53 protein-coding genes and 2 pseudogenes (2 of these 55 running past the window's edge) are annotated in these 57,671 nt (G+C 56.1%); 22 read left to right on the top strand and 33 right to left on the bottom strand.

Features of this window, described 5'->3' with window-relative positions; genetic code table 11:
• Both phnO and phnP read left to right on the top strand, forming a co-directional pair.
• Positions 1–221, top strand: partial view of an aminoalkylphosphonate N-acetyltransferase gene (gene phnO / locus FU672_RS18085; RefSeq protein WP_148244275.1) — the 3' portion only. It extends 214 nt beyond the left edge of the window; only the last 221 of its 435 coding nucleotides appear in the window; its start codon lies beyond the left edge, outside the window; it ends in the stop codon at positions 219–221.
• Between the two features lie 9 nt (positions 222–230).
• Entirely contained in the window at positions 231–989 is a 759-nt protein-coding gene (gene phnP / locus FU672_RS18080) for a phosphonate metabolism protein PhnP (RefSeq protein WP_148244274.1), read from the top strand.
• A 52-nt stretch (positions 990–1,041) separates the two neighbouring features.
• Here the strand turns inward: phnP and yjdP are convergent, their stop codons facing one another.
• The 3 genes and pseudogenes from yjdP to FU672_RS18065 form a co-directional block, all read right to left on the bottom strand.
• Positions 1,042–1,368, bottom strand: a complete 327-nt coding sequence (yjdP, locus tag FU672_RS18075; protein ID WP_148244273.1) for a DDRRRQL repeat protein YjdP — start codon at positions 1,366–1,368, stop codon at positions 1,042–1,044.
• A gap of 75 nt (positions 1,369–1,443) precedes the next feature.
• Positions 1,444–1,973 (bottom strand): annotated as a pseudogene (locus tag FU672_RS18070) (GNAT family N-acetyltransferase).
• A 121-nt stretch (positions 1,974–2,094) separates the two neighbouring features.
• Entirely contained in the window at positions 2,095–4,374 is a 2,280-nt protein-coding gene (locus FU672_RS18065) for a hybrid sensor histidine kinase/response regulator (RefSeq protein ID WP_148244272.1), read from the bottom strand.
• A 125-nt stretch (positions 4,375–4,499) separates the two neighbouring features.
• Here FU672_RS18065 and FU672_RS18060 point away from each other — a divergent pair, with 125 nt between their 5' ends.
• The 6 genes from FU672_RS18060 to FU672_RS18035 all read left to right on the top strand — a co-directional run bounded on the left by FU672_RS18060 (position 4,500) and on the right by FU672_RS18035 (position 10,661).
• On the top strand, positions 4,500–6,020 hold the full coding sequence (locus FU672_RS18060) for a sugar ABC transporter ATP-binding protein (RefSeq protein ID WP_148244271.1): 1,521 nt from the start codon (positions 4,500–4,502) through the stop codon (positions 6,018–6,020).
• A complete protein-coding gene (locus FU672_RS18055) occupies positions 6,017–7,012 on the top strand; it encodes an ABC transporter permease subunit (protein ID WP_042719147.1) in 996 nt (331 codons plus the stop codon). The genes FU672_RS18060 and FU672_RS18055 overlap by 4 nt, the downstream gene beginning before the upstream one ends.
• Before the next feature lie 32 nt (positions 7,013–7,044).
• The gene (locus FU672_RS18050; RefSeq protein ID WP_021242935.1) at positions 7,045–7,986 is read left to right on the top strand and encodes an ABC transporter substrate-binding protein; all 942 of its coding nucleotides are present in this window, start codon (positions 7,045–7,047) and stop codon (positions 7,984–7,986) included.
• A 113-nt stretch (positions 7,987–8,099) separates the two neighbouring features.
• A complete protein-coding gene (locus FU672_RS18045; RefSeq protein ID WP_148244270.1) occupies positions 8,100–8,786 on the top strand; it encodes a D-lyxose/D-mannose isomerase in 687 nt (228 codons plus the stop codon).
• A gap of 10 nt (positions 8,787–8,796) precedes the next feature.
• Positions 8,797–9,657 (top strand): ketose 1,6-bisphosphate aldolase, encoded by an 861-nt coding sequence (locus FU672_RS18040; RefSeq protein ID WP_148244293.1) that lies wholly within the window; start codon positions 8,797–8,799, stop codon positions 9,655–9,657.
• Positions 9,654–10,661, top strand: a complete 1,008-nt coding sequence (locus FU672_RS18035) for a carbohydrate kinase family protein (RefSeq protein WP_148244269.1) — start codon at positions 9,654–9,656, stop codon at positions 10,659–10,661. The genes FU672_RS18040 and FU672_RS18035 overlap by 4 nt, the downstream gene beginning before the upstream one ends.
• On the opposite strand, the gene FU672_RS18030 is transcribed toward FU672_RS18035, so the two are convergent.
• Positions 10,658–11,389, bottom strand: a complete 732-nt coding sequence (locus FU672_RS18030) for a response regulator (protein ID WP_148244268.1) — start codon at positions 11,387–11,389, stop codon at positions 10,658–10,660. The genes FU672_RS18035 and FU672_RS18030 overlap by 4 nt on opposite strands.
• Positions 11,390–11,646: 257 nt before the next feature.
• Here FU672_RS18030 and fdhF point away from each other — a divergent pair, with 257 nt between their 5' ends.
• From fdhF to FU672_RS18015, 3 genes are all read left to right on the top strand, one after another.
• Positions 11,647–13,794, top strand: a complete 2,148-nt coding sequence (fdhF, locus tag FU672_RS18025) for a formate dehydrogenase subunit alpha (RefSeq protein WP_148244267.1) — start codon at positions 11,647–11,649, stop codon at positions 13,792–13,794.
• 322 nt (positions 13,795–14,116) lie between these two features.
• Entirely contained in the window at positions 14,117–14,269 is a 153-nt protein-coding gene (locus FU672_RS18020) for a Hok/Gef family protein (RefSeq protein WP_148244266.1), read from the top strand.
• 121 nt (positions 14,270–14,390) lie between these two features.
• Positions 14,391–15,065 (top strand): tetratricopeptide repeat protein, encoded by a 675-nt coding sequence (locus FU672_RS18015; protein WP_148244265.1) that lies wholly within the window; start codon positions 14,391–14,393, stop codon positions 15,063–15,065.
• Between the two features lie 80 nt (positions 15,066–15,145).
• Here the strand turns inward: FU672_RS18015 and gltP are convergent, their stop codons facing one another.
• On the bottom strand, positions 15,146–16,459 hold the full coding sequence (gene gltP, locus FU672_RS18005) for a glutamate/aspartate:proton symporter GltP (protein ID WP_148244264.1): 1,314 nt from the start codon (positions 16,457–16,459) through the stop codon (positions 15,146–15,148).
• Between the two features lie 423 nt (positions 16,460–16,882).
• Here gltP and acs point away from each other — a divergent pair, with 423 nt between their 5' ends.
• The 3 genes from acs to actP all read left to right on the top strand — a co-directional run bounded on the left by acs (position 16,883) and on the right by actP (position 20,935).
• A complete protein-coding gene (gene acs / locus FU672_RS18000) occupies positions 16,883–18,841 on the top strand; it encodes an acetate--CoA ligase (RefSeq protein ID WP_148244263.1) in 1,959 nt (652 codons plus the stop codon).
• A gap of 133 nt (positions 18,842–18,974) precedes the next feature.
• Positions 18,975–19,289: a DUF485 domain-containing protein gene (locus tag FU672_RS17995; protein WP_148244262.1), complete on the top strand. Its 315-nt coding sequence runs from the start codon at positions 18,975–18,977 to the stop codon at positions 19,287–19,289.
• The gene (gene actP / locus FU672_RS17990; RefSeq protein ID WP_148244261.1) at positions 19,286–20,935 is read left to right on the top strand and encodes a cation/acetate symporter ActP; all 1,650 of its coding nucleotides are present in this window, start codon (positions 19,286–19,288) and stop codon (positions 20,933–20,935) included. Before FU672_RS17995 ends, actP begins: the two co-directional genes overlap by 4 nt.
• 32 nt (positions 20,936–20,967) lie before the next feature.
• Here the strand turns inward: actP and FU672_RS17985 are convergent, their stop codons facing one another.
• On the bottom strand, positions 20,968–21,657 hold the full coding sequence (locus FU672_RS17985; RefSeq protein ID WP_047653092.1) for an LrgB family protein: 690 nt from the start codon (positions 21,655–21,657) through the stop codon (positions 20,968–20,970).
• Positions 21,650–22,060: a CidA/LrgA family protein gene (locus FU672_RS17980; RefSeq protein ID WP_148244260.1), complete on the bottom strand. Its 411-nt coding sequence runs from the start codon at positions 22,058–22,060 to the stop codon at positions 21,650–21,652. Before FU672_RS17980 ends, FU672_RS17985 begins: the two co-directional genes overlap by 8 nt.
• Before the next feature lie 102 nt (positions 22,061–22,162).
• On the opposite strand from FU672_RS17980, the gene FU672_RS17975 reads away from it, so the two are divergent.
• Positions 22,163–23,050 carry a LysR family transcriptional regulator gene (locus tag FU672_RS17975; RefSeq protein ID WP_148244259.1) on the top strand — a complete coding sequence of 296 codons (888 nt, stop codon included), beginning with the start codon at positions 22,163–22,165 and terminating at the stop codon, positions 23,048–23,050.
• Positions 23,051–23,126: 76 nt separating this feature from the next.
• On the opposite strand, the gene FU672_RS17970 is transcribed toward FU672_RS17975, so the two are convergent.
• The 4 genes from FU672_RS17970 to soxR form a co-directional block, all read right to left on the bottom strand.
• Positions 23,127–24,773, bottom strand: coding sequence for a Na+/H+ antiporter (locus FU672_RS17970; RefSeq protein WP_024906728.1), 1,647 nt, complete (start codon positions 24,771–24,773; stop codon positions 23,127–23,129).
• A gap of 150 nt (positions 24,774–24,923) precedes the next feature.
• Entirely contained in the window at positions 24,924–26,273 is a 1,350-nt protein-coding gene (ghxP, locus tag FU672_RS17965) for a guanine/hypoxanthine transporter GhxP (RefSeq protein WP_063144977.1), read from the bottom strand.
• Between the two features lie 294 nt (positions 26,274–26,567).
• Entirely contained in the window at positions 26,568–27,239 is a 672-nt protein-coding gene (locus tag FU672_RS17960; protein WP_148244258.1) for a glutathione S-transferase family protein, read from the bottom strand.
• 371 nt (positions 27,240–27,610) lie between these two features.
• Positions 27,611–28,069, bottom strand: a complete 459-nt coding sequence (soxR, locus tag FU672_RS17955; protein ID WP_023331806.1) for a redox-sensitive transcriptional activator SoxR — start codon at positions 28,067–28,069, stop codon at positions 27,611–27,613.
• A 98-nt stretch (positions 28,070–28,167) separates the two neighbouring features.
• Here soxR and soxS point away from each other — a divergent pair, with 98 nt between their 5' ends.
• Positions 28,168–28,494, top strand: coding sequence for a superoxide response transcriptional regulator SoxS (soxS, locus tag FU672_RS17950; protein ID WP_008503387.1), 327 nt, complete (start codon positions 28,168–28,170; stop codon positions 28,492–28,494).
• A 6-nt stretch (positions 28,495–28,500) separates the two neighbouring features.
• Here soxS and pdeC read toward each other — a convergent pair whose 3' ends face one another.
• Positions 28,501–30,066 (bottom strand): cyclic di-3',5'-guanosine monophosphate phosphodiesterase PdeC, encoded by a 1,566-nt coding sequence (pdeC, locus tag FU672_RS17945; RefSeq protein WP_148244257.1) that lies wholly within the window; start codon positions 30,064–30,066, stop codon positions 28,501–28,503.
• A 603-nt stretch (positions 30,067–30,669) separates the two neighbouring features.
• On the opposite strand from pdeC, the gene FU672_RS17940 reads away from it, so the two are divergent.
• Positions 30,670–30,951: a YjcB family protein gene (locus FU672_RS17940; RefSeq protein WP_008503385.1), complete on the top strand. Its 282-nt coding sequence runs from the start codon at positions 30,670–30,672 to the stop codon at positions 30,949–30,951.
• Between the two features lie 63 nt (positions 30,952–31,014).
• On the opposite strand, the gene ssb1 is transcribed toward FU672_RS17940, so the two are convergent.
• Complete coding sequence (gene ssb1, locus FU672_RS17935) at positions 31,015–31,545, bottom strand: single-stranded DNA-binding protein SSB1 (RefSeq protein ID WP_119937912.1); 531 nt, start codon at positions 31,543–31,545, stop codon at positions 31,015–31,017.
• Positions 31,546–31,797: 252 nt separating this feature from the next.
• Between ssb1 and uvrA the strand changes: the two genes are divergently transcribed.
• Positions 31,798–34,620, top strand: a complete 2,823-nt coding sequence (gene uvrA / locus FU672_RS17930) for an excinuclease ABC subunit UvrA (RefSeq protein ID WP_148244256.1) — start codon at positions 31,798–31,800, stop codon at positions 34,618–34,620.
• A gap of 3 nt (positions 34,621–34,623) precedes the next feature.
• Here uvrA and FU672_RS17925 read toward each other — a convergent pair whose 3' ends face one another.
• The 6 genes and pseudogenes from FU672_RS17925 to dnaB form a co-directional block, all read right to left on the bottom strand.
• Positions 34,624–34,977: an MmcQ/YjbR family DNA-binding protein gene (locus FU672_RS17925; RefSeq protein WP_148244255.1), complete on the bottom strand. Its 354-nt coding sequence runs from the start codon at positions 34,975–34,977 to the stop codon at positions 34,624–34,626.
• Positions 34,978–34,979: 2 nt separating this feature from the next.
• Positions 34,980–35,395 (bottom strand): annotated as a pseudogene (locus FU672_RS17920) (secondary thiamine-phosphate synthase enzyme YjbQ).
• A 113-nt stretch (positions 35,396–35,508) separates the two neighbouring features.
• On the bottom strand, positions 35,509–36,222 hold the full coding sequence (aphA, locus tag FU672_RS17915; RefSeq protein ID WP_148244254.1) for an acid phosphatase AphA: 714 nt from the start codon (positions 36,220–36,222) through the stop codon (positions 35,509–35,511).
• A 259-nt stretch (positions 36,223–36,481) separates the two neighbouring features.
• Positions 36,482–37,675: an aromatic amino acid transaminase gene (gene tyrB / locus FU672_RS17910; protein ID WP_148244253.1), complete on the bottom strand. Its 1,194-nt coding sequence runs from the start codon at positions 37,673–37,675 to the stop codon at positions 36,482–36,484.
• A gap of 119 nt (positions 37,676–37,794) precedes the next feature.
• Positions 37,795–38,874: an alanine racemase gene (gene alr / locus FU672_RS17905; protein WP_148244252.1), complete on the bottom strand. Its 1,080-nt coding sequence runs from the start codon at positions 38,872–38,874 to the stop codon at positions 37,795–37,797.
• Positions 38,875–38,890: 16 nt separating this feature from the next.
• The gene (gene dnaB / locus FU672_RS17900) at positions 38,891–40,303 is read right to left on the bottom strand and encodes a replicative DNA helicase (RefSeq protein WP_058842048.1); all 1,413 of its coding nucleotides are present in this window, start codon (positions 40,301–40,303) and stop codon (positions 38,891–38,893) included.
• A 66-nt stretch (positions 40,304–40,369) separates the two neighbouring features.
• On the opposite strand from dnaB, the gene FU672_RS17895 reads away from it, so the two are divergent.
• Positions 40,370–41,353, top strand: coding sequence for a quinone oxidoreductase (locus tag FU672_RS17895; RefSeq protein WP_148244251.1), 984 nt, complete (start codon positions 40,370–40,372; stop codon positions 41,351–41,353).
• 184 nt (positions 41,354–41,537) lie between these two features.
• Here FU672_RS17895 and pspG read toward each other — a convergent pair whose 3' ends face one another.
• The 4 genes from pspG to FU672_RS17875 form a co-directional block, all read right to left on the bottom strand.
• Positions 41,538–41,780 (bottom strand): envelope stress response protein PspG, encoded by a 243-nt coding sequence (pspG, locus tag FU672_RS17890; protein WP_023310044.1) that lies wholly within the window; start codon positions 41,778–41,780, stop codon positions 41,538–41,540.
• A gap of 136 nt (positions 41,781–41,916) precedes the next feature.
• Entirely contained in the window at positions 41,917–42,912 is a 996-nt protein-coding gene (dusA, locus tag FU672_RS17885; protein ID WP_148244250.1) for a tRNA dihydrouridine(20/20a) synthase DusA, read from the bottom strand.
• Between the two features lie 82 nt (positions 42,913–42,994).
• Complete coding sequence (locus tag FU672_RS17880) at positions 42,995–44,242, bottom strand: conjugal transfer protein TraF (protein ID WP_148244249.1); 1,248 nt, start codon at positions 44,240–44,242, stop codon at positions 42,995–42,997.
• 172 nt (positions 44,243–44,414) lie between these two features.
• The gene (locus FU672_RS17875) at positions 44,415–44,903 is read right to left on the bottom strand and encodes a cupin domain-containing protein (RefSeq protein ID WP_024906713.1); all 489 of its coding nucleotides are present in this window, start codon (positions 44,901–44,903) and stop codon (positions 44,415–44,417) included.
• Between the two features lie 115 nt (positions 44,904–45,018).
• Between FU672_RS17875 and zur the strand changes: the two genes are divergently transcribed.
• On the top strand, positions 45,019–45,531 hold the full coding sequence (gene zur / locus FU672_RS17870; RefSeq protein WP_148244248.1) for a zinc uptake transcriptional repressor Zur: 513 nt from the start codon (positions 45,019–45,021) through the stop codon (positions 45,529–45,531).
• A 47-nt stretch (positions 45,532–45,578) separates the two neighbouring features.
• On the opposite strand, the gene FU672_RS17865 is transcribed toward zur, so the two are convergent.
• The 4 genes from FU672_RS17865 to FU672_RS17850 all read right to left on the bottom strand — a co-directional run bounded on the left by FU672_RS17865 (position 45,579) and on the right by FU672_RS17850 (position 48,395).
• Positions 45,579–45,788, bottom strand: coding sequence for a CsbD family protein (locus tag FU672_RS17865; protein WP_024906712.1), 210 nt, complete (start codon positions 45,786–45,788; stop codon positions 45,579–45,581).
• A 120-nt stretch (positions 45,789–45,908) separates the two neighbouring features.
• Positions 45,909–47,246 (bottom strand): MATE family efflux transporter DinF, encoded by a 1,338-nt coding sequence (gene dinF / locus FU672_RS17860; protein ID WP_148244247.1) that lies wholly within the window; start codon positions 47,244–47,246, stop codon positions 45,909–45,911.
• 63 nt (positions 47,247–47,309) lie between these two features.
• Positions 47,310–47,918, bottom strand: a complete 609-nt coding sequence (gene lexA / locus FU672_RS17855; protein WP_024906710.1) for a transcriptional repressor LexA — start codon at positions 47,916–47,918, stop codon at positions 47,310–47,312.
• 108 nt (positions 47,919–48,026) lie between these two features.
• Positions 48,027–48,395 (bottom strand): diacylglycerol kinase, encoded by a 369-nt coding sequence (locus tag FU672_RS17850; RefSeq protein ID WP_148244246.1) that lies wholly within the window; start codon positions 48,393–48,395, stop codon positions 48,027–48,029.
• Positions 48,396–48,549: 154 nt separating this feature from the next.
• Here FU672_RS17850 and plsB point away from each other — a divergent pair, with 154 nt between their 5' ends.
• Positions 48,550–50,970, top strand: a complete 2,421-nt coding sequence (gene plsB, locus FU672_RS17845) for a glycerol-3-phosphate 1-O-acyltransferase PlsB (RefSeq protein ID WP_047345604.1) — start codon at positions 48,550–48,552, stop codon at positions 50,968–50,970.
• A gap of 118 nt (positions 50,971–51,088) precedes the next feature.
• Here plsB and gntU read toward each other — a convergent pair whose 3' ends face one another.
• From gntU to FU672_RS17820, 5 genes are all read right to left on the bottom strand, one after another.
• On the bottom strand, positions 51,089–52,429 hold the full coding sequence (gene gntU, locus FU672_RS17840) for a gluconate transporter (protein ID WP_148244245.1): 1,341 nt from the start codon (positions 52,427–52,429) through the stop codon (positions 51,089–51,091).
• 3 nt (positions 52,430–52,432) lie between these two features.
• Positions 52,433–52,960: a gluconokinase gene (gntK, locus tag FU672_RS17835; protein WP_014882134.1), complete on the bottom strand. Its 528-nt coding sequence runs from the start codon at positions 52,958–52,960 to the stop codon at positions 52,433–52,435.
• Between the two features lie 126 nt (positions 52,961–53,086).
• The gene (gene gntR, locus FU672_RS17830; RefSeq protein WP_021242747.1) at positions 53,087–54,082 is read right to left on the bottom strand and encodes a gluconate operon transcriptional repressor GntR; all 996 of its coding nucleotides are present in this window, start codon (positions 54,080–54,082) and stop codon (positions 53,087–53,089) included.
• Positions 54,083–54,173: 91 nt separating this feature from the next.
• Positions 54,174–54,869: a pirin family protein gene (locus FU672_RS17825; RefSeq protein WP_000639796.1), complete on the bottom strand. Its 696-nt coding sequence runs from the start codon at positions 54,867–54,869 to the stop codon at positions 54,174–54,176.
• Between the two features lie 123 nt (positions 54,870–54,992).
• Positions 54,993–56,030, bottom strand: a complete 1,038-nt coding sequence (locus FU672_RS17820) for an oxidoreductase (protein WP_148244244.1) — start codon at positions 56,028–56,030, stop codon at positions 54,993–54,995.
• Between the two features lie 256 nt (positions 56,031–56,286).
• On the opposite strand from FU672_RS17820, the gene yhhY reads away from it, so the two are divergent.
• Positions 56,287–56,775 (top strand): N-acetyltransferase, encoded by a 489-nt coding sequence (yhhY, locus tag FU672_RS17815; RefSeq protein WP_148244243.1) that lies wholly within the window; start codon positions 56,287–56,289, stop codon positions 56,773–56,775.
• A gap of 88 nt (positions 56,776–56,863) precedes the next feature.
• Here yhhY and ggt read toward each other — a convergent pair whose 3' ends face one another.
• Positions 56,864–57,671, bottom strand: the final stretch of a protein-coding gene (ggt, locus tag FU672_RS17810) for a gamma-glutamyltransferase (protein ID WP_148244292.1). The gene runs 935 nt beyond the window's last position; the window shows 808 of its 1,743 coding nt (coding positions 936–1,743); the start codon falls outside the window, past its right edge; the stop codon is at positions 56,864–56,866.

Below are 57,671 nucleotides of genomic sequence, written 5' to 3'. Positions count from 1 at the left end.
ACGCGCGCTGGATCGGCGAGATCCAGGAGCTGGTCGTGATGCCGCAGGCGCGTGGGTTAAAGGTGGGAAGTCAGCTGCTGGCCTGGGCGGAAGAGGTGGCACGACAGGCCGGTGCGGAGCTGACCGAACTTTCCACCAGCGTGAAGCGCACTGACGCGCACCGTTTTTACGTTCGTGAAGGATATACGCAGAGCCATTTCCGATTCACCAAACCGCTGTAGAGGTGCGTTATGAGTCTGACAATCACGTTGACGGGAACGGGTGGTGCCCAGTTGGTGCCGGTCTTTGGCTGCGACTGTGCGGCGTGTCGCCGGGCGCGCCTGCAGGACAACTATCGCCGTCGCCCCTGTAGCGCGGTGGTCAAATTCAACGATGCGGTGACGCTGCTGGACGCGGGCATTCCGCACCTGATGGACGATTGGCCCGCGGGCAGCTTCCAGCAGTTTTTGCTGACCCATTACCATATGGATCACGTCCAGGGGTTATTCCCCCTGCGCTGGGGTGTTGGCGCGACCATTCCGGTTTACGGTCCGCCGGACGACGCGGGATGCGACGACCTGTTTAAACATCCGGGGATTCTGGATTTCAGCCACACGGTAGAGCCGTTTGTGATGTTTGAGCTCCAGGGACTACGGGTCACTCCGCTACCGCTTAACCATTCAAAACTCACGTTCGGGTATCTGCTGGAGTCCGCCCACAGCCGTGTAGCATGGCTTTCCGACACCGTCGGGTTGCCGGAAAAAACGGTGAAATTCCTGCTCAACAACCAGCCGCAGGCGTTAATTATCGACTGCAGCCATGGGCCGCGCGAAGAGACGCCGCGAAACCATTGCGACCTGAACACCGTGATTGCGCTAAATGAGGTGATTGGCTGCCCGCAGGTGATCCTGACGCACATCAGCCATCAGTTTGACGTGTGGATGATGAATAACCCGCTACCGCAGGGCATAGAAGCGGGCTATGACGGGATGGTTTTGGTGCTGGATTAGGTTTTCTCCCTCTCCCGTGGGAGAGGGTTGGGGTGAGGGCAACAGGCCGCACTTAACCTCGGTCGTAATCGTCTTCTAACCTGCGCTCATCCTCTTCTAACCGACGGCGATCGTCATCCAACTGACGCTGACGCTCGTCTAAACGGCGGCGCCGGTCTTCCAGCTGCCGACGACGATCGTCGTACTGGCGACTGTCGGTCTGTCGGTTGCGGTCATAACGATCGTCATTGTCATCGCTGCTGCGACTGCTGCTGGGATTATAAGCATCGTTGATCGCCTGCTGAATGTTGCCAATAGCATCATCAACAATATCGGCATGAGCCAGTTGGCTGGTGAGTGACAGCAGACCGAATAACAAAGCAGTTGAGTAACGTTTCATAAGGCCAGACTCGCAGGTGAACTGGCTTTACGATAATGAACGGCAGGGAACGGGGGTAGCGGAGGAATCTCAAATTCAGGTGTGTCCTGGATCTTCCATTAGTTGATTCGCACGCTGTTTGTTTTCTGCAACCAGTACAATGCCATAACATTTTGATCCGGCGAATGGCTCCAGATACGATCTTCGAGTATACAACCTCCGTCATAGATAACCTTGCTACCATCATATTGTTCAAAGTAACTGACAAGCGTCACGCCACACTGTAATACCAGGGCTTCATACAGGCGAGTTGCCAGTCCCTTGTCACGCTCGGCGGGATCAACGCATATACCTTCTACCTGAATAACGTTGGCATCTTCCCAACAGCGCTCGACAGCAATGACATCTTCACCCAAATGCGTTTTACGTTGTAAATCCAGGGCAGCAACAACCCGATGCCGAGGCACACCATCGAAGGTTTCGACATCCGCTCCAATAATCGCAGCCCTTGGCGTCTGGCTATCAAAAATGACATGTAACACTCGCCCGGAGAGCACGAATTCATCAACGAGCTTGAATGACCTTGCTACGGTCTTTGGGCTGTAAGTTGTAGGCATCACGATCATTTGTGAGTCCCCTCTTGTAAGTACCGGCATAGTTCCCTTTATATCCCAATCTGCCAAATTTTGCGCAGATTAGCATCATCCGGTTTAGTCACGCTCTTGATGAATTCCTAAATAGCGCCGCTTATAAACAGACTTTCCGCAGCGCCTGCGCCAGCTGCACCCGCGTAAACGGCTTACGCAGTAACTGAACGTCCGGCAATTGCGGGTTATGCGCCGGACGTAAATCCTGCCCACTGATCAGCAACACCGGAAGCTGCGGATAATGATTACGCACATGGTTAATCACCTCGGCTCCGCTGAGGCTGCCGGGCAACATCAGGTCGCTGATAAACATGCCAATATCCGGTGATGCCTCCAGCATGTTCAAAGCCTGTTCACCGTTATCCGCTTCCAGCGTCAGGTAACCAAGCTGATGCAGCTGCTCACACAGGGTCTGACGGACATCCGCCTCATCTTCCAGCACCAGGACCAGCCGCTCGTTATCGACAGAGGCGGTGGCTGACAGCGCTTCATCAGCAGCAGCGGCAGGCAGCACCGAGCGCGGGAGATGAAGCCGAACGGTCGTTCCCTGCCCCGGCGCGCTTTCAATCTCCACGCGACCGCCGGACTGGCGCACAAAGCCGTACACCATCGACAGGCCTAACCCGCTCCCGCTTCCGGTCTGTTTGGTGGTGAAGAACGGTTCAAAGACCCGGGATTTTACCTCCTGCGACATGCCGCTGCCGCGGTCAATGACCTCCAGCGCCACCATATCCTGCCTGCGCCCGTCGCTGCGGGTGACACGCTGATTCCAGGTCCGAATTTTAATTACGCCGCTTTGCCCTTCCATCGCATCACGCGCGTTCATCACCAGGTTGATGATGGCGTTTTCCAGCTGGCTAACGTCAATCCACGCGGGCCACGCCGGGGATTGTGCTTCAATCTCGAGCGTGAGAGTGGCAGGCAGGGAGTGGCGCATCAGTTCCCGGAGGTTCTCCAGCAGCGGCAGCATCTCTACCCCATGCGGCGTCAGGGATTGCTTGCGGGAAAACGCCAGCAGGCGCTGGGTCAGCAGTGCGCCGCGTTCGGCCGCCTTCAGCGCCCGGGTAATGCGCGGCGCGTCTTTTGACTCGGGGTCGGTGAGTTCAAGGCTGCCGATGATCACCGCCAGCAGGTTGTTAAAATCATGCGCCAGCCCGCCGGTCAGTTGCCCGACGGCCTTCATCTTCTGGCTGTGCAGCAGTGCCTCTTCAAGCCCCTGACGCTCAACGCGGTCGATCTCCATCTGCGTGGTTTTTTCCTTCAGCAGGCGCGTGGTGTGCTCAAGCGAGGCGGTATTGCGGGCAAAAACGTTAAACGCGCGCGCCAGTTCACCCAGCTCATCGCGCCGCTGTAGCGCAGGCACTGAAACATCCTGCTCCCCGTGGGCCAGGCGCGACATCGCCCGGGATATGGCCGTCAGGTTAGAACCCAGGTTACGGTAGATATACCAGCAGGCGCACCCGGTGATGATCAGCGCCAGCACGGCGAAAATACTGATAAACACGCTGATGGATTGCAGCTCGTGATGACTCTGGGCAGTGCGAAGCCGGGAGGCCTGCGCCACCTGCTCGACGTACTGATTGATGTCACTGTTGAGGATCGCCACCAGCGCCTTGATGTGGAACATATACCAGCTGATCGACAGGTCGCTCTCTTCCAGCTGTTTCGACAGCGGAGCAAGCTTTTGCAGCTCGTCGTTGAAATCGGGCAGGACCGCGTTCACGACCGGCTGTATGGCGCTCCGGGGCAGCGTTGCCGTCACGGCGTCCAGTTGATGAACCGTCGCGCGCGGCGAAGGGGTATCAATGGCGGCGGCGATCAGCCTGTCCATTTCCAGAAGCTGCTGCGCATCCGGCACGTTGCTGTCGTAACGACGGTTAATATCCTGCAAATGGCGCAGGTAGCTCTGGCTCTGGTAGAGCGCGCTAAGGAGTGCGTTCCGCTCCAGATGACGTCGCTGTCCGCGCTCCAGCATCCCGTTCACACTCTGCTGCAACTCATTACTTCTCTGAATGATTCGAGCCACCAGCGCCGGCTCCTGCAGCGCCAGCGGTGCCTCGGCAAGCTGTTCCAGCGAGTGCCGCAATGCCATTTGGGTCTGCTTCAACCGCTCGGCTTCACCTTTGTACTCCAGCGCCCCGACTACCTGCGAAAGCCGCACCGCCGCCGTTGCTACGTTTGCGGTATCACGGGCCAGGTTCATGCTACCGGTCATGTCATCCAGCGTTTGCTGCTGCACCTGCTCCTGGATCTGGCTGGCATGACGAAAGCCGAGTACCGCCACGCCGCTCACCATCAGCGTCACGGCGACCACCAGCAGATTAAAAATCAGCAGGCGTCCGCGGGCGCTGGCGAAAAAAGGGGGGCGGTGTGAGGACATGTTAGCTCCGTAACTGTGATCCACATTAGCTATTCATAACTATGACAAATATGAACGGCTTCTGACATTTTGCATTTACGCACCTGTGATGAAGTGCAGATATCGGCATTCGCAGGAGATCCGCCATGAGCAGAACCCCGGTATTAGAGATGCGCAGCATTGCCAAAACGTTTGGCAGTTTCCACGCGCTCAAGGGTGTGGATTTGACGGTCTTTCCTGGAGAGATCCACGCGCTGATGGGTGAAAACGGCGCGGGAAAAAGCACGTTGATGAAAATCCTCGCGGGAGCCTATACCGCCACCAGCGGTGAGATCCTGATCGACGGTCAGCCGTTTCACATTAAAGGGCCGAAAGATGCGCTGGCCGCAGGCATTACCCTGATTTATCAGGAGATGCAGCTCGCGCCTAATCTAACCGTTGCCGAAAATATCTTTCTTGGCAGCGAGCTGTCGCGCGGCGGGATGGTGCAGCGCAAAGAGATGGCGGCCCAGGCGCAGGCGGTGATTGAGCGCCTCGGCGCACAGTTCACTGCCACCGACATGGTGATGAAGCTGACCATCGCCGAGCAGCAGCAGGTGGAAATTGCCCGCGCGCTGCACCGCAACAGCCGCATTCTGGTGATGGATGAACCCACCGCCGCCCTCTCCTCGCGGGAAACGCATCGCCTGTTTGAACTGATTTTGCGCCTGCGCGATGAAGGGATGGCGATCATCTACATCAGCCACCGCATGGCGGAGGTGTATGAACTCTCTGACCGCGTCAGCGTTCTGCGTGACGGGCAGTACGTCGGCAGCCTGACGCGCGACAAGCTGAATGCTTCTGAGCTGGTGCGCATGATGGTGGGCCGCCCGTTAAGCGACCTGTTCAACAAAGAGCGTGATATTCCCCTCGGCAGCCCGCGTCTCAACGTCCACCACCTCACCGACGGTAAAAAAGTACAGCCGTGCAGTCTGCAGGTACGTTCCGGCGAAATCGTCGGGCTGGCAGGCCTGGTCGGGGCCGGACGCTCCGAGCTGGCGCAGCTCATCTTCGGCGTGCGTAAAGCCACCGGCGGCATGATTGAGGTAGACGGCGAGCCGGTGGTGATCCACTCCCCGCGCGCGGCCATCGAAAACGGCATCGGTTTTCTCACCGAAAACCGCAAGGAGCAGGGGCTGTTTCTGGAGCTGGCGGCGCAGGAGAACATCACCATGGCGACGCTGGAGCGCGACGCCACCTTCGGCATGTTAAACCGCAAAAAAGCGCAGGCCATTTCCGATGACGCCATTGCCCTACTTAACATCCGCGTACCGCATTCTCAGGTGCGCGCAGGCGGGCTGTCCGGCGGCAATCAGCAAAAACTGCTGATCTCCCGCTGGGTGGCAATCGGCCCGCGCATTCTGATTCTGGACGAACCCACGCGCGGCGTGGACGTCGGCGCGAAAAGCGAGATCTACCGCATCATGAACCAGATGGCCCGCAAAGGAGTCGCAATTCTGATGATCTCCAGCGAGCTGCCGGAAGTGGTAGGCATGAGTGACCGGGTCTACGTGATGCGGGAAGGCAGTATTGCGGGTGAACTTCACGGGCGCGACATCTCTCAGGAAAACATTATGACGCTGGCAACCGGCGTGAACGACACTCATCATCAGGCGGTGCAATCATGACAACTCCAACCCATCCGCAGCAGGTGGCAAAATCCGCCTCCGCAAAAAAAATGCTGATGAGCGATCTGATGCAAACGGTCGGCATTTTGCCGATATTAATCCTGATTGTGGCGGTTTTTGGCTTTATCGCGCCTAACTTCTTTACCGAAAGTAACCTGCTCAATATTACCCGTCAGGCGTCGATCAACATCGTGCTGGCGGCGGGGATGACCTTCATCATTTTAACCGGCGGGATTGACCTCTCCGTCGGCTCAATACTGGGCACCACGGCGGTGGCGGCGATGGTGGTGTCGCTTATCCCGGAGTTCGCCATGCTCTCCATTCCGGCGGCGCTGATGCTCGGCATGGTGCTGGGGCTGTTCAACGGCGCGCTGGTGGCCTTTGCCGGGCTGCCGCCGTTTATCGTCACGCTTGGCACCTATACGGCCCTGCGCGGCGCGGCCTACCTGCTGGCGGACGGTACGACGGTGATCAACTCGAACATCAGCTTTGAGTGGATCGGCAATAACTACCTTGGCCCCATTCCGTGGCTGGTGGTCATTGCCCTGGCGGTCATTGCTATCTGCTGGTTCATCCTGCGCCGCACTACGCTTGGCGTTCACATTTACGCGGTCGGCGGCAATATGCAGGCGGCGCGCTTAACGGGCATCAAGGTCTGGCTGGTGCTGCTGTTCGTGTACGGTATGAGCGGCCTGCTCTCGGGCTTAGGCGGCGTGATGAGCGCCTCACGCCTCTACAGCGCCAACGGTAACCTCGGCATGGGTTACGAGCTGGATGCGATAGCAGCGGTGATCCTCGGTGGCACCAGCTTCGTCGGCGGGATCGGCACGATCACCGGCACGCTGGTGGGGGCGCTGATCATCGCCACCCTCAATAACGGCATGACGCTGATGGGCGTCTCCTACTTCTGGCAACTGGTGATCAAAGGGGCGGTGATCATCATAGCGGTGCTGATCGACAAATACCGTACCCGACACCATCAAAGTGCATAACAACAAAACCCTACAGCTTCGAGGAAAACAATATGCGTTTGAAACCCTTAGTGACCGCGCTCTGTGCTGGCGCGCTGCTGGCCGCAACACCGTTTGCGCAGGCAAAAGATCTGAAGTCCATCGGCGTGACGGTGGGCGACCTGGCTAACCCGTTCTTCGTGCAGATCACCAAAGGTGCCGAGCTGGAAGCGCGCAAGCTGGCGGGCGATAACGTCAAGGTGACGCTGGTCTCCAGCGGTTACGATCTGGGCCAACAGGTGGCGCAGATCGACAACTTTATTGCCGCGAAAGTAGACATGATCATCCTCAATGCCGCGGATTCCAAAGGGATCGGCCCGGCGGTAAAACGCGCGAAGGACGCCGGGATCGTGGTCGTTGCGGTTGACGTGGCGGCGGAAGGGGCTGATGCGACCATCACCTCCGATAACACTCAGGCAGGCGAAATGGCCTGTAAGTACATTACCGACCGCCTGAAAGGCAAAGGCAACGTGGTGATCATCAACGGACCACCGGTCTCTGCGGTGCAAAACCGCGTGGAAGGTTGTCAGACGGAATTCAAAAAACATCCGGATATCAAGGTGCTCTCGGATAACCAAAACGCCAAGGGCAGTCGTGAAGGCGGTCTGGAAGTCATGACCTCCCTGCTGGCGGCCAATCCGAAGATCGACGGCGTGTTTGCGATTAACGATCCGACCGCGATCGGTGCCGATCTGGCCGCGAAGCAGGCTCAGCGCAATGAGTTCTTTATTGTCGGCGTGGATGGTTCCCCGGACGGTGAGGAAGCGCTGAAGCGGGAAAACTCCCTGTTTGTCGCAACCCCGGCGCAAGATCCGCAGGTGATGGCGGCAAAAGCGGTGGAGATCGGCTATGACATTCTTCAGGGCAAACCTGCGCCGAAAGCGCCTGTGCTGATCCCGGTGACGATGATCGATAAAAAGAACGTCGGTACGTATAAGGGTTGGACGGTTAAGTAAGCCCCTCACCCCAGCCCTCTCCCCAAAGGGGAGAGGGTGTTCAAGTTCCCTCTCCCCTTTGGGGAGAGGGTTAGGGTGAGGGGTAAGGTTTTGCAAAAATTCAAGGAGTCCCCATGAAACGCTCCGACATCAATGAAATTCTCGGCCACACGCGGCAGTTCTTTTCCATGCACGACGTGCATCTCCCGCCATTTGCCAGCTTTCCGCCCACAAAATGGCAGCAGCTTGACCAGGCCGCATGGCAGGAAGTGTTCGACCTCAAGCTCGGCTGGGACGTGACGGCGTTCGGCGGCAACAACTTTGCCGCCGAGGGGCTGACGCTGTTTACCCTGCGCAACGGCTCACCGAACGGCATGCCGTATGAAAAAGGCTATGCCGAAAAAATTATGCACGTGCGCGACGGCCAGGTCACGCCGATGCATTTTCACTGGCGTAAACGAGAAGACATCATCAACCGGGGCGGCGGGAACCTGATTATTGAGTTATGGAATGCCAGGGCGCATGAAGAGACCGAAAACACCGACGTGACGGTCACCCTCGACGGCTGCCGTCAGACCCACGCGCCCGGCAGCCAGCTGCGCCTCACGCCAGGGGAAAGCATCTGTCTCACACCCGGTCTTTACCACAGTTTCTGGGGCGAACGCGGCTTCGGTGACGTGCTGGTTGGGGAGGTATCATCGGTAAACGACGACGAGCACGACAACCACTTTTTGCAGCCCGTTGCCCGCTATAACCACATCGAAGAAGACGAACCGGCGCTGCTGGTGCTGTGCAACGAGTACAACCTGTTTCGGATATAAGGGGTGAATGATGCCATTGATTTCTCTTGCCGACGGTCTGGAGCACGCCAGGGCGCATCGCTATGCGCTGGGCGCGTTTAACGTGCTCGACTCCCACTTCCTGCGCGCGCTGTTCGCCGCCGCGAAGCAGGAACGCTCGCCGTTTATCATCAACATCGCCGAAGTGCATTTTAAGTACGTGTCTCTGGATTCGCTTGTCGAAGCGGTTAAGTTCGAAGCCGCCCGTCACGATATTCCCGTGGTGCTCAATCTCGACCACGGCCTGCATTTCGAGGCGGTGGTTCGCGCCCTGCGCTTAGGGTTCAGCTCGGTGATGTTCGACGGCTCTACGCTGAGCTATGAGGAAAACATTCGCCAGACGCGGGAGGTGGTGAAGATGTGCCACGCGGTGGGCGTGTCGGTGGAGGCGGAACTGGGCGCGGTCGGTGGTGATGAAGGCGGCGCGCTTTACGGGCATGCGGATGAAGCGTTCTTTACCGACCCGCAGCTGGCGCGCGAATTTGTCGATTCAACCGGTATTGATGCGCTGGCGGTTGCTATCGGCAACGCGCACGGCAAATACAAGGGCGAGCCGAAACTCGATTTCCCACGTCTGGACGCCATTCGCCAGCAGACAGGGCTACCGCTGGTTTTACACGGCGGCTCCGGGATTAGCGATGACGACTTCCGCCGCGCCATCGAGCTGGGCATTCATAAAATCAACTTCTATACCGGCATGTCGCAGGCCGCACTCGCCGCCGTGGAACAACGCATGGCGAAGCGCCAGCCGCTGTATGATGAGTTTGCCGAGCTGCTGCTGGGGATAGAAGAGGCGATTACGGATACGGTCGCCGAACAGATGCGCATCTTCGGTAGCGCGGGGCAAGCATGATGGAACGAAAAGGCATCATCGCCGCAGGCAACATGCTGGTGGATCACGTCCACCAGATCGTGCAGTGGCCGGAGCGCGGCTGGCTGGCTGAAATCACCCACAGCGAACGCTCAACCGGCGGGGCGCCGCTCAACGTGCTGCTGACGCTGGCGAAAATGCACGTTGGCCTGCCGCTTCAGGCGGTGGGGCTGATTGGCGAAGACGGCGACGGGGATTACATTCTGGCGATGCTCGACCAGTACCACGTCAACCGCCAGCGCGTACAGCGCACCACCTTTGCACCAACCTCCATGTCGCAGGTGATGACCGATCCCAGCGGACAGCGCACCTTCTTCCACTCGCCGGGCGCCAACCGCCTGCTGGATCTTCCCGCCTTTGATCGCTTAGACGGATCGATGAAGATCTTCCATCTCGGCTACCTGCTGCTGCTCGACAGCCTGGATATGCCCGATGACGAATTTGGCACCCGCAGCGCGCGGCTGCTGGCGCAGATGCGCGATCTTGGGTACGAAACCTCGCTCGATCTGGTTTCCCGTAAGGGCGACCCGCGCTATCAGCCGCTGGTGCTCCCTGCCCTGCGCCATCTGGATTATCTGGTGATTAACGAACTGGAAGCCGGCGAGTTTAGCGGGCTGGAGATGCGCGACGACAGCGACGCGCTGAACATGGCCCATATCGCCGACGCCTCCTCGCAGCTGCTGGCGGCCGGTGTTTGCCAGCGGGTGGTGATCCACTGCCCCGAAGGCGCATGGGGTGAAGCGCCGGGTGAAAAAGGTCGCTGGATCCCTTCATGGCTGCTGGAGCAGGACGAGATTATTGGCAGCGTCGGCGCGGGCGATGCGTTTTGCGCGGGCTTTTTATACGGTTGCCATGAATCGCTGCCGCTCACGGAGAGTATTTATCTGGCGCACGCCTGCGCGCGGGCAAGCCTGCTGGCCGCCAACGCGATTGACGGCGCGAAAACGCTCGACGAGCTACAGCGCTTTATCAAAGAGAATACTTAGGCCGCTTTCTCGCTATGGGAAACATCGGTGGCAAACACATAACCCAACCCACGGATGGTTTTGATGAGCGCAGGCTGATGCGGGTTAGCCTCGATTTTCCGGCGCAGGCGCATGATCAACACGTCAATAGTGCGGTCGAACACGTCGGCGCTTTCGCTGTGGGTCAGCTCAAGCAGCCGGTCACGGCTCAGCACCCGGCGGGCATTTTGCGTGAGCGCCAGCAGCAAGCCGTACTCACCCTGGGTTAAGGGCACGGTATTCCGCTGCGGATCGCTCAGCTCACAGCGGGTGGTATCGAGCGTCCATCCGTTAAAAGCAATGCCCGCTACGGGCGCTGCAGGGATTTCCGCAGCCAGCACACCGGTACGGCGCAATACCGCTTTAACGCGGGCAACCACCACGCGTGGGTTAAACGGTTTGCCAATATAATCGTCGGCCCCCATCTCCAGCCCCACCACCACGTCTGACTCACTGCCCAGCCCGGTTAACATCACAACCGGTAGCGCCGGTCGCTGCTTTTGCAGCTGCAGCAGAACCTGCAGGCCGTTGATATCCGGCAGCATCATATCCAGCAGCACAAGCGCGATATTCGGCTCCTGTTGTACCTGCCGCAGCGCATCCTGGCCGTTATGGCAGACAAGCACGCTAAAGACGTGCTCGCTCAGCACGTCCTGAAGCAGTTCGCAGACTGCCGTATCGTCATCAACCACCAGAATCGCCGGTTTCATCGTATGTTTCCGTCAGGGGATTATGTTAAGTCTGAACCATTCTGCCGCCGGCTCCAGTCAAATGTTTTTTTCAGTGACGGAAATTCAACCCATGTCACATCCGCTGCCCTGTCGACACGTCAATTTTGACGATTCGCTGCTTTTTGTCAGGGTTTTCGCCGCGAATGGGCCGTAAAGTCAGGGTATACCCCCTATAAAAAACATGGCATAGAAGCTGCATAGTGGGTGCGAATGATTCGATTAACTGGAGCAGACTGATGAAAAAAGTCGTCACGGTTTGCCCTTATTGTGCCTCAGGTTGCAAGATCCACCTGGTGGTCGATAACGGCAAAATCGTCCGGGCAGAGGCCGCACAGGGGAAAACCAACCAGGGCACGCTATGCCTGAAAGGTTACTACGGCTGGGATTTTATTAACGATACCCAAATCCTTACCCCGCGCCTGAAAACCCCAATGATCCGCCGCGAGCGCGGTGGCAAGCTGGAAGCCGTCAGCTGGAACGAGGCACTCGATTACGTCGCCGCGCGCCTTAGCGCCATCAAGGCCAAGTATGGCCCGGATGCGATTCAGACCACCGGCTCTTCACGCGGGACGGGGAATGAAACCAACTATGTGATGCAAAAATTCGCGCGCGCCGTTATTGGTACCAATAACGTCGACTGCTGCGCTCGCGTCTGACACGGCCCATCGGTTGCAGGTCTGCACCAGTCGGTCGGTAACGGCGCAATGAGTAATGCCATCAACGAGATAGATAATACCGATCTCGTCTTCATCTTTGGTTATAACCCGGCGGATTCTCACCCTATCGTCGCGAACCATGTTATTCGCGCAAAACAGAATGGGGCGAAAATCATCGTCTGCGATCCGCGCAAAATTGAAACCGCGCGCATTGCCGATATGCACATCGCGTTGAAAAACGGCTCGAACATCGCGCTGTTAAACGCAATGGGGCACGTCATTATTGAGGAGAACCTGTACGACCAGGCGTTTGTCGCAAGCCGTACGGAAGGTTTTGAAGAGTATAGGAAAATTGTCGAAGGCTATACGCCAGAGTCGGTAGAAACGATAACCGGCGTCAGCGCGCAGGAGATCCGCCAGGCTGCGCGGATGTATGCAGGGGCGAAAACCGCCGCCATCCTGTGGGGCATGGGTGTGACCCAGTTCTACCAGGGCGTGGAAACGGTACGTTCTCTTACGAGTCTCGCGATGCTGACCGGCAACCTAGGTAAAGCGCACGTTGGCGTGAACCCGGTACGTGGTCAGAATAACGTGCAGGGTGCCTGTGATATGGGCGCGCTGCCGGACACCTACCCGGGCTACCAGTACGTGAAGTTCCCGGAAAACCGCGCCAAGTTCGCGAAGGCCTGGGGCGTGGAAAGCCTGCCTGAGCATACCGGGTATCGCATCAGCGAGCTACCGCACCGTGCGGCACATGGCGAGGTGCGTGCGGCCTACATCATGGGTGAAGATCCGCTCCAGACCGACGCCGAGCTGTCTGCGGTGCGCAAAGGGTTTGAGGATCTGGAGCTGGTGATTGTTCAGGATATCTTCATGACCAAAACCGCGGCGGCAGCGGATGTGATCTTACCGTCGACCTCCTGGGGCGAGCATGAAGGCGTCTACACGGCGGCGGACCGCGGCTTCCAGCGCTTCTTTAAGGCGGTCGAGCCGAAGTGGGATCTGAAAACGGACTGGCAGATCATCAGCGAAATCGCCACCCGCATGGGCTACCCGATGCACTACAACAACACTCAGGAGATCTGGGACGAGTTGCGCAATCTATGCCCGGACTTCACCGGCGCTACCTATGAAAAAATGGGTGAGCTGGGGTACATCCAGTGGCCGTGTCGCGATGAGTCCGAAGCCGACCAGGGAACGTCATACCTCTTCAAAGAGAAGTTCGACACCCCGAACGGGCTGGCGCAGTTCTTCACCTGCGACTGGGTCGCGCCGATCGATAAGCTCACCGATGAGTATCCGATGGTGCTCTCCACCGTGCGTGAAGTGGGCCACTACTCCTGTCGTTCGATGACGGGTAACTGTGCCGCGCTGGCGGCGCTGGCGGACGAACCGGGTTATGCGCAAATCAACACCGCCGACGCGCAGCGCCTCGGTATTGAGGACGAAGCGCTGGTGTGGGTGAATTCGCGCAAAGGGCGGATCATCACCCGTGCGCAGGTCAGCGATCGTCCGAACAAAGGGGCGGTCTATATGACCTACCAGTGGTGGATTGGTGCCTGTAACGAGCTGGTGACGGAAAACTTAAGCCCGATAACCAAAACGCCGGAGTATAAATACTGTGCCGTTCGCGTGGAGCCGATTGCGGATCAGCACGCGGCAGAACAGTACGTAATCGACGAATATAACAAGCTGAAAGCTCGACTGCGCGAAAGCGCTATGGGGTGAAGCCGTTAATTCATCATTGAATAAAGGGAGTGAAGTATTCACTCCCTTTTTATTTCTGATTAATTCATCAGAAATATCAATTATTATTCTGGAAAGAGGCTCGCAGAAATAATGTAATTTGTGCGAAAAAAGAATTACATCTTTGCATTTTAATTCAGAGGGATAAGATGTGCGGCGGGTGCTTAAGACTTTCTGTCTTGAGCATTGTTGAGGGACAGAAAGTGGAAAGCCCCGGGAAATTTTCATTCACCCGAGGCTACCCCTCAACAACCAACAGGTTGAGAGTAGCCTCTTATTCTTTTTTGCACAAGGAGTAAAAGGCATGACGCCATTAAAAACTGCGTTAGGCATCGTCTTTATTATTTGCCTGACGATAGTGATCTTTACCTTTATTACTCGCGGCAAGCTCTGCGAGTTTTCAATAAAGAGTGAACATCAGGAGGTGGCGGCTAAATTAGCCTGCAACGAAGGCTAACCTCTTCGGGCGGAACAACGGTTCCGCCCGGCTTGTAGGATGCTGAGGTCTTAATGCACCCATTTTTTTCTTCCGCCACCGCGATTATACTGCGCGGCGTGTATCCAGATGATAAGAATCCATGAAACCCATTTTTCTGTTGTTATTCTTTTTAACCTCGTTCGCCCGCGCGGATGAGATAGGCAGCCAGTATCAGAAGCAGGCGGAAGCAGGCGATGCCCGCGCCCAGTATTATCTTGCTGATACGTACTTCAGTTCCGGTGACAGCAAGCAGGCAGCGCTGTGGGCAGAGAAAGCCGCAAAAGGCGGCGATGTTGACGCCATGGCACTGTTGTCGCAAATCCACTTTACGCAGGGCGATTACGCACAGGCCAAAGCCCTGGCACAACAGGCAAACATTGCTGGCAGCAAGCGCGGCGCGATCATGCTGGCACGCGTGCTGGTCAACACTCAGGCCGGTAAAACCGACTATCCCCAGGCCATTAAACTGCTGCAAACGGCGACCGAAGATATCGACAACGACTCTGCGGTAGATGCGCAAATGCTGCTGGGGCTGATTTATGCCAACGGTGTTGAAGTGGCCCAGGACGATGTGCAGGCCGCCTCGTGGTTCAAGCGCAGTTCAGCACTTTCACGTACGGGCTACGCCGAGTACTGGGCAGGGATGTTGTTCAGGCAGGGTGAGAAAGGCTTTATCACGCCAAATAAACAGAAAGCACTGTACTGGTTGAACCTGAGCTGCACTGAAGGGTTTGACACGGGATGCGAAGAGTTTGATGCGTTAAGCGGAGAATAAAGTGCCGGGTGGCGGCTTCGCCTTACCCGGCCTACAAAACCCGTAGGCCCGGTAAGCGCAGCGCCACCGGGCTTAGGATGTTACCGATCGGCCGTCTTATCAAAACGACCCAGCACCTCGCGTTCATACGCCAGCGCTTTTTTACGATCGAATTTGTGTTCCCACTTGGCGATAACCAGCACCGCAAGGGCGTTCCCCACCACGTTCAGCGCCGTACGCGCCATGTCGAGGATACGGTCGACACCGGCGATAAATGCCAGACCTTCCAGCGGAATACCGACGCTGCCGAGCGTAGCCAGCAGCACCACGAAGGAGACACCCGGTACGCCTGCAATACCTTTGGACGTCACCATCAGCGTCAGTACCAGTACGATCTCCTGCCACAGCGACAGGTCAATGCCGTACAGCTGCGCAATAAAGATAGCGGCGATACTCTGGTACAGCGTTGAACCATCCAGGTTAAAGGAGTAGCCGGTCGGTACCACGAAGCTGGTAATCGAGGCAGGCGCACCGTAGGCTTCCATCTTTTCAATGATACGCGGCAGCACGCTCTCAGAACTTGCCGTGGAGTACGCCAGAATCAATTCATCTTTCAGGATACGAATCAGGATCCAGATGCTCAGCCCGCACAGACGTGCCACGACCCCCAGCACCACCAGCGCAAAGAACAGGATCGCGAAGTGCACCAGGAGCACCAGCTTCGCCAGCGGCCACAGGGAAGCAAAACCGAAGTTCGCCACGGTGACGGCGATAAGCGCAAACACCCCTACCGGCGCGTAACGCATCACCATGTGGGTCACTTTGAACATGGTTTCGGAGATAGAGCGGAACACGGTCACCAGCGGTTCGCGGTGCGACGCGGGCAGGGAAGAAAGTCCCAGGCCAAACAGCACCGAGAAGAAGATGATAGGCAGCATCTCGCCTTTCGCCATCGACGCCACGATGTTGGTCGGCACCAGCGACAGGATAGTGCCCATCAGGCCATGCGCGTGGCTCTGCACTTCAGCGGTCGTACTTTGGTATTTCGAAATATCCACCGTTGCCAGTTGCGACATATCAATCCCGGAACCTGGCTGGAACACGTTCGCCAGAGTGATACCGAGGACGATCGCAACAGTAGTGATCACTTCGAAATAGAGAATGGTTTTCGCACCAATACGGCCTAACTGCTTCGCATCGCCGACGCCCGCAATACCGACCACCAGCGTCGAGATCACAATCGGTACCACAATCATCTTGATCAGATGAATAAAGATATCCCCTGCCGGTGAGAGCAGGTTCGCAATCAGCCATTCGCGGCTGTCGCTGTGATAGTGAAGGTAACTGCCCAGCAAGATGCCCAGCACAAGGGCGATTAAGATCTGCCAGGCAAGGCTGACTTTAACGTTTTTCATAGAAACTGACTTCCTCAATGAAGCGCCTTATTCACTCAAACTGCATGAATATGGAGACATACTGAAAGGGTATGAATTGTGTTGCGTTGATTTAGGGGATTTTTTAACGCGGCGTATGAGTATCATTTGCGCGACCTGTTGCGCAAGCCTTAAAGAACGATGCGTTTCACTCACAAAAGCGACGCTGACGGGAGTTTATTCTAATTCTGATAAATAACCTTTTGTTATAAAAACTCTTTTTTAAACATAAATGTGAATAATCGTCAGCATAAATTATTTTCCTTCAAAGTTTCATTCGCTCATTTTTCATACTCTTCAAACAATGCGTGATCTGTAGCCCAAATACTAAACAAAGCTTGTAAAGCCCCTACAATTAACGTTTTTGCGACATATTATTAACATCTTACAAGGAGAAAAAAAGCCATGAGCCAAATCCACAAACACGACATTCCCGCTAACATTGCGGACCGTTGCCTGATAAACCCGGAGCAGTACCACGAGAAGTATCAGCAATCTATCACCGCCCCGGACACTTTCTGGGGTGAACAGGGTCATATCCTTGACTGGATCAAGCCTTATCAGAAAGTGAAGAACACCTCCTTTGCGCCCGGCAATGTCTCCATTAAATGGTATGAAGATGGCACCCTGAATCTGGCGGCGAACTGCCTTGATCGTCACCTTGCCGAGCGCGGGAATGAGACGGCCATCATCTGGGAAGGCGATGATGCCTCGCAAAGTAAACACATTACCTACAAAGAGCTGCACCGCGACGTGTGCCGCTTCGCCAACGTCCTGCTGGAAAAAGGCATTAAAAAAGGCGATGTGGTCGCTATCTATATGCCGATGGTGCCGGAAGCGGCGGTGGCCATGCTGGCCTGTGCGCGTATCGGCGCAATTCACTCCGTGATATTCGGCGGGTTCTCGCCAGAGGCGGTTGCGGGTCGTATTGTCGATTCAAGTTCAAAACTGGTGATCACCGCCGATGAAGGCGTGCGGGCAGGACGCGGTATCCCACTGAAGAAAAACGTCGATGAAGCGCTGAAAAACCCGAACGTCAAAACGGTCAGTAACGTCATCGTCCTTAAGCGTACCGGCGGCAAAATCGACTGGAACGAGGGGCGCGACCAGTGGTGGAGCGACCTGATTGAAAAAGCGAGCGACCAGCATCAACCGGAAGAGATGAACGCAGAAGATCCGCTGTTCATTCTTTATACCTCTGGCTCAACCGGTAAGCCGAAAGGCGTGCTGCACACCACCGGCGGCTATCTGGTCTATGCGGCTACCACCTTCAAATACGTCTTCGACTACCATCCGGGCGATATCTACTGGTGTACCGCCGACGTGGGTTGGGTCACCGGACATAGCTACCTGCTGTACGGCCCACTGGCCTGTGGCGCAACAACGCTGATGTTTGAGGGCGTACCAAACTGGCCAACCCCGGCGCGTATGTGCCAGGTGGTCGACAAACACCAGGTCAACATTCTTTACACCGCGCCAACGGCGATCCGCGCATTAATGGCGGAAGGCGATAAAGCCATCGAAGGCACTGACCGTTCTTCATTGCGCATCCTCGGTTCCGTGGGTGAGCCCATTAACCCGGAAGCCTGGGAGTGGTACTGGAAGAAAATCGGCAACGAGAAATGCCCGGTGATGGACACCTGGTGGCAGACCGAAACCGGCGGCTTTATGATCACCCCGATGCCGGGCGCTACGCAGTTGAAGGCCGGCTCGGCAACCCGTCCGTTCTTCGGCGTGCAGCCTGCGCTGGTGGATAACGAAGGTAATCCGCTGGAAGGGGCTACCGAAGGCAACCTGGTGATCACAGACTCCTGGCCGGGTCAGGCGCGTACCCTGTTCGGAGATCACGATCGCTTCGAGCAAACCTACTTCTCGACCTTTAAAAACATGTACTTCAGCGGCGATGGCGCGCGTCGTGACGAAGACGGCTATTACTGGATAACCGGGCGCGTGGACGACGTGCTGAACGTCTCCGGCCACCGTCTGGGCACCGCCGAGATTGAATCGGCGCTGGTGTCGCATCCGAAAATTGCCGAAGCCGCCGTTGTCGGTATTCCGCACAATATCAAAGGCCAGGCGATTTACGCCTATGTCACCCTGAACCACGGTGAAGAACCGTCGCCAGAGCTCTATGCTGAGGTGCGCAACTGGGTGCGTAAAGAGATTGGCCCGCTGGCGACGCCGGACGTGCTGCACTGGACCGACTCGCTGCCGAAAACCCGCTCCGGCAAAATTATGCGCCGTATCTTGCGCAAAATCGCGGCGGGAGACACCAGCAACCTCGGTGATACCTCAACGCTCGCGGATCCTGGCGTGGTGGAAAAACTGCTCGAAGAGAAGCAGGCCATCGCAATGCCTTCGTAATTTTTTCTCCCTCTCCCCGTGGGAGAGGGCCGGGGTGAGGGCATCAGACCGCACCTTCCTCCCCTCACCCTAACCCTCTCCCTGTGGGAGAGGGGACTAAAAACAAACCTACCTTACCTTTGGAGACTCTGTGATGAATAACGATATTTGTCAGCAGATAGAGAATAGTGCGCACTACAGGGAGCTCGTTGATAAACGGCAACGGTTTGCCTTCTTACTTTCCATCATCATGCTGGTTATCTACGTCGGCTTTATTCTGCTGATCGCCTTTGCCCCGCACTGGCTGGGCACCCCGCTGCACGAGGGGACCAGCGTGACGCGCGGTATTCCAATTGGTATTGGCGTGATTGTGATTTCATTCTTGCTGACCGGCGTCTACGTCTGGCGCGCGAACGGTGAATTCGATCGTCTTAATAAAGCGGTACTGCAAGAGGTAAAAGCATCATGAAGCGAGTTCTGACGGCGCTCGCCGCCACACTTCCCTTTGCCGCCCACGCGGCGGATGCCATTACCGGCGAGGTCCAGCGCCAGCCAACCAACTGGCAGGCAATTGTGATGTTCCTGATTTTCGTCCTGCTGACGCTGTACATCACCTACTGGGCGTCGAAACGCGTGCGCTCCCGTAATGATTACTACACCGCAGGCGGCAACATTACCGGTTTCCAGAACGGGCTGGCGATTGCGGGTGACTTTATGTCCGCCGCCTCCTTCCTCGGGATCTCCGCGCTGGTGTACACCTCCGGCTATGACGGCCTGATCTACTCTCTCGGCTTCCTCGTCGGCTGGCCGATCATCCTCTTCCTGATTGCCGAGCGCCTGCGTAACCTAGGCCGCTATACCTTCGCTGACGTGGCCTCGTATCGCCTGAAACAGGGGCCGATTCGCACCCTCTCCGCCTGCGGCTCGCTGGTGGTGGTGGCGCTGTATCTGATTGCGCAGATGGTGGGCGCGGGTAAGTTGATTGAACTGCTGTTCGGCCTGAACTACCACATCGCGGTGGTGCTGGTTGGCGTACTGATGGTGATGTACGTGCTGTTCGGCGGCATGCTGGCGACGACCTGGGTGCAGATCATCAAAGCCGTCCTGCTGCTGTTCGGCGCCAGCTTTATGGCCTTTATGGTGATGAAGCACGTCGGCTTCAGCTTCAATAACCTGTTTACCGAAGCGATGGCGGTCCACCCGAAAGGGGAAGCGATCATGAGCCCGGGCGGGCTGGTGAAAGACCCGATATCCGCGCTCTCACTGGGTCTCGGACTGATGTTCGGTACCGCGGGTTTGCCGCATATCCTGATGCGCTTCTTTACCGTGAGCGATGCGCGCGAAGCGCGCAAGAGCGTCTTCTACGCCACCGGTTTCATGGGTTACTTCTATATCCTGACCTTTATCATCGGCTTTGGCGCGATCATGCTGGTGGGGGCGAACCCGGCGTTTAAAGACGCGGCGGGTACGCTGATTGGTGGTAACAATATGGCGGCGGTGCACCTGGCGGACGCGGTTGGCGGTAACCTGTTCCTCGGCTTTATCTCTGCCGTGGCCTTCGCCACCATTCTTGCGGTGGTTGCAGGTCTGACGCTGGCCGGCGCGTCTGCGGTATCGCATGACCTCTACGCCAACGTCATCCGCAAAGGTGCGAGCGAACGCGATGAGCTGAAGGTCTCGAAAATCACCGTGCTGGTGCTGGGCGTCGTGGCGATTCTGTTAGGTATTCTGTTCGAGAAGCAGAACATCGCCTTTATGGTGGGACTGGCCTTCTCGATTGCCGCAAGCTGTAACTTCCCGATCATCCTGCTCTCCATGTACTGGTCGAAACTGACCACCCGTGGCGCAATGATTGGCGGCTGGCTGGGGCTGCTGACGGCGGTGATCCTGATGATTCTGGGCCCGACCATCTGGGTGCAGATCCTCGGTCACGCCAGCGCCATCTTCCCGTATGAATACCCGGCGCTGTTCTCTATCGCCGTGGCGTTTATCGGTATCTGGTTCTTCTCGGCCACCGACAATTCGCCGGAGGGTAACCTGGAGCGTGAGAAATTCCGCGCCCAGTTTATCCGTTCACAAACCGGTCTTGGCGTTGAGCAAGGCCGCGCGCACTAAACCTTTCTCCCCGGTCATTCTGGCCGGGGAGCTTAAAACATCACCCACGCCACCAGCGGCGCAATCAGTACCATCACTACGCCCGAAAGCATCATCACCAGGCTCGCGACAACGCCCTCCTGCTGCCCCAGTTCATACGAACGCGCCGTCCCCGCACCGTGCGACGCTGCGCCAAACCCCGCGCCTTTTGCCATCCCTTCCCGAATAGAAAGCCGCAGAAAGAGCATATCGCCGACAGCCATCCCAAAGACGCCCGTCACCACCACAAACAGCGCCACCAGATCCGGCTGCCCGCCGAGCGGTTTAGCAGCCGCCAGCGCAAACGGCGTGGTCACCGAGCGCACGGCCAGGCTGCGCTGAATTTCATCGGGCAGCGTAAACAGTCTGGCCAGCCAGACGGAGCTGCACACCGCTACCACCGTGGCGGTGATCACGCCTGCGCTGAGCGACATCCAGTGGCGTTTGATAATCGCCAGGTTGTCGTAAACGGGGACGGCAAAAGCGATGGTCGCCGGTCCGAGCAGCCACAGCAGCCAGTGGGATTCACCAATGTAGTTTTGCCAGGAGATATGGCCGAAGACCAGCATCAGCACCAGCAGGATCGGCGTGAAGACCAGCGGCATCAGCGGCAGGGCATGAAAACGACGATACAGCCGCTTGTTGGCAAAGTAGATCGCCAGCGTGGCAATCAGGCACAAGACGCTGACCTGAAAGTTAGTCATGTTTGTGCCTGCTGATTTCAAAGCGATACACTTTATCCACCATCCAGGCGGTCGCCCCCAGCACCATCAGCGTACTCAGCGCGATAACGGCAAAGATTCGCCAGCCGTCCACCATCAGCAGCTGCGCATAGTTCACCACCGCCACCACGGCAGGAACAAAGAACAACAGCATCTCTGCCAGCAGCCAGCGCGCCCCGGCGCGCACCCAGTTAAGGGGGATCACACGACACAGAATAAGCGTCAGCATCAGCAGCATCCCCACCAGGTTGGCAGGCAGCGGCAGATGCAGCCAGCCGACAAGATATTCGGCGAAAACAAACAGTCCCGCGTAAAGCAGTACCTGAACCGGGACCTGGAGTCGTTGCACAACGGCAGGCGTAACACGGCTTAACGCCACGGCCATGGGGGTTTTCCTCAAAAATGAGACGAGGCGCCAGTATAGTGAGCGCACGGTATGGACTGAAATGAATTAAAATCATCAAAGGTATAGTTTCGAGGAATAATCATGGACATAAGAACGCTGCGCTATTTTGTCGAAGTTGTTCGTCAGCAAAGTTTTACCCGCGCAGCGGAGAAGTTGTTTGTTACTCAGCCTACTATCAGCAAGATGTTGAAAAACCTCGAAGATGAACTGAACTGTACCCTGCTGATCCGCGACGGGCGCAAGCTGTTGCTGACCGACACCGGACGCGTGGTGTTCGAACGCGGGCTGGCGATTCTGGCGGAGTTCCGCCAGCTGGAAGCAGAGCTGGACGATATCAATCATCTGACGAAAGGGGTGCTTCGCCTCGGCATTCCGCCAATGGTGGGGATGATGATGGCCGGGCCGATTAGCCTGTTTCGCCAGCGTTATCCCGGCGTTGAGCTGAAGATTTCGGAGTTTGGTGGGTTAACCGTCCAGCAGGCCGTCACCAACGGTGAGCTCGACGTCGCCATGACCGCCCTCCCCGTTGAGGAAGAGAGCGGTCTGGCGACGCTTCCGCTCTTTAGCCACCCGCTGTGCGTGCTGGTTCCCCGCTCCGGCGACTGGCTGAAGAGAGACTCGGTGAAACCTGAACTGCTCGGCGAGCACCCTTTGCTGATCTATAACGAAGACTTCGCCCTCAGCCGCCAGCTGATGACGCTGTTTAACCAACATAACGTCAAGCCGCGCATTGCGGTGCGCAGCGGACAGTGGGATTTCCTGGCGGCGATGGTGCAGGCAGGCGTGGGGATTGCCATTCTGCCGCAGCCGATTTGCGAGCGTCTGGATAAAAACACGCTGCGCTGGATCCCGCTGGAGAGCGACCTGCACTGGCAACTGGGGATGATCTGGCGTGAAGGGGTGTACCTGTCGCACAGCGCGCAGGCGTGGCTGGAGTGCTGTGAGGGGTTTTGGGTGCCCTCACCCTAACCCTCTCCCACAAGGAGAGGGGACCGATCGAGCACGTAGGCCCGGTAAGGCGAAGCCGCCACCGGGCAAAAGCGCGCTACTGATTCTCTATCAACAACGCTTCCAACAGGTCCAGATCGTGCAGCAGCTTTTGCAGCGTCTCGTTGCTGATCTGGCGCGTGGCGCGCAGGTGGTACAGCTCGGCACGCTCGGAGCGCAGCGCTGCCAGGCGGAACCGACGCTCCAGGTTCTCCTCCTGCAGCGAGCTTTCCACATCGTTACGCCCGTCCGCGCGACGGCGCAGGTTACCAATCACGCGGGAACTGACTTCCGTCAGCAGCTGATTGTCGATGTTCTCTTCCGCATCTGCGGCCAGACGTTCTTCCATTTTCTGGATGGCGACAATCGCCACTTCGGCGGTAGCCGCCCGCGCAATACGTTCTTCTTTATGCTGCTGAGTCGAATCACCAGCATCAATATGCTGGAGTAAAATCGGCAGCATAATCACGCCGACAAACAGGGAGAACAGAATCACCCCCGCCGCCAGGAAGACCAGCTCGTAGCGCGCCGGGAAGACATCGCCCGTGGGCAGCAGCAGCGGAATGGAGAGGACACCGGCAAGGGTGATCGCCCCGCGTACGCCCGCAAAAGAGGCGATCAGCAGTTCACGCGTTGTCCACGATCCGAACTCCATCGGTTTTTTCTTCAGGAAACGTACGCTGAAGTTTTTCATCGTCCACAGCCAGCCGAAACGCACCAGCATCAGCGCCAGGTAGATCAGTACGATGTCGGTAAACAGCATCCAGACTTCAACGTTCGGGTCGGCTTCGGCCGCCACCAGAGAGGATTCCATAATGCCCGGCAGCTGCAGGCCCAACAGCAGGAACACCATGCCGTTAAAGACAAATTCCAGCATGGCCCAGGTGCTGTTGGCACGCAGACGCATGGCCAGCGGCGCACGACGCATTACGCCGGAACGGGTGATGGTCATCCCTGCCGCAACCGCTGCCAGAATGCCCGACACGCCGATATGTTCGGCAATCAGATAAGAGGCAAATGGCAGCAGGAACAGCAGTACGATCTGCGTAGCGGGTTCATCGCCGCCCCAGCGGCTGAGGAAACGCAGCGAGCGGCCGTAAAGCCAGCTCACCACGAAGCCTGCGAGAATACCGCCAATCGCCACCTTGAAGAATTCCAGCGTTGCGCCGCCGACGGTAAAGACCATCGTGCCCATCGCAACGGCCACGGCAAACTTCAGGGCGACCAGGCCGGAGGCGTCGTTCATCAGCGCCTCACCCTGTAAAATCCCCATGATTTTCTTCGGAATTCGACCTTCACCCACAATGCCGGACAGCGCCACGGCATCGGTTGGCGACAGCACGGCGGCCAGCGCAAAAGCCGGTATTAATGGAATACCCGGTACCGCCCAGTAGATCAGGAAACCAATCCCGACGACGGTGACCACCACCAGCGCCAGCGCCAGGCCGAAGATCTCGCGCCCGTGCTCAAGGAATTCGCGCGTGGGCGTTTTCCAGCCATCGGCAAACAGCAGGGGCGGGATAAACAGCACGAGGAACAGTTCGGGGTCAAATTCCACGTGCAGGCCAAATGTCGGCCACGCCAGCAGCGCGCCGATGGCAATTTGCATTAATGGCAGGGGGACCTGAAAGGGTAGTACGCGTGTAACCACCCCGGATAGCGAGACCACAAGGGTCATGATGAGTATTGTGAAGAAGATTTCCATGCGTTCCCTGTTTGCTGTGTTGCTTATGTACTGCGGAAGGCGTCTTGCCTTTTATTCTATCTTCCCCAGAGTAACGCAAAAGGCAACAGGATGAGTCCTGAAAATAAAAACGGGCGGCCTGAGCCACCCGTTTTCGCATCAAAGGATAACCTAGATTGCCCAGCCGCCCGCGTAGAACGCCACCAGCGCAACGGCGATAATCACGGTGCCGATGTTCAGCTTGCGCCATTCACCGGAGACCAGACGACCAATCACCAGCGACGCGAAGCCGATCATAATGCCGGTCACGATGTTACAGGTCAGCACGATGAAGACCGCGGTAATCAGGCCAGACATGGCGTCCACAAAATCTGCAAAGTCGATTTTCGCCACGTTGCTCAGCATCAGCAGGCCAACGTACATCAGCGCTGGCGCGGTCGCATACGCTGGAACCAGATAGGAGAGCGGAGAGAGGAACAGGATCAGCATGAACAGCACGCCGACAGTGATCGCCGTCAGGCCGGTTTTACCGCCTGCCGCCGTACCCGCTGCGGACTCGATGTACACCGCCGCAGGCGCCGCACCCACCAGGCCAGAGAAGACGCTGCTCAGGGAGTCAGTGGTCAGCGCTTTGCCGCCATCGATAATCTGACCGTCTTTATCCAGCAGGTTCGCCTGACCGGCCACCGCGCGAATGGTACCGGTCGCGTCAAACACGGCGGTCATCACCAGCGCCAGCACGCTTGGCAGGATCACCGGGTTCAGCGCGCCAACGATATCCAGGCTGCCAATCAGGGAGTTGCCTTTGTCATCGCTCAGCGACGGCATGGCGAAGATACCGGAGAAGTGTACGGTCGGATCGAAAATCAGGCCGACAACGGAAACACCGATAATGGTCAGCAGAATGCCGCCCGGGACTTTCAGTTTTTCCAGACCGATAATCACCGCCAGACCGATCAGCGACATAATCACCGGGAAGCTGGCGAAATGGCCCAGCGCCACCGGCAGACCGTCCAGCGGGTTCTTGATGACCAGACCGACGCCGTTGGCGGCGATCAGCAACAGGAACAGGCCGATGCCGATGCCGGTACCGTGCGCCACGCCCTGCGGCAGGTTGCGCAAAATCCAGCTACGGATGCCGGTCGCTGAAATCACGGTAAACAGCACACCCATCAGGAACACAGCACCCAGCGCAACCGGTACGCTGATGTGCTGACCCAGCACCAGGCTGAACGCGGTAAAAGCGGTCAGAGAGATGGCGCAACCAATTGCCAGCGGCAGGTTCGCCCACAGGCCCATCACGATGGAGCCCACACCGGCCACAAGGCAGGTCGCCACAAAGACAGCCGCTGGCGGGAAGCCTGCTTTGCCCAGCATGCCCGGCACAACGATGACGGAATAAACCATCGCCAGAAACGTTGTCAAACCGGCAACAATTTCCTGGCGCACGGTGCTGCCGCGAGCCGAAATTTTAAACATGGCGTCAAGTGAACCGCCAGTACGCGCAGATGGCGTAGACATAGAAAACATCCCCTGAGAGTTTTTTAGGAAGTCCGTAAGCGAGGTGGAGACGCCACTGCCAGCTGAACGTCAAATCCTTGTGTTGCGTTTGTGACGAAAGGGCGTCACAAAAAAAGCAAACGTTTAGCTCCGCGCTTACAAACGGGTGGTCAAATTAAGGCAAACGATTATCTAGCGTAATCCCCGCCCTTTTCAACTGAACTTTATCGTTTTTCGCTAAAATTCACTTATGACGCTGAAGAAATAAACAGAGGATGCGCAAACGTTATCGTCTATGCGCAATTTGTTTACATTTCACTCCTCACCCGGGATAGATAATGGCCCCCCTTGCTCCAGGGTTCTTTGCCAGCCAGGGCTGTTCTCAACCTTTGTCTTCCATGCCTGAATATGCGGCAAATTAGGGATACCGCCGCGCGCCAGCAGGGCAAAAATCGGAAAGCTCATCTGAATGTCGGCCATGCTGAACGCTTCCCCGGCAAACCAGCTGTTCCCGGCGAGATGCGACTCAATAAAGCGCGCATGGGTTTCCAGTTGGCGGTTGAGATACGCTTTCTGCACCCCCTGCCCGAGCGCTTTGCCCAGCGTTCTGATGCCAAACGGCACGGGCGGCTTGCCGAGGCTGTTGAAGACCAGCTTCATTAACAGCAGCGGCATCAGCGATCCTTCAGCATAATGCAGCCAGAAGCGGTACTGCACCTTATGCGCCGGATCTAAAGGCTTAAGGCGTGACTCGGGATCGTACGTTTCCTGCAGGTACTCCAGAATGGCGCCCGACTCTGCAAGGATCAGTCCGTTATCTTCGATGACCGGTGATTTACCCAACGGATGCACCTTTTTGAGAGCCTCCGGCGCCAGCATGTTCTTTTCGCGCTGGTAGTGAACGATCTCATAAGGCAGGTCGAGTTCTTCCAGCGCCCAGATCGCGCGGTGCGAGCGCGACTGGTTAAGGTGGTGTACCGTGAGCATGGTTTTCTCCTGTTATTCATACTTTTTAACTATAGAAAATTGAACAACACCGCGAAAAAAATTCGGCTAAAAAAGGGCTAGCGCGGCTGGCGAAAAAACGGGTCTTGCATAGAATTAAAGTGTCAGCACAATCCGGAACCTCACCAACCAGCTCGACACGAGGGGTACTGACGTCGGGGGAAACCCTCCCGTGAACCAGCGGGATAGAGTGAAAGACAAAGACCGGGAAAAACTAAAGCGCCCTTATGTGGCGCTTTAGTTCTTTATAATGCTTTTTGCCGGGTGGCGGCTGCGCCTTACCCGGCCTACATTTGACGGTTTGGTAGGCCGGGTAAGCGAAGCGCCACCCGGCGAATGGGCTACACGCACGCTCAATCCTCTTCCAGCAACCGTGCCCCCGTCCCCTGTTCGCCCAGCCTGTCGCCGGGGTTACGCAACGGACAATCGCTACGCGACAGGCAGCCACAGCCGATACAACCATCCAGTTCGTCACGCAGGGCGACCAGCGTATGGATACGCCTGTCCAGCTCTTCACGCCACTGGGATGACAGCTCTTTCCACTCTTTCGGGCTAAGCGTGTGACCTTCCGGCAGCACACCAAATGCTTCGCCGATCGTGGCCAGGGGAATTCCGATTCGTTGCGCAATTTTGATAATCGCCACGTAGCGGAGCACGTCGCGGGTATAGCGACGCTGATTGCCCCCGTTACGGATACTCTTAATTAACCCTTTGCTTTCATAGAAGTGGAGCGCCGATACCGCAACGCCGCTTCGCTTTGCCACTTCACCGGGGGTTAAAAGCGCTTTAATTCGCGGCAATCTCTTTTCCATAAAACCTCTTTACCTCAAGTTAACTTGAGGAATTATACTCCCCCGCAGAGAAAACGACGAATTAACCGAGATAGTTGTATCTACAGAGGGGCAACCTTATGTCGCATCAGCAGATTATTCAGACGCTTATTGAATGGATTGATGATCATATCGACCAACCGTTGAACATTGATGTGGTCGCTAAAAAGTCGGGCTATTCGAAATGGTATTTACAGAGAATGTTCCGCACGGTCATGCATCAGACGCTGGGTGAGTACATTCGCCAGCGCAGACTGCTGCTGGCAGCGCAGGCGCTACGCTCAACGCAGCGGCCCATTTTTGATATCGCGATGGATCTTGGCTATGTGTCGCAACAAACCTTTTCCCGCGTGTTTCGCCGCGAGTTTGACCGCACGCCGAGCGACTATCGCCACCAGTTGAATTAATTACCCTCAGTGCAAAGGCTGCTGCTGCCAGGTCATAAATTCCTGGGGCGGCATCGCTTTCGCGAAGTGCCATCCCTGACAATACTGGACGCCGCGCTTCAACAGCCAGCTTACCTGCTCTGCCGTCTCTACCCCTTCCGCAATGGTTTTCAGCCGCAGGCTTTGCGCCATCTCGATAATATGCTCGGCGATCAGGTGGCTGGTACTGTTGGTCGTTAAGGTATCGATAAACGATTTATCGATTTTCAGAATATCCACGTTCAGCGAGTAGAGGTTGTGCAGGTTCGAGTAACCGGTTCCGAAATCATCGATCGCGACTTCATAACCCGCCTGACGGAAAGCCTGAATCACCGGCGTGGTTTTTGGCACATCGATAAAACCGCGTTCCGTCACTTCTATTTTGATTTGCTGCGCACGGACGGCGTAGTGGCGAGCCTTGTCGGAAATCATGGCGATCAGCCGCGAGGAGTGGAAATCCGTGGCCGACAGGTTAATCGAAATATAGAGATGTGGATGCTCGGCCAGGAAATGGCCCAGATCGTTGAACACCTCCTCAACGACATAATCCGTAATCCGCTCGCTCATCCCCTCATTTTCCGCCAGCGGAATAAACTCAGCCGGGCTCATCACCTGCCCGTTAAAACCAGGCCAGCGTAACAACGCCTCCGCGCCCACACACTGGTTGTTCTTGATATCAATAATCGGCTGATAGTGCACGCAAAGCTGTCGTTTGTTCAGCGCCCGGTGCAGTAAGCGCCCCGGCGAATTGAACTCACGATGGGTACGGGACCATACCAGCAAAATAATAATGCTGCAGATCATGCCCAGCGGTAGCGTCAACGTCGCCTGGTGATAAAGCGTTTCATAAAAACGTTTATTCGATGTCGACACAATGGCCGCAATAGGTCTTTTGGGGGATGTTACGATCGTATAAAAGCGGTTATCTTTTTGAAATACCGATTCCTTATCCCGAATCATCGAATTTAATAAAGAAACATTAGCTTTCTGGCTGACGGAAAAGAAAGCATTGGTTACCGTGTCGTACACCCCCCAGGAGAGAGAATGATCCGCGGACATGACTTCGCTGTATGAAAGCGGGTTGACGACCACCACATAATTTCCGCGCTGCATATATGTCATTTTATAGCCAGTATAAAATGGGGTATCGCGATAATAATAGATAGCGACGTCAGGTTTACGCGTGTAATTAGCGACAGGAATGGCGTAAGGGTGATCCGGTGTAAAAACGGTCGAACAAAGAAAATTCTGACCTTCAGCGTAAATTAAATCGGCGACAAACAGGCGGCCACGAACAACGTTCAGCATATATTGACGATGTTCCGGCGTGCAAAGCTCACCCTGATATTTTTCAGCCTCGTCCCGGGCCAGCTCAACCTGTTGAATAACCAGTTCTGTTTTGTCTAAAGCCAGTTCAGCAAACGTGCGTAGCTGGGCGCTTGTTTCAGATACGGCTCGTAGCTGGGCAAACCATAGCGCAAGCATCACCGGCAGCATAACTACCATGATGATCCCTACCACCCTGAGCATTTTGCGCCGCGCGCTACGATTCATTTCCCGCCCTATATCCCTGCATGTTGTACGCCTGTAGTAATGAAGGCCGGATGCTTTGTTAAACAGGTGATTACGTTGCATGAATCATGCGAAGTTAGCAACTGACTTTTCGTATTAAAAATCTTAAATTTCGTTATGACGATAATATTTTCCCGTAAGTTAAACTGTAAGTATTCGTTCCGTTTCAATTAAGGAAAATAATTATCCAGCCCGCCGGAGCAGGCGGGAAGATAACACAACAGACGATCGTTGATTAAGCCAAACGTCTGACAGCATGAAAAAAGTACAGCTTCATCATGACGTTTTATGCTATTTGCTCTGGGATATTGCGTTCGTTGATTTATAAATAATCAGTCTTCGCCTCAATATTTTCAGGTTCGGCTGAGAATAACGCCCCTCTTATAAAAACCGAATGTGAGGTATCCCCTCGTGCGCCGAAGGCAGAACCAGCCTGCACAATCTCCTTTCCTGAGGAATAAAATCCTCTTTTTTGATCGCACAGACGCTGGCGAATAAATCAACAAATGTGATATAGTTCACACATATTATGTAACGAGAAACAACGTTTCATTCAGTTCGTCTGTTTTGTAGAGGATGGGTTTTATGGCAACCATTACTACCAGCATGGTTCTCCTGCGCTGGCCTTTGTTGAGTGCGGTACTGATGTTTTTAGCCAGCACGCTGAACATTCAGTTTCGTAAATCTGACTATGCGGGTCTTGCTGTCATCAGCACCCTGCTGGGGCTGGGTGCGGCCTGCTGGTTTGCAACGGGCCTGCTTGGCATCACCCTGCTGGATATCGCCGCCGTCTGGGAAAATATTAAAGTGGTGATGGTTGAGGCGATGAGCCACACGCCACCCGACTGGCCGATGGTAATTACCTGATCCCTTACGGAATAAAAAAACCCAGACGATGGTCTGGGTTTTTGCGTTTTAAGCGTCTGGATATCAGAACGGAATGTCGTCGTCGAAATCCATTGGCGGTTCGTTAGACGGTGCCGGAGCGGACTGCTGCTGCGGACGAGACTGCGCGCCGCCGCTGAACTGGTTGCCACCCTGTGGCTGCTGAGGCTGACCCCAACCGCCCTGCTGCTGGTTCTGGCCGCCACCTGCTGGTGCGCCACCGCCCTGACGGCCACCCAGCATCTGCATGGTGCCGCCAACGTTGACCACCACTTCCGTGGTGTATTTCTCAGCGCCGGCCTGATCGGTCCATTTGCGGGTACGCAGCTGGCCTTCAATATAAACCTGAGAACCTTTGCGCAGATACTCACCGGCCACTTCGGCCAGTTTGCCAAACAGCACAACGCGGTGCCATTCGGTCTGCTCTTTCATCTCACCGGTCGCTTTATCACGCCAGGATTCGGAAGTAGCCAGCGTAATGTTGGCAACTGCGCCACCACTCGGCATGTAGCGTACTTCCGGGTCCTGGCCCAGATTACCGACGAGAATCACCTTGTTTACGCCTCTGCTGGCCATGATCGTGTCTCCTGAATACGTTTCTTAATAGTGTAAACGCGCGAGTGTACCATTTCCAGACGCCACTTTGATAGTTGCGTAGCATCTTCCAGAGTTCGCACGCGAACTTAACATTGTTACACAGTGAATCAGAAAATGCATTCCAATACTGTATATTCAAACAGGTCAATTTGTGTCATAATTAGCCGTTTCTGACAGCCGTTTGTCCTTCAAACAAACCAGGCAAAACCGTGTTCCAACCGGGAAAGGTGAATGGATAAGATCGAAGTTCGGGGCGCCCGCACCCACAATCTCAAGAATATCAACCTCATAATCCCTCGCGACAAACTTATCGTCGTGACCGGGCTTTCGGGGTCTGGCAAATCCTCACTGGCTTTCGACACTTTGTATGCCGAAGGACAGCGTCGTTACGTTGAATCACTCTCTGCGTACGCGCGTCAGTTCTTGTCGCTGATGGAAAAACCGGATGTCGACCACATTGAAGGGTTGTCCCCTGCTATCTCTATTGAGCAGAAATCAACGTCGCATAACCCGCGTTCAACGGTCGGTACTATTACCGAAATTCATGACTACCTGCGTCTGCTGTATGCCCGCGTGGGTGAGCCGCGCTGCCCGGACCATGACGTTCCGCTGGCGGCCCAGACCGTAAGCCAGATGGTGGATAACGTGCTGTCGCAGCCGGAAGGCAAACGCCTGATGCTGCTGGCGCCAATTATTAAAGAGCGAAAAGGCGAACACACCAAAACGCTGGAAAACCTGGCAAGCCAGGGCTATATCCGCGCCCGTATTGACGGCGAGGTGTGTGACCTGTCCGATCCGCCCAAGCTGGAGCTGCAGAAGAAACACACCATTGAGGTAGTGATTGACCGCTTTAAGGTGCGTGACGATCTGGCGACGCGTCTGGCGGAATCATTCGAAACCGCGCTGGAACTGTCTGGCGGCACGGCCGTGGTCTCCGACATGGACAACCCGAAAGCGGAAGAGCTGCTCTTCTCCGCCAACTTCGCTTGCCCGATTTGCGGCTACAGCATGCGCGAGCTTGAACCGCGCCTGTTCTCCTTTAACAACCCGGCGGGCGCGTGCCCGACGTGTGACGGCCTGGGCGTCCAGCAGTATTTCGATCCGGACCGTGTGATTCAGAACCCGGAGCTGTCGCTGGCGGGCGGTGCCATTCGCGGCTGGGATAAGCGTAACTTCTACTACTTCCAGATGCTGAAATCGCTGGCAGAGCACTACAAGTTCGACGTTGAAGCGCCATGGGCGAGCCTGACTCCGAACGTGCACAAAGTGATCCTGTTCGGTTCTGGTAAAGAGAACATCGAGTTCAAATACATGAACGATCGCGGCGATACCTCCGTGCGTCGCCACCCGTTTGAAGGGGTGCTGCACAATATGGAGCGCCGCTACAAAGAGACCGAATCCAGCGCGGTGCGCGAGGAACTGGCGAAGTTCATCAGCAACCGCTCCTGCGCCACCTGTGAGGGCACGCGTCTGCGTCGCGAAGCGCGCCACGTGTTTGTGGAAAACACGGCGCTGCCGACCATCTCAGACATGAGCATCGGCCACGCGATGGACTTCTTCAACAATCTGAAGCTCTCCGGCCAGCGCGCGAAAATTGCCGAAAAAGTGCTGAAAGAGATTGGCGATCGCCTGAAATTCCTGGTGAACGTCGGTCTGAACTACCTGACGCTTTCCCGCTCGGCAGAAACGCTCTCCGGCGGTGAAGCCCAGCGAATCCGACTGGCCAGCCAGATTGGCGCGGGCTTAGTCGGCGTGATGTACGTGCTGGATGAGCCGTCCATCGGCCTGCACCAGCGCGACAACGAGCGCCTGCTCGGTACGCTGATCCACCTGCGCAATTTAGGCAATACGGTGATTGTGGTGGAACACGACGAAGATGCGATTCGCGCGGCTGACCACGTTATCGACATCGGTCCCGGTGCCGGCGTACACGGCGGCCAGGTGGTCGCGGAAGGGACGCTGAAAGACATTATGGCGGTGCCAGAATCGCTGACCGGCCAGTTTATGAGCGGCAAGCGCAAGATTGAAGTGCCGAAACAGCGAGTGGCAGCGGACCCGGAAAAAGTGCTGAAGCTGACCGGCGCGCGCGGCAACAACCTGAAAGACGTTACTCTGACGCTGCCGGTTGGCCTGTTTACCTGTATCACCGGCGTGTCCGGTTCCGGTAAATCGACGCTGATCAACGATACGCTGTTCCCGATTGCGCAGACGGCGCTGAACGGCGCGACGCTGGCCGAGCCTGCGCCGTACCGCGATATCCAGGGGCTGGAACATTTCGATAAAGTTATCGACATTGACCAGAGCCCGATTGGCCGTACTCCGCGCTCTAACCCGGCAACCTATACCGGCGTCTTCACGCCCGTACGTGAGCTTTTTGCGGGCGTGCCTGAATCCCGTTCACGCGGGTATACGCCAGGACGTTTCAGCTTCAACGTGCGCGGCGGGCGCTGTGAGGCCTGTCAGGGCGATGGCGTGATCAAGGTTGAGATGCACTTCCTGCCGGATATCTACGTGCCGTGCGACCAGTGCAAAGGCAAACGCTATAACCGCGAAACGCTGGAGATTAAGTACAAAGGCAAGACCATCCACGAAGTGCTGGACATGACCATCGAAGAGGCGCGCGAGTTCTTTGACGCCGTCCCTGCGCTGGCGCGTAAGCTGCAGACGCTGATAGACGTAGGCCTGACCTACATTCGTCTGGGACAGTCGGCAACCACGCTGTCCGGCGGTGAAGCGCAGCGCGTGAAGCTGGCGCGTGAGCTGTCAAAACGCGGTACCGGTCAAACGCTGTACATTCTGGATGAGCCGACCACCGGCCTGCACTTTGCCGATATCCAGCAGCTGCTCGACGTGCTGCATCAGCTGCGCGATCAGGGCAACACTATCGTGGTCATCGAACATAACCTGGACGTGATTAAAACCGCGGACTGGATTGTCGATCTCGGCCCGGAAGGCGGCAGCGGCGGCGGTGAAATTCTCGTCTCCGGTACGCCAGAGACCGTTGCAGAGTGCGAAGCCTCGCACACCGCGCGCTTCCTTAAACCGTTGCTGTAACTGTCAAACGGAGAGTTGCTGTCGGGTGGTTTCCGGCAGCAGCTCAACCGCCTGCTGATAGGACGCATCCACCAGGTAGTAAATTTGCGAGCCGGGAATCGTTCCGTCCAGATAAACAGTGCTCCAGTGCGCCTTATTGAGGTGCTTGCTCGGCCTCACGTCATCATGCTGTTGACGTAGCAAATCCGCCAGTTCAGGGCTGGTTTTCAGCGACGCCGCCGGACGGCCTTCCACCTCTTTCACCATCGCAAACAGCACATCACCCACCTTAATCTGCGTGGCTTTCCAGTCGCTGTGGACGCTCTGCTCCGCGCCGGGCTTGCTCATGCAGTACTGAAGTATCTCCGAAATTGTCATCTTTATTCCCCTTGTAGCGTGGCGATAATTTTACGCGAACCACCGTGAATGCGATGCTCTCCCAGCCAGATCCCCTGCCACGTTCCCAACAGCAGCCGTCCATTGTGAACCGGCAGCATCAACGATACGCCCAGCAAAGAGGATTTAATATGCGAAGGCATGTCGTCCACCCCCTCATAGTCATGCTCATAAGGCGCGTTGTCCGGGACGCTCTTCAGAAAATGATGCTCCATGTCGGACCGGACGGTGGGATCGCAATTTTCATTAAGCGTGAGAGAGGCGGACGTGTGCTGAAGCAGCAGATGCAGCAAACCCGTTTTGACCCGCGACAGGTCGCGGAGTTGCCCGATGACTTCATCCTCACCAGGTGAAATCCGCGGGGTTTAGCGCTTAAGGTCAGGGTCTGTTGGTACCACATGTGCTGCTCCGTGATGAAAGATGAATCTTTCTAAGTGTGCAGCAAGAAGACGAAAGGTAAAACCCGCAGCAGCGAGATTTGATTAAAAAAGAGTCAAACCCGCTGCCGGGTACTTAATACTCCGAGTTGACGATCACCTCTTCGCCAAACTTTCCGGCCATCGGCAGTGGTCTGTAGGTGGAGTTAGAGGCGCGTAAGACCCTGATCCCTCTGGCGCCTACGTCATGCGCGGCGGTGATATCGTTATCTGAATCACCGTAGAATACTTTGATATTTTTCTTTTCCAGCCACTGGGTTTTGGTGTTTTGCCCTTCTTTGTCACCAGCAAAAATCACCGGATTCATGCTGGTCGCCGGGATCTGGAAATCATCCTGCAGCGTTTTAGAGACGGTTTCCGTTCTGGTCTGACTGCGGCCGGTCACAAAATAAATACTGTCACCGCGCTTCACGTGCATGGCAATAAGCGCACGGGCAACCTCTTTCGGTATGCTGAACTCGTCCCAGCCGTTATTCATTTTTTCCCAGAATTCCGGGTTCTTCAGGTACGCTTCGCTGTCTGGTGAATATGTTTTCTTACCGCGCCAGAAGCCGGGGCTTGAGAACAGCACGGTATCGTCAATGTCAAAGCCCACGGCCATTGGCGCACGGCCCATCAGGCTGTTTTCGATTTGGGCCACGGAGACCCAGTGAATGGGCGCCTGCTCGGCAAGAATGGCGGCGGTGGTACCGGTATAAAGCGGCGTCGGGGCAGAAGCTCGCGCGACGACGGCACTATTAAGCGAGAACAATAAGCAGGCGGCGCTGAGCGCCAGTGTGATCTTGCGCATATTTTCCCCTGAATATTCAGTTTGTTATCGTTTTAATTTGAGCGGATGGTCAAAAAACTATCCGACCATAACCCCAGCGGGAGGTGAAGGGAAGGAGTTTTTGCTTATGAAGCTGAATAAAAAGAAGACGATCACAAAGCGCGGATGAGTGATGTAGGCCCAGTAAGGCGTAGCCGCCACCGGGCAAGATTTTCTGCGGCCTGATGCCCTCACCCCAGCCCTCTCCCACAGGGAGAGGGGGAAAATAGGTAGTGAGTACTTACATTACCGCAGCAAATGCCTGCGCCACGCGATGAACGTTGCTGGCATTCAGGCCCGCCACGCACATACGGCCGCTGGCGATCAGGTAGATGCCGAACTCTTCGCGCAGGCGATCGACCTGCGCCGCACTCAGTCCGGTATAGCTGAACATCCCGCGCTGCTTGAGCAGATAGTCGAAGTTATGTCCCGGCACGGCCTCTTTCAGGACGTTAACCAGCTCCTGACGCATCGTCTGAATGCGCTGGCGCATCGCTTCCACTTCCGCAAGCCAGGACGCTTTCAGCTTTTCATCACCGAGAACCGTCGCCACCACCTGCGCACCAAAGTTCGGCGGGCTGGAGTAAATGCGGCGCACCGTCGCCTTCAGCTGACCCAGCACGCGACCCGCCGCTTCAGCGTCTTCACACACCACGGACAGACCGCCGACGCGTTCACCGTACAGGGAGAAGATTTTAGAGAAGGAGTTACTCACCAGAGCTGGCAGCCCGGCGCTGGCAACGGCGCGAATGGCGTAAGCATCTTCTTCCATGCCCGCGCCAAAGCCCTGGTAGGCGATGTCGAGGAACGGGATCAGATTGCGGGCCTTCAGCACCTCAATCACCGCATCCCACTGGGCATTAGTGAGGTCCGCACCGGTCGGGTTATGGCAGCATGGATGCAGCAGCACAATACTGCGCTCTGGCAGGGTGTTCAGTTTTTCCAGCAGCGCTTCAACGCGCACGCCGTTAGTTTCACTGTCGAACCATGGATAGGTCGCCACTTTGAAGCCTGCGCCCTCGAAGATCGCAACGTGGTTTTCCCACGTCGGGTCACTGACCCACACGCCTGAATCCGGGAAGTATTTTTTCAGGAAGTCTGCACCCACTTTCAGCGCACCCGAGCCGCCCAGCGTCTGGATGGTCGCCACGCGTTTTTGCGCGAGCACCGCGTGATCGGCACCAAACAGCAGCGGCGCAATGGTGCTACGGTAGGCATTTAACCCTTCCATCGGCAGATAGAGCGACGCGCCGTGTGGAACAGCGTTCAGACGCGCTTCGGCTTCGGCAACGGCCTGCAACTGAGGAATAAAACCCTCGTGGTTGTAATACAAACCGATGCTAAGGTTCACTTTGTCGCTGCGAGGATCTTCTTTGAAACGCTCCATTAAGGAGAGGATAGGGTCGCCGGCATAGGCGTCAACTTTCTGAAACACGCGATGGTTCTCCGGAATTCGATGAGGCAGGGATCTCAACAATAAACCGGAAGTGGGAGAAGGTCGAGAGGATGTTAATAAAGTTGGAGCGAGGATAAAAACCTCACTCCATTGGCGGTTCAATCAATGTATTTCATCGCTACCCTTGAAGTCAGGCGCGTGATAAGTTCGTAAGCACTTACTTTCGTGATTTCAGCAATGCGTTCAACAGGCAGCCCCTCACCCCACATCACGACATCGTCGCCAGGCTTATCCTGGGCTTCAGGCCCCAGATCAACACAAATCATGTCCATCGCCACGCGGCCGACGATCTTCACCTCGCGACCGTTGACCAGAACCGGCGTACCCGACGGTGCGGCACGTGGATATCCGTCACCATAGCCCATCGCTACCACGCCAAGACGGGTATCACGCTCGCTGGACCAGGTGCCGCCGTAGCCCACCGGCTCACCCGCTTTATGGTCACGCACGGCAATCAGGTTAGAGACCAGCGACATGACCGGCCGGAAGCCAAAGTCCGGCCCCCAGGGTTTGTTCTCCAGCGGCGACACGCCGTAGAGAATGATGCCCGGTCGCGCCCAGTCGAAGTGCGACTGCGGCCACAGCAGAATACCGCCGGATGCCGCAATCGAGCGCATCCCCGGCTTGCCTTCGCAGAAGGTATTAAAGATATCCAGCTGCCGCTCGGTCGCACCGCACTCGGGCTCATCGGCACGGGCGAAGTGGCTGACGATATTCACCGGCTGGCGCACGTTTTTGCACTGGCATAAACGCTGATAAAACGCTTCCGCGCTCTCCGGACGCACGCCCAGACGGTGCATGCCCGTGTCGAGCTTCATCCATACGGTCACCGGCTCGCTCAGCTCGGCGGTTTCGAGTGCGCCGAGCTGTTCTTCGTTGTGTACCGCCGTATGCAGATGCTGGTCAGCGATGGTTGGCAGATCGCTGGCTTCGAAAAAGCCTTCGAGGAGCAGAATGGGTTGAGTAATACCGCCCGCACGCAGGCGGAGGGCTTCTTCAAGACGGGCGACGCCAAAGGCGTCGGCATCGGGGAGCGTTCGCGCGGTCTCCAGAAGACCGTGTCCGTAAGCGTTCGCTTTCACGACTGCAACGAGCTTGCTGGCGGGTGCCAGTTCACGCAGACGTTGCAGGTTGTGTCGCAGAGCGCGGCGGTTAATAACAACAGTTGCCGCTTGCATTTGAATTCCTTAGAAATTACTCATCATCATATTGAGGACCGGCATAGTTGTCGAAACGCGACCACTGTCCGTTAAAGGTCAGACGCACCGTCCCGATCGGGCCGTTACGTTGTTTACCAATAATAATTTCGGCGATCCCTTTCAGGTCGCTGTTCTCGTGATAAACCTCATCACGGTAGATAAACATGATTAAGTCGGCATCCTGCTCGATGGAGCCGGACTCACGCAGGTCAGAGTTGACCGGGCGCTTGTCGGCACGTTGTTCCAGGGAGCGGTTCAGCTGCGACAGCGCAACGACCGGAACGTGCAGCTCTTTGGCTAACGCCTTGAGCGAGCGGGAAATCTCCGCAATTTCCAGCGTACGGTTGTCGGAGAGTGACGGGACGCGCATCAGCTGTAAGTAGTCGATCATGATAAGACCGATGCCGCCGTGTTCACGGGCGATACGGCGCGCGCGGGAACGAACCTCCGTCGGCGTCAGGCCGGAGGAGTCATCGATGTAGATGTTACGTTTTTCCAGCAGAATGCCCATGGTGCCGGAGATGCGCGCCCAGTCTTCATCATCGAGCTGGCCGGTACGAATGCGGGTCTGATCCACGCGCGACAGCGACGCCAGAGAACGCATCATAATCTGCTCGGAGGGCATCTCAAGACTGAAGATCAGCACAGGTTTATCCTGTAACATCGCCGCGTTTTCGACGAGGTTCATCGCAAAAGTGGTTTTACCCATCGACGGACGCGCGGCGACGATAATCAAATCCGACGGCTGCAGGCCGGCGGTTTTCTTGTTCAAATCGTCATAGCCGGTGTTCACGCCGGTGACGCCATCGTGCGGCTGTTGGAACAGCTGCTCGATACGCGCGACGGTGGCGTCGAGCACCTCGGCGATGTTTTTCGGCCCTTCGTCTTTGTTGGCGCGGCTTTCGGCGATTTTAAAGACGCGGGACTCAGCAAGGTCGAGCAGGTCTTCGCTGGTGCGACCCTGCGGATCAAAACCGGCTTCGGCGATCTCGTTCGCCACCGAGATCATCTCACGAACGACGGCACGTTCGCGCACGATATCGGCGTAAGCGCTGATGTTCGCCGCACTAGGTGTGTTTTTTGACAGTTCCGCCAGATAGGCAAACCCACCGCAGCTGTCGAGTTGCCCAAGACGCTCCAGCGATTCCGCGAGCGTAATCAGGTCGATCGGGCTGCCCGACTCCTGCAGACGCGCCATTTCAGTAAAGATGTGGCGGTGCGGGCGGGTGTAGAAATCTTCCGCCACGACGCGCTCGGCGACGTCGTCCCAGCGTTCGTTATCCAGCATTAAACCGCCCAACACCGACTGTTCCGCTTCAATCGAGTGCGGCGGGACTTTTAACCCTGCGACCTGGAAATCACGCTCGCGAGGTTCAGTCTGTTTGTTGAAGGGTTTGTTTCCTGCCATAGTGAATGGAGTTACCGAGATAAAGAGTGGGTCGAAAGATTACCATATTTTTCTTACGGAGGGAGCATGGCAACGCGCATTGAATTCCAGAAACACGGTGGGCCAGACGTACTGAAAGCGGTGGAGTTCACCCCTGCCGCGCCTGGCGAAAACGAAGTGCAGGTTGAAAACAAAGCAATAGGCATAAACTACATCGACACCTATATTCGCGGCGGTCTCTACCCGCCTCCGTCAATGCCGAGTGGCTTGGGCACCGAGGCAGCCGGTATTGTCATCAAAGTGGGCAGCGCGGTTAAGCATATTAAAGAGGGTGACCGCGTAGTGTATGCGCAGTCTGCGCTGGGCGCTTACAGCTCCGTCCACAACGTCCCGGCGGATAAAGCCGCCCTGCTGCCTAACGCCATCTCCTTTGAGCAGGCGGCGGCCTCGTTCCTGAAAGGTTTGACGGTTTACTACCTGCTGCGCAAAACCTATGAAATTAAACCCGAGGAGCAGTTCCTGTTTCATGCCGCAGCGGGTGGCGTCGGGCTCATCGCCTGTCAGTGGGCAAAAGCACTGGGCGCGAAACTGATCGGCACCGTAGGAAATGCACAAAAAGCGCAGCGCGCGCTGCAGGCAGGCGCCTGGCAGGTGATTAACTACCGTGAAGAGAGCATTGTTGAGCGGCTGAAAGAGATAACCAACGGCAAAAAAGTGCGCGTGGTATATGACTCGGTGGGGAAAGACACATGGGAAGCGTCGCTGGAATGCCTGCAGCGTCGTGGTCTGATGGTAAGCTTCGGGAATGCGTCAGGCGCGGTGACCGGCGTTAACCTCGGCATTCTGAACCAGAAAGGTTCACTGTACGTGACTCGCCCTTCCCTGCAAGGATACATCACCAACCGGGAAGAACTTGAGGAAGCCAGCAACGAGCTGTTCTCGCTGATCGCCAGCGGCGTCATCAAAGTGGAGGTGGCAGATGCGCAGAAATTCGCGCTGACCGATGCGCAGCGCGCGCATGAGGTGCTGGAGAGCCGGGCGACGCAGGGGTCGAGTTTGTTGATTCCCTGAGCCCCAAAAAGAAATTGGGCTTCCCGTGGGAAGCCCTTTCTTTTTTTAGTTCGGCTGTATGTAGGGTACAGCTCGATGAATTCTTTAGCGGCAGTCATAGTGACAGATTCGATAAGTAAATCCTATTCTGTTCTAAGCCATGCCGCCGGAAAAGTTACAAGTATGTGACGAACCCCTCAATACCTTAGTAACGGAAGCGGTTATTGCGCTGATAACTGGGCACTTTTGGCGCTTTAATCGCCCGAATCACCCACACGACCGCAATGGCCAGCAGTAACCACGGCAACAGTTTGATCGTCAGGGCAAACAGTCCGCCAATAAACATGACCACCGTCGCCACCACGATAGCCGCCAGAATGCCGAGCAGCGAAACGCCGGTCGCTAACAGCATGACAAAAAAGCCAATCACAAAAAGTAGTTCCAGCATGGTGCTCTCCCACGAGTTCCCGAGTAATGCAGTAAGCATTACAAGAATCATGCCAGTATTAACCTGTTGTTATTAAAGCAAAACGCCCCGCGAGCGTTCGCAGGGCGTGGTGAATTTGACGAACTTTTAGCGAAAGTTATCGCTTGTCTGCCACCAGTCGCAGCGCATGTTCCAGCACCTCGATATCGGCACCGGCTTTATGCGCATTCTCGCTCAGGTAACGACGCCACTGACGCGCGCCCGGAATCCCCTGGAACAGGCCAAGCATATGGCGAGTGATATGGCCGAGATACGTGCCGTTGCTCAACTCGCGCTCAATGTAAGGGTACATGGCGCGTACGACGGCAACCGGATCGGTGTCTGCGCCTTCGATGCCAAAGATTTCGCGATCGACCGTCGCCAGAATGCCCGGGTTCTGATACGCCTCGCGCCCGACCATCACGCCATCCATATGCGCCAGATGCGTTTTGGCCTCTTCCAGCGACTTGATGCCGCCGTTAATGGACATCGTCAGGTGCGGGAAGTCACGCTTCAGCTGATACACGCGCGGGTAGTCCAGCGGCGGGATCTCACGGTTCTCTTTCGGGCTGAGGCCGGAGAGCCAGGCTTTTCGCGCGTGGATGATGAACATCTCGCACTCGCCTTTCCCGGATACCGTATTGATGAAGTCGCACAGGAATTCATAGCTGTCCTGGTCGTCAATGCCGATACGGGTTTTGACCGTGACCGGAATGGAGACCACATCGCGCATCGCCTTGACACAGTCCGCCACCAGCTGTGCGTTTCCCATCAAACATGCGCCAAACATGCCGTTTTGCACGCGGTCGGATGGGCAGCCAACGTTAAGGTTGATCTCGTCGTAGCCACGCGCTTCGGCCAGCTTCGCGCACTGCGCCAGCGCGGCCGGATCGCTACCGCCCAGCTGCAGGGCAACCGGATGCTCTTCTTCGCTGTAGGCCAGATAGTCGCCCTTCCCGTGAATGATTGCGCCCGTGGTCACCATTTCGGTGTACAACAGCGTATGGCGGGAGAGCTGACGCAGGAAATAGCGGCAGTGTCTGTCCGTCCAGTCGAGCATCGGCGCAATGGAGAAACGGTGTGCAGGGAAAGCGGTCTGTAATTCTGACGACATGGCGAAGTTTTAAGCATCTGGTGGAAAAGGGGCGCTACTATAGCACAAAGAAAAGCCGGAGGCGCAGCGCCTCCGGTGGACTTTAGAACGTCATACTCAGCTGAGCCCCTGCGCCCCAGGTTTCGTCTTCACCGTACAGACCCATCAGGTCTACATGAACGGTACTGAACGGCGCGAAACCAACACCGCCGGTAAAGACATTGCTGTCGTTACCCTTCACGTCCGCGCGATAACCCGCACGTACCGCCAGCCAGCTGAGCGGCGTAACCTCAGCACCGACACCCACGTACTGCGACGTATCTTCGCTCTTGAAGCCTTTGGTTTCCGTCAAATCGCCATCGGCGGTAATTGTCACCAGGTCGTTGTGCCAGGCGGCACCGGCGGTCACTACAGGACTGATTTGATAAGTATCACGCACGCCATCCACTTTCTTCGTATCAATATCGCGGGAGAAGAGATTTTGTCCGGTTAAACCGACCGTCCAGTTATCACCAAAGTCAGCAGCAAGACCGGCGTCAACGTTAAAACCCGTATCATCATTACGATAGCGACTACTATTGATATCGCCGCTGTCGAAGTTGTAGATGGAGACCGTATAGTTATAGAGCCAGGTTTTCTGCAGCTTAGGTGTGATACCTACGGAGACCGGTACGCCGCTAATGTCAAACTGACGCGCCACCGCCACACCATAGTCCGAAACGATCGCCGCGCGACCAAAGCCTTTTGACTTCAAATCATTCGGATTTACCGCTAACGCAGTGGCTGGAACGGCCTCAATACCGCGCAATGTGTCAATATCACCCTGATCGATGTAAGAACTTACGCGTGCACGCGCATTCGCTTTTGCGACGAATGCTACGGATAACACGTCATTAGGAATGCTGACAGCAATCCCGGCGCCCGCTTTACCGCTGGCGGTTTTTCCTTTCAGAGAATCCAGTTGATTAGCAAGATCGCCAGCGGCAGCTGAGACCTCCCTGGAGGCCTGGCTAGTGGGATTTAAGAGAGTGAAAAGGTTGATACTATCCAGCGTGCTGCGATATTTGCTGACATCATCGCTGATATCATCAATCTTATCGCGCAGATTGTCCTTATCCGAAATTTGAGCGCCAATTGACGGCAGAATAACCGTGACATCATCATCCGGCTTTGCCTTTGCCAGCAGCGCCGGGTTTATCAATACTGCGCTGCCATAGTTCCCAGCCGCAACGCCGGTTCCACCCATTGCGTCACCACGCGCTTCTGTCCAGGTATTGGCTGCTCCCGCCTGATTTGCCATAAACAAGGAAACAGCGATACTCACCACCGAAAATTTAAAATTTTTTTTCACAGTATGCCCGTTATAGTCTGTTATGAAATAACCCCTGTCTGTTATCACCCAAACAGGAACGAACTATTGCTGTGAATAAGTAGTAAAAGACCCGCTATTTCTATCCCTAAGTAAAACTCCCTTACGGCCTGTTATATTTTGTGACGGCCCTCAATATTTATAGAAGAGGAAATTATTTTTTCCCAGGTTTTCCATCATGCGGTCCAAAAAACTGGGGTGGGTGATCAACCCAGCGATCCTCACGGGTCGCGGCATACACGGGGTTGAGTGGATAGTAGATGCGATTGTGCTTCTTGTTAGCCTCGCCAACGACCAGCAACCGCACCTCTTCCTCCGTGTTGTTGATAAAGGTGTGGCAGATACCGGTTCCCGCAGGAAACCCCACACTGTCGCCCGGTTCAAGTTTCCATAAATAGCCATTAATCCACGCTTCTGGATAACCTTCGAGCACATAAATGAACTCTTCTTCATCGCTTTCCGCATGCGGATAGGACGTCCTGCGCCCGGGCGGTAAACGCTCATGATGGATACCAATGCGCCTGAGCCCAAGCTTGCGAGCCAATGGGGCGCCGATAGAAAAAAGCTCATCGCTATCTGGATAGGTCGAATCATCCGCACCTTCTACGTCGCGCCAGTGCCGAATACAGTCAGGTTTTTTCATTGCTTATTTCCCGGTTTGTAATGGGTCAGGTATAGCACAGACTGGCGGATCTCGGTGTTTTTACCAGAACATGATAAAGTGGGGGTTTTCCGTCCTATAACATCCGGGGTGCTAAATGGATAAGTCCACAAAAGAGCTGTTAGCGCAGGCCGAAAAGCTGTGTGCGCAACGCAATGTGCGCCTGACTCCGCAGCGCCTTGAAGTATTACGCCTGATGAGCCTGCAACAAGGGGCCATCAGCGCCTACGATCTGCTCGACCTGCTCCGCGAAAGCGAGCCGCAGGCGAAGCCACCGACGGTGTATCGCGCCCTGGATTTCCTGCTTGAACAAGGGTTCGTGCATAAAGTTGAATCCACCAACAGCTATGTGCTGTGCCATCTGTTTGATCAGCCCACCCACACATCGGCCATGTTTATCTGTGACCGCTGCGGCGTGGTGAAAGAAGAGGCTGCGGAAGGTGTGGAGGATATTATGCATACGCTGGCGGCAAAAATGGGTTTTGCCCTGCGTCATAACGTGCTTGAAGCACATGGGTTGTGTTCAGCATGCGTTGAGGTGGAAGCCTGTCGACATCAGGATGCGTGTCAGCACGATCACTCTATTCTGGTGAAGAAAAAGCCGCGTTAACGGCAAAAGAAAAGGCGGCTTAGAGCCGCCCTGTGGGTGATTCAGCGTTACCAGCGGTAGTCGTTACGGGTTTCCCAGTCTTTGACTTCGTTTTCCGCCTGATCTTTCGCGTAGCCGTAACGTTCCTGAATTTTACCGACAAGCTGATCGCGTTTACCTTCAATGACGGTCATATCGTCATCAGTCAGCTTACCCCACTTTTCTTTCGCTTTACCTTTGAACTGCTTCCAGTTGCCGCCGATTTCGTCTTTATTCATCATCGTGTCCTCTTAGTTAAGCGTCGGGTCGTAACGTCCGTTACGTTCTTTTCTGCTGGACGTGATAATTATTGTAGTTAAGGATTCGGTGGTTGATTTCATATTCGGAATCTTTAACCGTCACGATATATCGTGACGTGAAGGGAACCAGGTATTGTTTTGCCAGTGACGGTGCCAGATAAACGCCAGCGATATCCCTCGCAGCGAGAGGAAGACGGCCAGGGCCAGCCACAAACCGTGATTACCCAGCCAGGGAAGCGTCAGCAGCGTCAGACCAAACCCTGCCGCCGCGACCGCCATGCTGTTACGCATTTCCGCACCGCGCGTCGCGCCAATAAACATGCCGTCCAGCAGATAACACCAGACGCCGACCACCGGTAAGATGACTTGCCAGATGAGATAGTGACTCGCCAGCTCGCGCAGCGCAGGAAGAGACGTCAGCAACGCAACGATCTGCTCACCAAAGCAGGCGTAAACCAGGCCGAACGCCAGCGCCACCAGTCCCGACTGACGGCAGGCTGCCCGCCAGACGTCCCGAAGCTGCCCGCTTTCGCGCGCACCGTACGCCTGCCCGGAATGGGCTTCTACCGCATAGGCAAAACCGTCCAGCGCGTAGGCGGTGAAGGTCAGAAGCGTCATCAATACCGCATTGACCGCGACGATTTCTGGCCCCAGCCGTGCCCCAAAAACCGTCAGCGCGCCGAAACAGAGTTGAAGCAGCAGCGAGCGCAGCATGATGTCACGATTGAGCGCCAGCAGCTTACGGATATTGCCGCGCCATGCGGTTTTGAGCAGCGCCAGGGAGACCCCGCGCATCGCCAGCACGCGCCAGACCATCCACAGACCAATAATAAAGGTTCCGTATTCGGCAATCGCCGTCGCCAGCGCCGCGCCCTGCACGTTCATATGCAGGCCCATTACCAGCCAGACATCCAGCACAATGTTGAGAAGGTTGCCCACCACCAGCAAAATTACTGGCGCACGGGCATACTGAACGCCCAGTAGCCACCCCAGCAGAACCAGGTTTGCCAGCGAGGCGGGCGCGCTGAGCCAGCGAATTTCAAGGAAACGTCGCGCCTGCGCCAGTACCGCCTCGCTGCCGCCAACAACATGAAGCGCAAGGTCGATCAGGGGCGCACGTAATAAAATGATTAACGCCCCCGCGCCAAGCGCAAGGATCAGCGGCTGAACCAGCGCGCGCGCCAGACGCAGCGGATCTTTTGCGCCATAAGCCTGCGCCGTGAGCCCGGTGGTGCTCATGCGCAAAAAGAGCAGCAGCATGAACAGGAAGCTGGTTGCCGTCGCGCCAATCGCCACGCCGCCAAGATAAACCGGCGAATCAAGATGACCAATAACGGCAGTATCGACCAGACCCAGCAAGGGCACGGTAATATTGGAGAAAATCATCGGCAGAGCAAGACGCCACAATGCCTTATCGGATGCCGTCAGCAGTGACATGAAAAATACCGGGAGTGGAGAATGAAGCAGGCTACAGCGGCGCCATAGCCTGTCAGAAAGAGGTTACAGCCATTCGCCGTTGCGAATGACCCCAACCGCCAGTCCTTCGATAGAAAAGTTGTGTTCGCGGAGATCGACCACAATCGGGGAGAACTCGTTGTTTTCAGGCAGTAGCTGAACGGTGTTCCCCTGTTTTTTCAGACGCTTGACGGTGACTTCGTCATCAATACGCGCGACAACCACCTGGCCGTTACGCACATCCTGCGTTTTGTGCACCGCAAGCAGATCGCCGTCAAGAATGCCGATGTCTTTCATCGACATACCGCTGACGCGCAGCAGGAAATCAGCGCTCGGTTTGAACATGGCTGGATCGACCTGGTAGTGGCCTTCAATATGCTGCTGTGCCAGTAAAGGCTCACCGGCAGCAACACGACCCACCAGCGGAATGCCCGTCTCTTCTTCCACCAGCAGGCGGATACCACGTGACGCGCCTGAAACAATCTCAATCACGCCCTTACGCGCCAGCGCTTTCAGGTGTTCTTCGGCAGCATTCGGAGAACGGAAGCCCAGACGCTGCGCGATTTCCGCACGCGTGGGTGGCATACCCGTCTGGCCGATATGATCCCGGATGAGATCAAACACCTCTTGCTGCCTGGTCGTTAACGCTTTCATTCCGCCCCCTGGGTGTATATACAGTTATGCTGTGAGTATATACAGTCAAAGGCGATTTTGGAACCAAAAACTGCACAAAAAACCAGGGACTTAATTATTCCTCGAGGCTCATCGGAAATGTGACCAAAGCAGCGTGACCCAGGTGATAACGGCAGTGATAATCGCCAGCAACACGGCAGCAGAGCCCATATCTTTTGCGCGGCCAGAAAGCTCATGGAAATCTGAACCAATGCGATCAACGACTGCCTCAATAGCGCTATTAAGAATTTCCACTATCATCACCAGAAGCACGGAACCGATCAGAAGTACGCGGGTAATAGCATCAACATCAAGGAAACAGGAGATGATCACCGCGATGATAGCGGCGACGCCCTCCTGGCGAAAGGCGGCTTCGTTGATCCACGCAGCACGGAACCCTTTCCACGAATAGCCGGCGGCTTTGATGATACGCGTTAACCCAGTGGTATTATTGGCCATTAAAAGAACCTTTTCTAAAAAAGAGCGTCAGTAACAGGAGGCGTAGCGCGTTTCGCTGCAGCCTGAAGTATGACGGGTAACAACAGAAATTTTGCGCGCTTTCTGTTATCCTTGCGCCGCAATTGCATTATTAACCAGAGGCTTTACATCGTTTATGTCCGGCTGGCCACGAATTTACTACAAATTACTTAATTTACCATTAAGCATCCTGGTAAAAAGCAAGTCTATCCCAGCAGAACCCGCGCTGGAATTGGGGCTCGATACGTCGCGTCCTATTATGTACGTTTTGCCTTATAACTCGAAGGCAGACTTACTGACGCTTCGCGCCCAATGTCTGGCGCATGACTTACCTGACCCGCTTGAACCGCTTGAAGTTGACGGTACGCTGCTGCCGCGCTACGTGTTCATTCACGGTGGACCGCGCGTGTTTACCTACTACACGCCAAAAGAAGAGTCCATCAAGCTGTTCCATGACTATCTCGACCTGCACCGCAGCAATCCCGATCTGGATGTGCAGATGGTGCCGGTATCGGTGATGTTTGGTCGTCGTCCGGGCCGTGAAAAAGGTGAAGAGAACCCGCCGCTGCGCATGCTTAACGGCATCCAGAAGTTCTTCGCGGTCTCCTGGCTGGGACGCGACAGCTTTGTGCGTTTCTCCCCTTCCGTTTCGCTGCGTCGAATGGCGGACGAACACGGCACCGACAAGATTATCGCGCAAAAACTGGCGCGCGTGGCGCGTATGCACTTCGCTCGTCAGCGCCTGGCTGCCGTAGGGCCGCGTCTCCCGGCGCGTCAGGATCTGTTCAACAAGCTGTTGGCCTCCAAAGCGATTGCCCGCGCCGTTGAAGACGAAGCGCGCAGCAAGAAAATATCGCATGAGAAAGCCCAGCAGAACGCCATTGCGCTGATGGAAGAGATTGCAGCGAACTTCTCTTACGAGATGATTCGCCTGTCCGATCGTATTCTCGGCTTTACCTGGAACCGCCTCTATCAGGGCATCAACGTTCATAACGCCGAGCGCGTACGCCAGCTGGCGCATGATGGCCATGAGATTGTCTATGTTCCCTGCCACCGTAGCCACATGGACTACCTGCTTCTTTCCTACGTGCTCTATCACCAGGGGCTGGTACCGCCGCACATCGCTGCCGGTATCAACCTGAATTTCTGGCCAGCAGGCCCGATTTTCCGCCGCCTGGGCGCCTTCTTTATTCGTCGTACCTTCAAGGGCAACAAGCTCTACTCCACCGTGTTCCGCGAGTATCTGGGCGAACTGTTCAGCCGCGGTTATTCCGTCGAGTACTTCGTCGAGGGCGGTCGTTCCCGTACCGGACGTCTGCTCGATCCGAAGACCGGCACGCTGTCGATGACCATTCAGGCAATGCTGCGCGGAGGAACCCGTCCTATCACGCTGGTGCCAATCTACATTGGCTATGAGCACGTGATGGAAGTGGGCACGTACGCCAAAGAGCTGCGCGGTGCGACCAAAGAGAAAGAGAGCCTGCCGCAGATGCTGCGCGGCTTGAGCAAGCTACGCAATCTGGGTCAGGGCTACGTGAACTTCGGCGAACCGATGCCGCTGATGACGTACCTGAACCATCACGTTCCCGAGTGGCGCGAGTCCATCGATCCTATCGAAGCGATTCGTCCGGCCTGGCTGACGCCAACGGTCAACGGCATCGCGTCCGAGCTGATGGTGCGCATTAACAACGCTGGTGCGGCTAACGCCATGAACCTGTGCTGTACGGCGCTTCTGGCTTCGCGTCAGCGCTCGCTGACCCGTGAACAGCTCACAGAGCAGCTGGATTGCTATCTGGACATGATGCGCAACGTGCCGTATTCCGTTGATTCAACCGTCCCTTCTGCTACCGCCAGTGAGCTTATCGATCACGCATTGCAGATGAACAAGTTTGAAGTCGAAAAGGACACGATCGGCGACATCATCATTCTGCCGCGCGAGCAGGCAGTGCTGATGACCTACTACCGCAACAACATCACCCATATGCTGATGCTGCCGTCGCTCATGGCGGCTATCATTACCCAGCATCGCCGTATCTCACGTCAGGAGCTATTGCGTCACGTTGATACGCTCTACCCGATGCTGAAAGCGGAACTGTTCCTTCGCTGGAGCAAGGATGAGCTGGCGGGTGAGCTGGACAAACTGACGGAAGAACTGCGTCGTCAGGGGCTGATCACCGTCACGAATGACGAGTTGCACATCAATCCTTCACGCTCCCGTACCCTGCAACTGCTGGCGGCCGGTGCGCGCGAAACGCTGCAGCGCTACGCCATTACGTTCTGGCTGCTGAGTGCGAACCCGTCTATCAACCGCGGTACGCTGGAGAAAGAGAGCCGGACGCTGGCACAGCGCCTGTCCGTTCTGCACGGCATTAACGCCCCTGAATTCTTCGATAAAGCGGTCTTCAGCTCTCTGGTGCTGACGCTGCGTGACGAAGGCTTCATCAGCGATACGGGTGATGCCGAGCCGGAAGAGACGCTGAAGGTGTACCAGATGCTGGCAGAGCTGATCACCTCGGATGTGCGTTTGACGATTGAGAGCGCAACGCAGGGCGAGTGATGTGAAAAAGCCGGGTGGTGGTTTCACCTTACCCGGCCTGGTGTTCTGCATAATATAAAGGCCCGGTAAGCGCTAACGCTACCGGGCCTTATTTTTGAGCCTTGTTACATCACCGCATTCAGCTCAGCAGCGTAAAGGCAATCATCCCAACAATCGCACCCGTCGTGCCGAGGATGGTTTCCATCAGCGTCCAGGTTTTCAGGGTTTGCGCTTCGGTGGCACCGGTAAATTTACCGAACAGCCAGAAGCCCGCGTCGTTAACGTGAGAGACCACAATCGAACCGCCCGCGATACAGATAGACAGCGCGGCCATCTGCGCACCAGAGTAGTTCAGCTGTTCAATCACCGGCATCACCAGACCCACGGCGGTTAAACACGCCACGGTTGCGGAACCCTGGATGATACGCACCGCCGCGGCCAGCACAAAGCAGGTTACCGCAATCGGCAGGCCCATCCCGGTCAGCGCTTCGCCCAGAGCCGGACCCACGCCGGAATCCACCAGCACCTGCTTGAACACGCCGCCGGCACCGATCACCAGCAGGATAATACCCGCAGGCTGCAGCGCGGCACCGCAGATCTCCATCACCCGGTCTTTCGGCATCCCCTGACGCATCGCCAGGCCGTAAATCGCCACCAGACACGCGACCAGAATCGCGGTGAACGGGTGACCGATGAACTCGAACCATTCGTAGGTGCTGGAACCCACCGGCACAAAGCGCGCGGCAATGGTTTTCAGACCCACGAGAACCAGCGGCAGCAGGATCAGCGACAGGCTGAAGCCGAAGGACGGCATTTTGCCCTCGCCCAGGTGCGGCTCGGTGACGTCATCCGGAATGTGCAGCTCAACGTAACGGCTGATGAAGTTGCCCCACAGCGGACCGGCAATAATCATCCCCGGGATTGCCGCGCACAGGCCAATCAGGATCATCCAGCCAAAATCAGCGTGCATCTGGGAGGCCAGCAGCATCGGCGCAGGCCCCGGCAGCAGAAATGCTGCGGCGGCCGCCACGCCCGCAAACAGCGGAATGACCAGCTTCACGAGATTAGTGCCGGTATGGCGCGCCATAGAGAACGCGACGCTTATCAGCAGCACAACGGCCACTTCGAAGAACAGCGGCAGCGCGCAAATCAGGCCAGCCAGGCCAATCGCGTAGTGCGCACGGCTGTGGCCGAAGGATTTCAGCATTTTGACGGCAATCTGGTCGACCGCGCCCGTCTCGTGCAAAATCTTGCCAAACATCGCGCCAAGGGCAACCACAATCGCCAGGAAGCCCAGCGTACCGCCCATCCCTTTTTCCATCGTCGCGGCGATCTTGTCGAGCGGCATACCGGAAAAGAGACCTGCACCTATAGAAACCACCATCAAAGCAACAAAAGCGTGCATACGCGCCTTCATCACTAAAAACAGCAGCAGCAACACGGAACCCACTGCTGTCAAAACTAGCGTTAATGTACTCAAAACTTACTGCCTTTTATTTATGACCTCAATGGTGCTGGCAACAACACCCTCCAGTGACTGATCGATATCAACCACTAAGACATCTTTCTCGTCTTCACCCGGTTCCTGCAGCGCGTCGAACTGCGTCACCAGCATCTGGGTTTTGAAGAAGTGACCTTTACGCGCCTTCAGACGGCTTTCAATCACCTCGAAATCCCCTTTCAGGTAGATGAAAGAGAGGTTCGGGTTACCGTCGCGCAGCAGGTCGCGGTAGGTTTTTTTCAGCGCAGAGCAGACGATCAGGGAGACTTTGTTGGTACGCTGCATAGCGAACGCGGCGTCATTCAGCGCCTGCAACCACGGTTTGCGGTCGTCGTCGTTCAGCGGCTCGCCGGAGGCCATTTTCATGATGTTGCTGCGCGGATGGAGGAAGTCGCCATCAAGGAACGCAGCCTGGAGTTGATGCGCCACTTCGCTGGCTACGGCTGATTTCCCGCTACCGGAAACGCCCATCAGGACGTAGACGTGGTGATCGTGATTAGTCGTGCTCAAAGGGTGTCCCTCAGTCAATTGTTACGGGTAACAGTTATCGGTAACATTGTCCTGCCGGGGCAAAAGAGAAGCAATATCCAAACGTGCGCGAAGTGAATAAGTGTGAGCTAGTTCAAATTTGTCAGTTCAAATAGATCCACCCGGTGACAAGGTGAAACCTAAATCTAACATTTTTGGAGTAACCGTCTCACCACGAATGCGCGCCAGCAGGCGTTCTGCGCCAATGCGGCCCATACGTTCACGCGGGGTCAGGACGCTCGCCAGACGCGGCTCCATCACCTGGCCGATGTCGTGGCCGTGGAAACCGGCGATCGCCATATCATCAGGGATTTTGAGCCCCAGACGCTGACACTCAAACGCCGCGCCGACCGCAAGGTCATCGTTGGTACAGAAAATACCGTCCAGTTGCGGATACTCGCGTCGCGCCTGACGCATCAGCTCAATACCCGACGTATAGGAAGAGGACTGCTCCACCATCACGCTGTACGGGGTTAAGTTCGCGTCGAGCATCGCCTGCTCGTATCCCTTCTGTTTGATGATAGTACGCTCATCAAGACGCGCACCCAGATAGGCGATATGACGATGCCCACGGGCAATGATGGCCGCCGTCATCTGGCGCGCCGCTTCGAAGTTATCGAACCCCACGGCGATATCGAGGCACGGCGACTGGCTGTCCATCAGCTCCACCACCGGAATACCGGCCACTTCAATCATTTTGAGCGTGCGGGCAGTGTGGGTACGTTCGGTTAAAATCAGGCCGTCGATGTTCCAGGAAAGCATTGATTCAAGACGTTCCTCTTCCAGTTCCGGCTTGTACCCGTAGTGGGCGAGCATGGTCTGATAGCCAAAAGCATCAGTGACGCTTTCAATACCGCGTAATACTTCGGCGAAAACCTGGTTGGTCAAGGAAGGAAGCAGGACGCCCACCGCACGGCTGGTCGCATTGGAGAGGATATCGGGTGCGCGGTTGGGGATATAACCCAGTTCATCAAGGGCAGCGGCAATCTTGCCACGTAACGCCACGGAAACCTGTTCCGGGTTACGTAAAAAACGGCTGACCGTCATTTTGGTCACACCGACGCGATCGGCGACATCCTGAAGTACGGGGCGTTTCTTTTTCATCGTCCTGAGAAATCTTGAAGTGAGAGATTTGCTCAGTTTATCACGGACAAAGCTCAACCTTCCCCGTTTAAAGGGAAGGTTGAGTAATTATTTATACCGGTGGTAAATCAAACAGCAGGATTTCACTTTCGCTGTCGGCATGCACGGAGAGCGCCTGCTCATCCCAGATGGCCAGACCATCAGCGGTTGTTGCTTTGGTGCCGTTGATGGACACTTCACCTTTCACCACCTGGATCCAGACGCGGCGGTTGGCGGCAATCTGATGCACAGACTGTTCGTCTTTTGCCAGCGCCCAGCGGTACAGCTCCATATCCTGATGCACCTTCAGGGAACCTTCACGCGCATCCGGGGACAGCACCAGCTGTTTGCCCTGTTTCGCGTCGAAGCGGCGCTGCTCGTAGCGTGGCGTGATGCCGGTCTCTTCTGGAATGATCCAGATTTGATACAGGTGCAGTTTTTCCGTTTTGCTCGGGTTGTACTCGGAGTGACGTACCCCGGTACCCGCGCTCATAATCTGGAATTCGCCCGCCGGAACCTGCTCTTTGTTGCCCATGCTGTCCTGGTGCTCAACCGCCCCTTCCAGCACATAGGTCAGAATTTCCATGTCCTTGTGCGGGTGGGTACCGAAGCCCTGGCCTGCGTCAATCACGTCGTCGTTAATCACGCGCAGTGCGGAGAAGCCCATGAAGTTCGGGTCGTAGTAGTCGGCAAACGAGAATGAATGCCATGAGTCCAGCCAGCCATGATTCGCGTGACCACGTTCGTTTGCTTTGCGTAAGTAGATCATTGTTTTCACCCTCAGTTCGTTTCGATGGAGTAAGTGTGGACGCAAACGGTCTGGGATCATAGAGGGTGAAAATTGACTCCTCTGTTCAAAAATTATGAACAAGCCCAGAGGAGCCGTTTTTGCTTATTTCGCGAGGGTTATCATGGCAGGAGAAGCCTGTTCGAAGGCCCGTTCAAGGATTTCCAGGTTGGTCAGAACGTCAGATTCCTTGACGTAATTTGGCGCGCCGTCTGTGAGAGTCTCAAACAGCGCATCGTACACGCGGCCATAGTCACCCACTTCCGGTTTGAGTTCTTCTTTTGCGGTTGTGCCATCTGCCTTCATATACTCCAGCACACCCACAGAATCATCCGCCGCAAAGCCCGGTTCGCCCGGCATGATATTGGCCTTCAGGCTGGTCTCTTGCTGGTCAATGCCGTACTTAATGAACGAGCCTCGGGTGCCGTGAACGATAAATTTCGGATAGTCGATTTTCACCAGATGGCTGGTTTTGACGATGGCTTTCAGGTCGCCGTAGAACAGCTGCGCTTCAAAGGTGTCGTCCGGGTTGGCTTTATTACGCAGACTGCGGATGTCATACGCTACGTGGTCCGGGCGGCCAAACAGGGAGATGATCTGGTCCATGGTGTGCACGCCCAGACCATAGAACGAACCGTCCTGCGGCAGGCCGGGTTGGGTTTCCGCTACCGGACGGTAGTAATCGAAGTGACTTTCGATTTCCACGATGTCCCCCAGCTTGCCGCTTTCAATCGCTTTTTTCGCCGTCAGGAAGCAGCTGTCAAAGCGACGGTTCTGGTACGGCGTAACGGTCAGGCCTTTACTTTTCGCCAGCGCGAACAGTTCCTTCGCTTCGGCGATAGTCGGGGTGAACGGCTTTTCCACCAGCACGTTTTTACCCGCTTCCAGCGCACGTTTCGCATAATCAAAATGGCTGTCGGCGTGGGTGCAAACAACAACCAGTTTGACCTGCGGATCGTTAAGTACGTCATCGAGATCGCTGGTGAAATGGATGTGTGAATACTGCGGGGATTGCTCTTCCGGCTTTGCGCGGCGGCGGTAGATATGGGCCACATGCCAGCTGTCTTTACGGTTGAGAACATACGGCAGGTGGTAGCGGGTCGTACTTTTACCAAATCCAATAAATGCGCAATGTAGTGTCATGGCTCAGTCCTTTTGGAAGGTTACTGAGTCTAACCATAACAAAAAAAAAGCCAGCTAAAAGCTGGCTAAAGTAATACTGGAAGCAATGTGAGCAATGTCGTGCTTTCAGGTTCCCATAGGGGTCTTCCTGAATGCAGAGCAATAATAATCATTCTCATTCGCACTTGTCCAATACTTTTTGCAAAAAATAGCAGTTGACTCAAATTTTAAAGTCATTGATGTTGGAAGGGACGTTTAACTGACTGAGGAATAAGGAATGAGTGAGATAGTGATACGCCACGCAGAACCGAGAGATGCCGAAGCCTTACGCCAGAACTACATGCATCCAGGGGTGTATCACGACACGCTACAGCTACCTCATCCTTCCCTTGAGCACTGGCAAGAACGTCTTATTGCAAAACCCGGGCAAAAACGCCTGGTCGCCTGCATTGATGAGCAACTCGTTGGCGATCTGATGCTTCAGGTGGAAGCCAGCCCGCGACGCAGCCATGTGGCAACGTTCGGTATCAGCGTTGCGGCGCATGCACAGGGGCGCGGTGTGGGGAGTGCGCTAATGCGTGAGATGATCAACCTGTGCGATAACTGGATGCGCATTGAACGGATTGAATTGACCGTATTCGCCGATAACCCTCCCGCTCTGGCGCTGTACCGGAAGTTTGGTTTTGAAATCGAAGGTACCGGCAAGAAATTTGCCCTGCGCAACGGAGAGTATGTGGATGCGTATTATATGGCGCGGATGAAGTAGTTTGTTGCCCTCACCCTAACCCTCTCCCACAGGGAGAGGGAATGAAAAACGTAGGCCGGGTAAGGCGAAGCCGCCACCCGGCAACACATCAATACCCCGCCGACAAATCATCCACCGAACGCGGATCGGAAGCGCCAAACAGCGCCCCGTCTGGGCCCACCATAATGCTCTGGGTGCTGCCCATCGCCTCTTTCACCGCCACCTTCTGCCCGCGCTGCTCCAGCAGCTTGATGGTGTCCGGGCTAAAGCCTTTCTCGACGCGCAGCTCGTCCGGCAGCCACTGGTGATGGAAACGCGGGGCGTTGGTCGCTTCGGCGACATTCATCCCAAAGTCGATGCTGTTCACCACCATCTGCAGCACGGTAGTGATAATACGGCTGCCGCCAGGGCTGCCGGTCACCAGCCAGGTTTTCCCGTCTTTCACGACGATGGTAGGCGACATGGACGACAACGGACGCTTCTTCGGCCCTACCGCATTCGCATCGCCGCCCACAAGCCCATAGACGTTCGGCACGCCCGGTTTGGCAGAGAAGTCATCCATCTCGTTGTTCAGCAGAATGCCGCTGTTACCCGCCACAATCCCGGTACCGAAGGTGGTATTAAGCGTATAGGTCACCGCCACCGCGTTACCGTCTTTATCCACCACCGAGAAGTGGGTGGTCTGGTTGCTTTCATACGGCGCCAGCTTGCCGGGGCGGATCTCGCTCGACGGCCTGGCCTTGTTGATATCGATCTGATCGGCAATGGATTTGGCATACGCCTTGTTGGTCAGCGCCTGCCACGGCACCTTCACGAAGTCCGGATCGCCGAGATATTCCGACCGATCGGCGTAGGCGCGTTTTTCCGCTTCCGCCATCACCTGCATGGCGTCCGCACTGCCGAAGCCGAACTTATGC

It is taken from the genome of Enterobacter asburiae (genome assembly GCF_008080435.1).
Classification (GTDB): domain Bacteria; phylum Pseudomonadota; class Gammaproteobacteria; order Enterobacterales; family Enterobacteriaceae; genus Enterobacter; species Enterobacter asburiae_C.
This window is presented reverse-complemented; position numbering and strand designations above follow the sequence as displayed.

Excerpts from the sequence above, each read along its gene's own strand:
- gltP (WP_148244264.1), bottom strand. The coding sequence starts at position 16,459 with ATGAAAAACGTTAAAGTCAGCCTTGCCTGGCAGATCTTAATCGCCCTT.
- FU672_RS18030 (WP_148244268.1), bottom strand. The coding sequence starts at position 11,389 with ATGAAACCGGCGATTCTGGTGGTTGATGACGATACGGCAGTCTGCGAA.
- FU672_RS17980 (WP_148244260.1), bottom strand. The coding sequence starts at position 22,060 with ATGGCCGTGGCGTTAAGCCGTGTTACGCCTGCCGTTGTGCAACGACTC.
- gntR (WP_021242747.1), bottom strand. The coding sequence starts at position 54,082 with ATGAAAAAGAAACGCCCCGTACTTCAGGATGTCGCCGATCGCGTCGGT.
- ghxP (WP_063144977.1), bottom strand. The coding sequence starts at position 26,273 with ATGTCTACGCCATCTGCGCGTACTGGCGGTTCACTTGACGCCATGTTT.
- actP (WP_148244261.1), top strand. The coding sequence starts at position 19,286 with ATGAAGCGAGTTCTGACGGCGCTCGCCGCCACACTTCCCTTTGCCGCC.
- FU672_RS17825 (WP_000639796.1), bottom strand. The coding sequence starts at position 54,869 with ATGATCTACTTACGCAAAGCAAACGAACGTGGTCACGCGAATCATGGC.
- FU672_RS17925 (WP_148244255.1), bottom strand. The coding sequence starts at position 34,977 with ATGACAATTTCGGAGATACTTCAGTACTGCATGAGCAAGCCCGGCGCG.
- yhhY (WP_148244243.1), top strand. The coding sequence starts at position 56,287 with ATGAGTGAGATAGTGATACGCCACGCAGAACCGAGAGATGCCGAAGCC.
- lexA (WP_024906710.1), bottom strand. The coding sequence starts at position 47,918 with ATGAAAGCGTTAACGACCAGGCAGCAAGAGGTGTTTGATCTCATCCGG.
- FU672_RS18035 (WP_148244269.1), top strand. The coding sequence starts at position 9,654 with ATGATGGAACGAAAAGGCATCATCGCCGCAGGCAACATGCTGGTGGAT.
- soxR (WP_023331806.1), bottom strand. The coding sequence starts at position 28,069 with ATGGAAAAGAGATTGCCGCGAATTAAAGCGCTTTTAACCCCCGGTGAA.
- FU672_RS17940 (WP_008503385.1), top strand. The coding sequence starts at position 30,670 with ATGGCAACCATTACTACCAGCATGGTTCTCCTGCGCTGGCCTTTGTTG.
- FU672_RS17865 (WP_024906712.1), bottom strand. The coding sequence starts at position 45,788 with ATGAATAAAGACGAAATCGGCGGCAACTGGAAGCAGTTCAAAGGTAAA.
- phnP (WP_148244274.1), top strand. The coding sequence starts at position 231 with ATGAGTCTGACAATCACGTTGACGGGAACGGGTGGTGCCCAGTTGGTG.
- dusA (WP_148244250.1), bottom strand. The coding sequence starts at position 42,912 with ATGTCGTCAGAATTACAGACCGCTTTCCCTGCACACCGTTTCTCCATT.
- FU672_RS18060 (WP_148244271.1), top strand. The coding sequence starts at position 4,500 with ATGAGCAGAACCCCGGTATTAGAGATGCGCAGCATTGCCAAAACGTTT.
- alr (WP_148244252.1), bottom strand. The coding sequence starts at position 38,874 with ATGCAAGCGGCAACTGTTGTTATTAACCGCCGCGCTCTGCGACACAAC.
- FU672_RS17875 (WP_024906713.1), bottom strand. The coding sequence starts at position 44,903 with ATGAAAAAACCTGACTGTATTCGGCACTGGCGCGACGTAGAAGGTGCG.
- pdeC (WP_148244257.1), bottom strand. The coding sequence starts at position 30,066 with ATGAATCGTAGCGCGCGGCGCAAAATGCTCAGGGTGGTAGGGATCATC.
- FU672_RS18055 (WP_042719147.1), top strand. The coding sequence starts at position 6,017 with ATGACAACTCCAACCCATCCGCAGCAGGTGGCAAAATCCGCCTCCGCA.
- soxS (WP_008503387.1), top strand. The coding sequence starts at position 28,168 with ATGTCGCATCAGCAGATTATTCAGACGCTTATTGAATGGATTGATGAT.
- FU672_RS17895 (WP_148244251.1), top strand. The coding sequence starts at position 40,370 with ATGGCAACGCGCATTGAATTCCAGAAACACGGTGGGCCAGACGTACTG.
- FU672_RS18045 (WP_148244270.1), top strand. The coding sequence starts at position 8,100 with ATGAAACGCTCCGACATCAATGAAATTCTCGGCCACACGCGGCAGTTC.
- FU672_RS17995 (WP_148244262.1), top strand. The coding sequence starts at position 18,975 with ATGAATAACGATATTTGTCAGCAGATAGAGAATAGTGCGCACTACAGG.
- dinF (WP_148244247.1), bottom strand. The coding sequence starts at position 47,246 with ATGTCACTGCTGACGGCATCCGATAAGGCATTGTGGCGTCTTGCTCTG.
- FU672_RS18020 (WP_148244266.1), top strand. The coding sequence starts at position 14,117 with ATGACGCCATTAAAAACTGCGTTAGGCATCGTCTTTATTATTTGCCTG.
- yjdP (WP_148244273.1), bottom strand. The coding sequence starts at position 1,368 with ATGAAACGTTACTCAACTGCTTTGTTATTCGGTCTGCTGTCACTCACC.
- uvrA (WP_148244256.1), top strand. The coding sequence starts at position 31,798 with ATGGATAAGATCGAAGTTCGGGGCGCCCGCACCCACAATCTCAAGAAT.
- FU672_RS18040 (WP_148244293.1), top strand. The coding sequence starts at position 8,797 with ATGCCATTGATTTCTCTTGCCGACGGTCTGGAGCACGCCAGGGCGCAT.
- FU672_RS18050 (WP_021242935.1), top strand. The coding sequence starts at position 7,045 with ATGCGTTTGAAACCCTTAGTGACCGCGCTCTGTGCTGGCGCGCTGCTG.
- FU672_RS17975 (WP_148244259.1), top strand. The coding sequence starts at position 22,163 with ATGGACATAAGAACGCTGCGCTATTTTGTCGAAGTTGTTCGTCAGCAA.
- zur (WP_148244248.1), top strand. The coding sequence starts at position 45,019 with ATGGATAAGTCCACAAAAGAGCTGTTAGCGCAGGCCGAAAAGCTGTGT.
- FU672_RS18015 (WP_148244265.1), top strand. The coding sequence starts at position 14,391 with ATGAAACCCATTTTTCTGTTGTTATTCTTTTTAACCTCGTTCGCCCGC.
- pspG (WP_023310044.1), bottom strand. The coding sequence starts at position 41,780 with ATGCTGGAACTACTTTTTGTGATTGGCTTTTTTGTCATGCTGTTAGCG.
- FU672_RS18065 (WP_148244272.1), bottom strand. The coding sequence starts at position 4,374 with ATGTCCTCACACCGCCCCCCTTTTTTCGCCAGCGCCCGCGGACGCCTG.
- aphA (WP_148244254.1), bottom strand. The coding sequence starts at position 36,222 with ATGCGCAAGATCACACTGGCGCTCAGCGCCGCCTGCTTATTGTTCTCG.
- FU672_RS17820 (WP_148244244.1), bottom strand. The coding sequence starts at position 56,030 with ATGACACTACATTGCGCATTTATTGGATTTGGTAAAAGTACGACCCGC.
- plsB (WP_047345604.1), top strand. The coding sequence starts at position 48,550 with ATGTCCGGCTGGCCACGAATTTACTACAAATTACTTAATTTACCATTA.
- FU672_RS17970 (WP_024906728.1), bottom strand. The coding sequence starts at position 24,773 with ATGGAAATCTTCTTCACAATACTCATCATGACCCTTGTGGTCTCGCTA.
- FU672_RS17850 (WP_148244246.1), bottom strand. The coding sequence starts at position 48,395 with ATGGCCAATAATACCACTGGGTTAACGCGTATCATCAAAGCCGCCGGC.
- acs (WP_148244263.1), top strand. The coding sequence starts at position 16,883 with ATGAGCCAAATCCACAAACACGACATTCCCGCTAACATTGCGGACCGT.
- FU672_RS17960 (WP_148244258.1), bottom strand. The coding sequence starts at position 27,239 with ATGCTCACGGTACACCACCTTAACCAGTCGCGCTCGCACCGCGCGATC.
- dnaB (WP_058842048.1), bottom strand. The coding sequence starts at position 40,303 with ATGGCAGGAAACAAACCCTTCAACAAACAGACTGAACCTCGCGAGCGT.
- ssb1 (WP_119937912.1), bottom strand. The coding sequence starts at position 31,545 with ATGGCCAGCAGAGGCGTAAACAAGGTGATTCTCGTCGGTAATCTGGGC.
- FU672_RS17985 (WP_047653092.1), bottom strand. The coding sequence starts at position 21,657 with ATGACTAACTTTCAGGTCAGCGTCTTGTGCCTGATTGCCACGCTGGCG.